This window comes from Haloarcula sp. JP-Z28, assembly GCF_011440255.1.
Classification (GTDB): Archaea; Halobacteriota; Halobacteria; order Halobacteriales; family Haloarculaceae; genus Haloarcula; species Haloarcula marismortui.
Window position 1 is genome coordinate 57,672 of the sequence record NZ_JAAOHT010000003.1, and the last position, 56,646, is coordinate 114,317.

General features: G+C 63.3%; 59 protein-coding genes and 2 tRNA genes (1 of these 61 cut by a window edge). 36 read left to right on the forward strand and 25 right to left on the reverse strand.

Annotated elements, in window-relative coordinates:
* Positions 1–93 precede the first annotated feature (93 nt).
* Together G9463_RS02635 and pdhA are read right to left on the reverse strand one after the other, a co-directional pair.
* Complete coding sequence (locus tag G9463_RS02635) at positions 94–798, reverse strand: hypothetical protein (RefSeq protein ID WP_165895947.1); 705 nt, start codon at positions 796–798, stop codon at positions 94–96.
* A 60-nt stretch (positions 799–858) separates the two neighbouring features.
* Complete coding sequence (gene pdhA, locus G9463_RS02640) at positions 859–1,971, reverse strand: pyruvate dehydrogenase (acetyl-transferring) E1 component subunit alpha (protein WP_165895893.1); 1,113 nt, start codon at positions 1,969–1,971, stop codon at positions 859–861.
* A gap of 122 nt (positions 1,972–2,093) precedes the next feature.
* On the opposite strand from pdhA, the gene G9463_RS02645 reads away from it, so the two are divergent.
* The 6 genes from G9463_RS02645 (at position 2,094) to G9463_RS02670 (ending at position 10,323) form a co-directional block, all read left to right on the forward strand.
* Entirely contained in the window at positions 2,094–2,486 is a 393-nt protein-coding gene (locus G9463_RS02645) for a DUF5658 family protein (protein WP_004963127.1), read from the forward strand.
* Positions 2,487–2,550: 64 nt separating this feature from the next.
* Complete coding sequence (locus G9463_RS02650; RefSeq protein WP_165895894.1) at positions 2,551–3,675, forward strand: thiamine ABC transporter substrate binding subunit; 1,125 nt, start codon at positions 2,551–2,553, stop codon at positions 3,673–3,675.
* A gap of 12 nt (positions 3,676–3,687) precedes the next feature.
* Positions 3,688–5,544 (forward strand): iron ABC transporter permease, encoded by a 1,857-nt coding sequence (locus G9463_RS02655; protein ID WP_165895895.1) that lies wholly within the window; start codon positions 3,688–3,690, stop codon positions 5,542–5,544.
* 25 nt (positions 5,545–5,569) lie between these two features.
* Positions 5,570–6,694 (forward strand): ABC transporter ATP-binding protein, encoded by a 1,125-nt coding sequence (locus G9463_RS02660; protein WP_165895896.1) that lies wholly within the window; start codon positions 5,570–5,572, stop codon positions 6,692–6,694.
* Positions 6,695–6,896: 202 nt separating this feature from the next.
* Positions 6,897–8,372, forward strand: coding sequence for a Na+/H+ antiporter NhaC (gene nhaC / locus G9463_RS02665; RefSeq protein ID WP_165895897.1), 1,476 nt, complete (start codon positions 6,897–6,899; stop codon positions 8,370–8,372).
* Between the two features lie 127 nt (positions 8,373–8,499).
* The gene (locus G9463_RS02670; protein WP_007188284.1) at positions 8,500–10,323 is read left to right on the forward strand and encodes an L-aspartate oxidase; all 1,824 of its coding nucleotides are present in this window, start codon (positions 8,500–8,502) and stop codon (positions 10,321–10,323) included.
* A 132-nt stretch (positions 10,324–10,455) separates the two neighbouring features.
* Here the strand turns inward: G9463_RS02670 and G9463_RS02675 are convergent, their stop codons facing one another.
* Entirely contained in the window at positions 10,456–11,175 is a 720-nt protein-coding gene (locus G9463_RS02675; protein WP_165895898.1) for a DICT sensory domain-containing protein, read from the reverse strand.
* A gap of 10 nt (positions 11,176–11,185) precedes the next feature.
* Positions 11,186–11,566, reverse strand: coding sequence for a helix-turn-helix transcriptional regulator (locus G9463_RS02680; protein WP_165895899.1), 381 nt, complete (start codon positions 11,564–11,566; stop codon positions 11,186–11,188).
* A 97-nt stretch (positions 11,567–11,663) separates the two neighbouring features.
* Here G9463_RS02680 and G9463_RS02685 point away from each other — a divergent pair, with 97 nt between their 5' ends.
* Positions 11,664–12,275, forward strand: a complete 612-nt coding sequence (locus tag G9463_RS02685; RefSeq protein WP_004963147.1) for a translation initiation factor IF-2 subunit beta — start codon at positions 11,664–11,666, stop codon at positions 12,273–12,275.
* A gap of 34 nt (positions 12,276–12,309) precedes the next feature.
* Here the strand turns inward: G9463_RS02685 and cysK are convergent, their stop codons facing one another.
* Positions 12,310–13,239, reverse strand: coding sequence for a cysteine synthase A (gene cysK / locus G9463_RS02690; protein WP_165895900.1), 930 nt, complete (start codon positions 13,237–13,239; stop codon positions 12,310–12,312).
* A gap of 119 nt (positions 13,240–13,358) precedes the next feature.
* Here cysK and G9463_RS24250 point away from each other — a divergent pair, with 119 nt between their 5' ends.
* On the forward strand, positions 13,359–13,484 hold the full coding sequence (locus G9463_RS24250; protein WP_004963153.1) for a hypothetical protein: 126 nt from the start codon (positions 13,359–13,361) through the stop codon (positions 13,482–13,484).
* 8 nt (positions 13,485–13,492) lie between these two features.
* On the opposite strand, the gene G9463_RS02695 is transcribed toward G9463_RS24250, so the two are convergent.
* Together G9463_RS02695 and G9463_RS02700 are read right to left on the reverse strand one after the other, a co-directional pair.
* Positions 13,493–14,194, reverse strand: a complete 702-nt coding sequence (locus G9463_RS02695; protein ID WP_165895901.1) for an SOS response-associated peptidase — start codon at positions 14,192–14,194, stop codon at positions 13,493–13,495.
* A gap of 34 nt (positions 14,195–14,228) precedes the next feature.
* The gene (locus tag G9463_RS02700; RefSeq protein ID WP_165895902.1) at positions 14,229–15,878 is read right to left on the reverse strand and encodes a thiamine pyrophosphate-binding protein; all 1,650 of its coding nucleotides are present in this window, start codon (positions 15,876–15,878) and stop codon (positions 14,229–14,231) included.
* A 165-nt stretch (positions 15,879–16,043) separates the two neighbouring features.
* Between G9463_RS02700 and G9463_RS02705 the strand changes: the two genes are divergently transcribed.
* The 4 genes from G9463_RS02705 (at position 16,044) to G9463_RS02720 (ending at position 21,085) form a co-directional block, all read left to right on the forward strand.
* The gene (locus G9463_RS02705; RefSeq protein ID WP_007188278.1) at positions 16,044–16,430 is read left to right on the forward strand and encodes a hypothetical protein; all 387 of its coding nucleotides are present in this window, start codon (positions 16,044–16,046) and stop codon (positions 16,428–16,430) included.
* Between the two features lie 62 nt (positions 16,431–16,492).
* Entirely contained in the window at positions 16,493–17,782 is a 1,290-nt protein-coding gene (locus G9463_RS02710) for a hypothetical protein (RefSeq protein ID WP_004963165.1), read from the forward strand.
* A gap of 408 nt (positions 17,783–18,190) precedes the next feature.
* Complete coding sequence (locus tag G9463_RS02715; RefSeq protein WP_165895903.1) at positions 18,191–19,681, forward strand: ATPase domain-containing protein; 1,491 nt, start codon at positions 18,191–18,193, stop codon at positions 19,679–19,681.
* A 6-nt stretch (positions 19,682–19,687) separates the two neighbouring features.
* Entirely contained in the window at positions 19,688–21,085 is a 1,398-nt protein-coding gene (locus G9463_RS02720) for a PAS domain S-box protein (protein WP_127013504.1), read from the forward strand.
* A 14-nt stretch (positions 21,086–21,099) separates the two neighbouring features.
* Here the strand turns inward: G9463_RS02720 and G9463_RS02725 are convergent, their stop codons facing one another.
* Positions 21,100–21,966 carry a ZIP family metal transporter gene (locus G9463_RS02725; RefSeq protein ID WP_165895904.1) on the reverse strand — a complete coding sequence of 289 codons (867 nt, stop codon included), beginning with the start codon at positions 21,964–21,966 and terminating at the stop codon, positions 21,100–21,102.
* A 45-nt stretch (positions 21,967–22,011) separates the two neighbouring features.
* Positions 22,012–22,716: an SDR family NAD(P)-dependent oxidoreductase gene (locus G9463_RS02730; protein ID WP_011222835.1), complete on the reverse strand. Its 705-nt coding sequence runs from the start codon at positions 22,714–22,716 to the stop codon at positions 22,012–22,014.
* A 94-nt stretch (positions 22,717–22,810) separates the two neighbouring features.
* Here G9463_RS02730 and aroA point away from each other — a divergent pair, with 94 nt between their 5' ends.
* The 4 genes from aroA to G9463_RS02750 all read left to right on the forward strand — a co-directional run bounded on the left by aroA (position 22,811) and on the right by G9463_RS02750 (position 26,474).
* Positions 22,811–24,100, forward strand: a complete 1,290-nt coding sequence (gene aroA, locus G9463_RS02735) for a 3-phosphoshikimate 1-carboxyvinyltransferase (RefSeq protein WP_165895905.1) — start codon at positions 22,811–22,813, stop codon at positions 24,098–24,100.
* Positions 24,101–24,202: 102 nt separating this feature from the next.
* Complete coding sequence (locus G9463_RS02740; protein WP_004963185.1) at positions 24,203–24,598, forward strand: hypothetical protein; 396 nt, start codon at positions 24,203–24,205, stop codon at positions 24,596–24,598.
* A gap of 48 nt (positions 24,599–24,646) precedes the next feature.
* Positions 24,647–25,846, forward strand: coding sequence for a chorismate synthase (aroC, locus tag G9463_RS02745; protein WP_165895906.1), 1,200 nt, complete (start codon positions 24,647–24,649; stop codon positions 25,844–25,846).
* A gap of 1 nt (position 25,847) precedes the next feature.
* Positions 25,848–26,474, forward strand: coding sequence for a uracil-DNA glycosylase family protein (locus G9463_RS02750; protein WP_004963190.1), 627 nt, complete (start codon positions 25,848–25,850; stop codon positions 26,472–26,474).
* Here G9463_RS02750 and G9463_RS02755 read toward each other — a convergent pair whose 3' ends face one another.
* A complete protein-coding gene (locus G9463_RS02755) occupies positions 26,475–27,017 on the reverse strand; it encodes a hypothetical protein (protein WP_049944569.1) in 543 nt (180 codons plus the stop codon).
* 100 nt (positions 27,018–27,117) lie between these two features.
* Between G9463_RS02755 and G9463_RS02760 the strand changes: the two genes are divergently transcribed.
* From G9463_RS02760 to G9463_RS23955, 14 genes are all read left to right on the forward strand, one after another.
* Positions 27,118–27,870 carry a hypothetical protein gene (locus G9463_RS02760; protein WP_165895907.1) on the forward strand — a complete coding sequence of 251 codons (753 nt, stop codon included), beginning with the start codon at positions 27,118–27,120 and terminating at the stop codon, positions 27,868–27,870.
* A gap of 26 nt (positions 27,871–27,896) precedes the next feature.
* Positions 27,897–27,980: transfer RNA gene (locus G9463_RS02765), tRNA-Ser, on the forward strand.
* A gap of 498 nt (positions 27,981–28,478) precedes the next feature.
* Positions 28,479–29,741, forward strand: a complete 1,263-nt coding sequence (locus G9463_RS02770) for a PGF-pre-PGF domain-containing protein (RefSeq protein ID WP_165895948.1) — start codon at positions 28,479–28,481, stop codon at positions 29,739–29,741.
* A 45-nt stretch (positions 29,742–29,786) separates the two neighbouring features.
* Positions 29,787–30,086 carry a DUF5785 family protein gene (locus tag G9463_RS02775; RefSeq protein ID WP_004593490.1) on the forward strand — a complete coding sequence of 100 codons (300 nt, stop codon included), beginning with the start codon at positions 29,787–29,789 and terminating at the stop codon, positions 30,084–30,086.
* Between the two features lie 55 nt (positions 30,087–30,141).
* Entirely contained in the window at positions 30,142–30,480 is a 339-nt protein-coding gene (locus G9463_RS02780; protein WP_004963201.1) for a hypothetical protein, read from the forward strand.
* A gap of 109 nt (positions 30,481–30,589) precedes the next feature.
* Positions 30,590–31,363, forward strand: coding sequence for a GTP cyclohydrolase III (locus G9463_RS02785; RefSeq protein WP_004963204.1), 774 nt, complete (start codon positions 30,590–30,592; stop codon positions 31,361–31,363).
* Between the two features lie 67 nt (positions 31,364–31,430).
* Positions 31,431–32,006, forward strand: coding sequence for a CBS domain-containing protein (locus tag G9463_RS02790; protein ID WP_004963207.1), 576 nt, complete (start codon positions 31,431–31,433; stop codon positions 32,004–32,006).
* An 82-nt stretch (positions 32,007–32,088) separates the two neighbouring features.
* Positions 32,089–32,556: an N-acetyltransferase gene (locus G9463_RS02795; protein WP_171814228.1), complete on the forward strand. Its 468-nt coding sequence runs from the start codon at positions 32,089–32,091 to the stop codon at positions 32,554–32,556.
* Between the two features lie 32 nt (positions 32,557–32,588).
* Positions 32,589–32,662: transfer RNA gene (locus G9463_RS02800), tRNA-Thr, on the forward strand.
* Between the two features lie 266 nt (positions 32,663–32,928).
* Positions 32,929–33,846, forward strand: a complete 918-nt coding sequence (locus G9463_RS02805; protein WP_370457890.1) for a hypothetical protein — start codon at positions 32,929–32,931, stop codon at positions 33,844–33,846.
* Positions 33,839–34,432 carry a gluconate 2-dehydrogenase subunit 3 family protein gene (locus tag G9463_RS02810; protein WP_165895909.1) on the forward strand — a complete coding sequence of 198 codons (594 nt, stop codon included), beginning with the start codon at positions 33,839–33,841 and terminating at the stop codon, positions 34,430–34,432. The genes G9463_RS02805 and G9463_RS02810 overlap by 8 nt, the downstream gene beginning before the upstream one ends.
* Positions 34,429–36,111 (forward strand): GMC family oxidoreductase, encoded by a 1,683-nt coding sequence (locus G9463_RS02815; protein ID WP_165895910.1) that lies wholly within the window; start codon positions 34,429–34,431, stop codon positions 36,109–36,111. Before G9463_RS02810 ends, G9463_RS02815 begins: the two co-directional genes overlap by 4 nt.
* 129 nt (positions 36,112–36,240) lie before the next feature.
* Positions 36,241–36,645 (forward strand): peptide-methionine (R)-S-oxide reductase MsrB, encoded by a 405-nt coding sequence (gene msrB, locus G9463_RS02820; RefSeq protein ID WP_004593495.1) that lies wholly within the window; start codon positions 36,241–36,243, stop codon positions 36,643–36,645.
* Positions 36,646–36,972: 327 nt separating this feature from the next.
* Positions 36,973–37,407: a hypothetical protein gene (locus tag G9463_RS23955; protein ID WP_232508546.1), complete on the forward strand. Its 435-nt coding sequence runs from the start codon at positions 36,973–36,975 to the stop codon at positions 37,405–37,407.
* On the opposite strand, the gene G9463_RS02830 is transcribed toward G9463_RS23955, so the two are convergent.
* The 6 genes from G9463_RS02830 to G9463_RS02855 form a co-directional block, all read right to left on the reverse strand.
* Complete coding sequence (locus G9463_RS02830) at positions 37,380–37,637, reverse strand: glutaredoxin family protein (protein WP_004963227.1); 258 nt, start codon at positions 37,635–37,637, stop codon at positions 37,380–37,382. The two genes, G9463_RS23955 and G9463_RS02830, sit on opposite strands and share 28 nt — an antisense overlap.
* Positions 37,638–37,702: 65 nt before the next feature.
* Positions 37,703–38,167: a nucleoside-diphosphate kinase gene (gene ndk / locus G9463_RS02835; RefSeq protein WP_007188260.1), complete on the reverse strand. Its 465-nt coding sequence runs from the start codon at positions 38,165–38,167 to the stop codon at positions 37,703–37,705.
* Entirely contained in the window at positions 38,167–38,517 is a 351-nt protein-coding gene (locus G9463_RS02840) for a 50S ribosomal protein L24e (protein WP_004963236.1), read from the reverse strand. The genes ndk and G9463_RS02840 overlap by 1 nt, the downstream gene beginning before the upstream one ends.
* A gap of 2 nt (positions 38,518–38,519) precedes the next feature.
* Positions 38,520–38,747 (reverse strand): 30S ribosomal protein S28e, encoded by a 228-nt coding sequence (locus G9463_RS02845; protein ID WP_004516764.1) that lies wholly within the window; start codon positions 38,745–38,747, stop codon positions 38,520–38,522.
* An 11-nt stretch (positions 38,748–38,758) separates the two neighbouring features.
* A complete protein-coding gene (rpl7ae, locus tag G9463_RS02850) occupies positions 38,759–39,121 on the reverse strand; it encodes a 50S ribosomal protein L7Ae (RefSeq protein ID WP_004593501.1) in 363 nt (120 codons plus the stop codon).
* A gap of 213 nt (positions 39,122–39,334) precedes the next feature.
* Positions 39,335–40,348, reverse strand: a complete 1,014-nt coding sequence (locus G9463_RS02855) for a nitronate monooxygenase family protein (protein WP_165895911.1) — start codon at positions 40,346–40,348, stop codon at positions 39,335–39,337.
* Here G9463_RS02855 and tmcA point away from each other — a divergent pair.
* The 5 genes from tmcA to G9463_RS02880 all read left to right on the forward strand — a co-directional run bounded on the left by tmcA (position 40,347) and on the right by G9463_RS02880 (position 46,104).
* A complete protein-coding gene (tmcA, locus tag G9463_RS02860; RefSeq protein ID WP_193569513.1) occupies positions 40,347–42,674 on the forward strand; it encodes a tRNA(Met) cytidine acetyltransferase TmcA in 2,328 nt (775 codons plus the stop codon). The genes G9463_RS02855 and tmcA overlap by 2 nt on opposite strands.
* Complete coding sequence (locus G9463_RS02865) at positions 42,671–43,168, forward strand: DUF456 domain-containing protein (protein ID WP_165895913.1); 498 nt, start codon at positions 42,671–42,673, stop codon at positions 43,166–43,168. The genes tmcA and G9463_RS02865 overlap by 4 nt, the downstream gene beginning before the upstream one ends.
* Positions 43,165–43,329 (forward strand): hypothetical protein, encoded by a 165-nt coding sequence (locus G9463_RS02870; RefSeq protein WP_007188256.1) that lies wholly within the window; start codon positions 43,165–43,167, stop codon positions 43,327–43,329. Before G9463_RS02865 ends, G9463_RS02870 begins: the two co-directional genes overlap by 4 nt.
* A gap of 123 nt (positions 43,330–43,452) precedes the next feature.
* The gene (locus G9463_RS02875; protein WP_007188255.1) at positions 43,453–45,054 is read left to right on the forward strand and encodes a class I adenylate-forming enzyme family protein; all 1,602 of its coding nucleotides are present in this window, start codon (positions 43,453–43,455) and stop codon (positions 45,052–45,054) included.
* A gap of 75 nt (positions 45,055–45,129) precedes the next feature.
* On the forward strand, positions 45,130–46,104 hold the full coding sequence (locus G9463_RS02880; protein ID WP_165895914.1) for an LLM class flavin-dependent oxidoreductase: 975 nt from the start codon (positions 45,130–45,132) through the stop codon (positions 46,102–46,104).
* On the opposite strand, the gene G9463_RS02885 is transcribed toward G9463_RS02880, so the two are convergent.
* The 8 genes from G9463_RS02885 to G9463_RS02920 form a co-directional block, all read right to left on the reverse strand.
* Positions 46,101–46,832, reverse strand: coding sequence for a GNAT family N-acetyltransferase (locus tag G9463_RS02885; RefSeq protein ID WP_004963258.1), 732 nt, complete (start codon positions 46,830–46,832; stop codon positions 46,101–46,103). The genes G9463_RS02880 and G9463_RS02885 overlap by 4 nt on opposite strands.
* A gap of 68 nt (positions 46,833–46,900) precedes the next feature.
* A complete protein-coding gene (locus G9463_RS02890) occupies positions 46,901–47,260 on the reverse strand; it encodes a hypothetical protein (protein ID WP_165895915.1) in 360 nt (119 codons plus the stop codon).
* 11 nt (positions 47,261–47,271) lie between these two features.
* Positions 47,272–48,933 carry an FAD-dependent monooxygenase gene (locus G9463_RS02895; RefSeq protein WP_165895916.1) on the reverse strand — a complete coding sequence of 554 codons (1,662 nt, stop codon included), beginning with the start codon at positions 48,931–48,933 and terminating at the stop codon, positions 47,272–47,274.
* Positions 48,926–50,590, reverse strand: a complete 1,665-nt coding sequence (locus tag G9463_RS02900) for an electron transfer flavoprotein subunit alpha/FixB family protein (RefSeq protein ID WP_165895917.1) — start codon at positions 50,588–50,590, stop codon at positions 48,926–48,928. The genes G9463_RS02895 and G9463_RS02900 overlap by 8 nt, the downstream gene beginning before the upstream one ends.
* A gap of 2 nt (positions 50,591–50,592) precedes the next feature.
* The gene (locus G9463_RS02905) at positions 50,593–51,447 is read right to left on the reverse strand and encodes an electron transfer flavoprotein subunit beta (RefSeq protein WP_011222813.1); all 855 of its coding nucleotides are present in this window, start codon (positions 51,445–51,447) and stop codon (positions 50,593–50,595) included.
* A 204-nt stretch (positions 51,448–51,651) separates the two neighbouring features.
* Positions 51,652–51,981 carry a ferredoxin family protein gene (locus G9463_RS02910; RefSeq protein WP_004963273.1) on the reverse strand — a complete coding sequence of 110 codons (330 nt, stop codon included), beginning with the start codon at positions 51,979–51,981 and terminating at the stop codon, positions 51,652–51,654.
* A gap of 49 nt (positions 51,982–52,030) precedes the next feature.
* Positions 52,031–52,993, reverse strand: coding sequence for an alpha/beta hydrolase (locus G9463_RS02915; protein ID WP_171814227.1), 963 nt, complete (start codon positions 52,991–52,993; stop codon positions 52,031–52,033).
* A gap of 165 nt (positions 52,994–53,158) precedes the next feature.
* Positions 53,159–53,530 carry an Hsp20/alpha crystallin family protein gene (locus G9463_RS02920; RefSeq protein WP_011222811.1) on the reverse strand — a complete coding sequence of 124 codons (372 nt, stop codon included), beginning with the start codon at positions 53,528–53,530 and terminating at the stop codon, positions 53,159–53,161.
* 253 nt (positions 53,531–53,783) lie between these two features.
* Between G9463_RS02920 and G9463_RS02925 the strand changes: the two genes are divergently transcribed.
* Complete coding sequence (locus G9463_RS02925; RefSeq protein ID WP_165895918.1) at positions 53,784–56,222, forward strand: PAS domain S-box protein; 2,439 nt, start codon at positions 53,784–53,786, stop codon at positions 56,220–56,222.
* An 8-nt stretch (positions 56,223–56,230) separates the two neighbouring features.
* Here the strand turns inward: G9463_RS02925 and G9463_RS02930 are convergent, their stop codons facing one another.
* On the reverse strand, positions 56,231–56,646 hold the 3' end of the coding sequence (locus G9463_RS02930) for a glutamate--tRNA ligase (protein ID WP_165895919.1). The gene runs 1,324 nt beyond the window's last position; only the last 416 of its 1,740 coding nucleotides appear in the window; its start codon lies beyond the right edge, outside the window; its stop codon occupies positions 56,231–56,233.

A 56,646-nucleotide genomic window follows, 5' to 3' on the forward strand; every position in this document is an offset into this window, starting at 1 on the left:
TGCGATTACGGGAAAATGGAAGCGCTGGCCGAATTGACAGACCACACGCTCACCGGGCGGACCGCTACCAGAAAGAGTACAGACTGCGTCGGCTCAGAGTTCGACGGTTCCGAGGTCCGATTCCAGTTCGTCGACGTGGTCGTTGTATGCGTCGACGAAATCCGCGAACTGCGGGGCGTACTCGCGGATGTCGGCCGCCGAAGGGGGTTCGTACTGCGAGAGGAGATAGAGCCCGTTGCTCCCGCCGACCCGGAGGTACGACGCGCCGTCAGTGTCCCATTTGAGTTCCCAGCGCGTGCCGCCGATTCGGCTGGTGAACGTTCCGTAGTCGCCGCCCTCGTAACGCTGGAGTTCCCGCGCGATCTGGTCACAGATTTCGCGGACGCGGCCGAGGACACGGTCGCGTTCGGCCACGACGCCATCGGTTGTTGCGATTTCCGGGAACTCTGTCGACACGTCGTCGAGCACGCCGTCGAGCGACGCGACGTAGTCGTTGAACCCCTCGACAAAGGCGTCGTAGTCGGCGAGCGCGGTCGCTAGCGGCTCCGGCTCTGGCGGCTGCTTGGTCGAGATGACATACGTATCCGAGCCGCGCGACGGCGAGAACCGCAGGTACTCCAGGTCGCCGCCCTCGTACTTGACGGTCCACTCGCCGCGGTCGGTCTCGATGTCCGCCTGTCCGTAGTCGCCGCCTTCCAGCCGAGCGAGCTGGTAGGCGACCTGTCCGGCGTGGTCCCGGACCGCCGCGACCAGTTCGTCACGCTGCTGTGCAACGGCCGTTGCGTCGGCGGGGTCCACCGGTGGCCACTCTGTCACAGTAGACGGAAGCGACGGGACGGCAATAACAGGCTCGGTCGGCTACTCGGACTCCAGCAGGGCGTCGTCGCCGTGGCGCTCGCGGAGGCCCTCGAAGTACTCCCGCTGTTCATCAATGTTCGATGTCGGTTCGTCGTACACGTCGGTAAAGAGGTCCGTCGGGTCCGGCGCATGGGACTCAGCGTTGTCAATAATCTCGCCGAGGCGCTCGTCGATGGTGTCGTCCATCACGTCAATTTTTCCGTCGTCCAGCAGATTGCAGTTTCTGAGGAACGCCTCCATGCGGTCCAGCGGGTCGCGTTCGCGCCACTCTTCGACCTCCGCGTCGTCCCGGTACACGTCCGGGTCGTCGGCGGTCGTGTGCGCGCCGAAGCGGTACTGGACAGCCTCGATGAAAATTGGTTCCTGCTCGCCGCCGTTTGCTCCCACAGCCCGCTCTCTGGCGGCCTCGGTGACGGAGTAGGTCGCCAGGGGGTCCATCCCGTCGACCTGCACGCCGTCGAAGCCGTAGGCGTCGGCCTTCTGTGCCAGCGTCTGACTGGCGGTCTGGCGCTCTCGGGGGACAGAGATAGCCCACTGGTTGTTGTTGCAGAAGAACACCGTCGGCGTCTCGAACACGCCGGCGAAGTTCATCGCCTCGTGGAAGTCTCCCTCGCTGGTGGCCCCGTCGCCGAAGTGGACGACGCCAGCCCGCTCATCGCCCCTTTTTTTTGCTGCCCACGACCAGCCGACAGCGTGGGGGAGATGCGCGCCGATAGAGATGTTCAGCGGGAACACGTTCACGTCGCCGAGCGCGGCGTTGCCCGCTTCGTGGCCCATCCAGTAGAGGACGTACTCCCAGGGGAGCCCGCGAGCCACAAGTGCGCCGTGTTCCCGGTACTGATAGAAGATCGTGTCCTCGTCGGCCAGCGCGTACGTCGACCCGACCTGTGACCCCTCCTGACCCGCCAGCGACGAGTAGGTGCCGAGTCGGCCCTGTCGCTGGAGGCTTATCATCCGCTCGTCGAACCGGCGGGCAAAGCGCATATCGCGGTACATCGACACCAGCGCCTCGTCGGACAGGTCCGGAATGAGGTCCGGGTCGACGATTTCACCGTCTGCATCGAGCGCCTGTATACGGTCGTCAGGTGCCCGATTGAGAACGTCCTGTGTCATTTCGTACCCTACACTCGGAGAGGACCGTCAAAAAGCTGTGTTCGGCTCCGGTCAGTCGAGCCACTCCAGCACGCGCCGACGTCCTGACCCGAGTATTCATGCCGTGTCCGCCCAACGTATCCATGATGCTCGGCAAAGAGGGCCCAGCGGCGGACAGTGAGCGGGTGACGCTCTGGCGGGACCACCACCTATCGCACACCCATGCGGTACTCTGGACCGTCATCCTCGTCGCAACAGTCGGAGATATCCTCCTGACGATGACCGGGCTCACGGTCGGTCTGCAGGAGGGGAACGCCGTCGTCAGCACGATGCTTGCGGAGTTCGGGCTGGCTGGCCTCTGGCTGGTGAAGTTCGGGGCGATGCTGTGGCTGGTCGCCGGATGGCGACTGCTCTCCGAGCGCAACGCGACGGTCTTTCTTGCCCTGTTTGCCGTGGTGACGCTCGCGGTCGTTGCCTACAACTCAGTCACCATCCTGCAGTACCGCGGGGTAATAACGGCTGTTGCGGGCATTTGAAGCGCTGAGGCGTCAGGATTCAGGAACAGCGGGATTAAGTACCACTGGGTGTGACCACGGTGTAATGGATAGACGGTCTTTCCTGACAGCGGCCGGCGCGACGGTGTCCGTCTCGTTTGCCGGCTGTGCGGGGCTGGGCGGCAGCGACGAATCGAGCACCGGGGCGTCGAACACGGACGAGTCAACCGCCTCCGGGACGAGTACCGGGAGCGCCGACGGTGCCGGCGAGACGCTGGTCGTCGGGACCTACAGCGCGTTCGTCGACTCGCCGTCGACAAGTCCAGGCGCGTGGGTGAAACAGCGCTTCGAGGAGGAGTTCGACGCCCGCCTGATCTGGCAGACACCGAGCAACGAGGTCAATCACTACATCGAGCGCCGGAACGCCGGCGTCGACATCGAGGCCGACATGTACCTCGGACTGAACACCGACCACCTCGTCCGAGTTGACGAAAACCTTGACGACGGGCTGTTCGCCGATGTCGGCGATGTGGCTGGACAGGACGACATCAAATCTGGGCTGCAATTCGACCCCGACGGGCGGGCGATTCCCTACGACACTGGCTACATCAGCCTGGTGTTCGACGGCACAGCGACCACAGCGCCGGAGACCTTCGATGGCCTCCTTGCTGAGGAACACGCTGGCGACCTCATCACGCAGAACCCTGCCAGTTCAGCGACCGGGCGGGCGTTCCTGCTGCACACGGTCAAGCAGTTCGGCCCGGACGGCTATCTGGACTACTGGAGCGACCTGCAGGACAACGACGTTCGGGTGCTTGGCTCCTGGAGCGATGCCTACAGCGCGTGGTCGGGCGGCGAAGCGCCGATGGTCGTCTCCTACTCCACCGACCAGGTGTTCGCGGACCAGAACGACGCCGATCTGGAAGAACACCAGATCCGCTTCCTGAACGACCAGGGCTACGCCAACCCGGAAGGGATGGCGGTCTTCGATGGAGCGGACACGCCCGACCTCGCCCGGGAGTTCATGGGCTTCCTGCTGCGCCCGGAAATCCAGGGCGAAATCGCCGTCCGGAACGTCCAGTTCCCGGCAACAGAATCAGCCGACCTCCCCGAGGACTACGCCGAACTGGCCCAAGAGCCCCCGGAACCAGTCACGTTCGGCTACGACGAACTCAAGGGCTCCGTCTCGGGCTGGATCTCCGACTGGGAACGGCAGTTCGCCTCGAACTAACGACGACGGACTGTGGCCCGAGATTTCGACGGCGGCGCGGATGGTGCCGACAGCGAAAAGATGACAGAGACAGCGAGTAGTCCATCCAGCAAGCGAGGCCGAACCGTCCGCAACACTATCGAGCGTCGGGCAATCGTCGGGCTCGCGGTCGCCACTATCGCGCTGTTGCTCGGCATCTTCTACTACCCGGTGGCGACAGTCTTTATCGACAGCGTCCTCGTCGACGGCCGCTGGACGGGACGGGTGTTCGTCTCGATACTGCAGGACCCGTTCTATTTCGGGGAGCCCGCGCGGTTGCTCGCTGGCGAACCAGTGGGAACCGTCATCGAGAGCATCCGCTCGCCGGACCGGCGGCTGGGCGTCATCGGCTTCACGGCATATCAGGCGGCCCTCTCAACCGTTGCCAGCGTCGCCCTCGGCCTGCCGGCAGCGTATCTGCTCGCTCGTTATGAGTTCCCCGGTCGGCGAACGCTCCGATCGCTAACGATTCTCCCCTTCGTCCTCCCGTCGATAATGGTCGGGGTGGGCTTCGTCGCCACGTTCGGCCGGAACGGGACGCTCAACGCCGTGCTCGGCGCGCTCGGTCTGGGACAGGTGAATCTCCTGTTTACGCTAGAGGCTGTTGTCATCGCTCACGCGTTCTACAACGCGCCCCTCGTGGCGCGGGTGACCACCGCCGCCTGGGAGTCCGTCGACGCCAGCGCGGTCGAGACGGCCCGGAGCCTCGGCGCGAGCCCCTTCCGAGCGTTCCGCGACGTGGTCGCCCCGCAACTGTATCCATCGGTGCTGATGGGCGCGGCGCTTACTTTTGTGTTCACCTTCAGTACGTTCCCCATCGTCCTCGCCTTGGGCGGCTTCCAGCTTGCGACCGTCGAGGTGTTCGTCTACCGGCTCATCCGCGACCTAGAGTACGCCGAGGCGGCCGCCCTCGCGCTGATTGAACTCGGCATCTCGCTGGGGCTGCTGTACGCGTATCTCCGCTACGAGGCCAAGCATACCGTCCGGTCGCGGGGGATTCGACCGCTGCCCCGCCGACCACTCAGGCCGCCGTCACTCTCAGTCCGGGAACTGCTCCCCCGACTGGGGCTCGCTGTCTACGCCGTCGTCGCGCTGGCGGTGTTCGTCGCGCCGATAGCGAGCATGGTGCTCGCCAGCCTCAGCGGCCCGGAGGGGCTGACGCTGGCGAACTATCAGTTCCTCATCGACCGCCAGACGACCGGCGCATCGTTCCAGGTCCAGCCGTGGGATGCGGTCAGGAACTCACTGCTGTTCGGGGTCGCCTCGCTCGCCGTTGCCCTGCCGATGGGCGTCGTCGTGGCCGTCCTCACGACCCGGGACTACCGCGGTCGGAAGCTCGTCGACGCCGTGGCGATGGCCCCGCTGGCCGTATCGGGCATCGTCGTCGGCCTCGGCCTGCTCCGGGGCCTCGTCTTCGGTGTCGAGGTGGGTGGCTCCCGCCTCGCCGTCGGCGGCGGCCTCGCTATCATCGCCGCCCATGCCGTCGCCGGCTACCCGTTCGTCGTTCGGACGGTCACGCCCGGACTCGAGGGAGTCGACCACACGCTGGTCGAATCCGCCCGCGCGCTCGGCGCGCCGCGTGCCAGAGCGCTGCTGGACATTGAACTGCCGCTCGTGTGGCCAGCGGTCATCGCTGGGGCCGCCTTTGCGTTCGCTATCTCTATCGGGGAGTTCTCGGCGACCATTGTCCTTGCCTCCGGGACGAACCAGTTCACGATGCCAATCGCCATCGAACGGTTCATCGGCCGCCGGCTCGGTCCCGCGACAGCGATGGGCGTCGTTTTGCTCGTGGTCACCAGCGCGAGCTTCCTGCTCATCGACCGGCTGGGAGGTGACGAGGTTGGGTTCTAAGGAGCCCCCCGCAGACGGTGCTGCCGTGAACCGGGCCGCCCCGCCGGCCGTCGAACTCGACGGCGTCACCAGACGCTACGGCGAGACGACCGCCGTCGAGGACCTGTCGCTTTCCGTTCGGGACGGCGAGTTCTTCACGCTGGTCGGACCCTCCGGCTGTGGGAAGACGACGACGCTCCGGCTCATCGCCGGCTTCGAGGACCCGACGCAGGGCGAAGTCCGGTTCGGCGGCGAGTCCGTCACCGGCGTCCCCCCAGAGGACCGCGACGTAGGCGTTGTCTTCCAGAACTACGCGCTGTTCCCGCACATGACCGTCGGGGAGAACGTCGCCTACGGGCTCTCGTTCACCGACCCGCCAGGCGGCGGCAGTGACGAGGCCCGGGTGCGCGAACTGCTTGAGCTGGTGGACCTCGGCGGCATGGTGGACCGGGACCCCGACACGCTCTCGGGCGGCCAGCAGCAGCGGGTGGCGATGGCCCGCGCACTGGCCCCCGGCCCCGACGTACTCTTGCTCGACGAGCCGATGAGCGCGCTTGACGCGAAACTCCGGGAGCGCCTCCGCGTGCAGGTCCGCGAGATTCAGCAGGAACTGGGAATTACGACGATTTACGTCACCCACGACCAGGAAGAGGCCCTGGCCGTGTCCGACCGCGTGGCGGTCATGCGCGACGGGACGCCGGAACAGGTCGCGCCGCCGCGGACCATCTACCGCGAGCCGGCGACGGAGTTTGTCGCCACCTTCGTCGGCGACAACAACGTCCTCAACGGTACGGTGACGGCGGTACGGTCGACCGTCCGCGCCGAGGACGCCGACAACTCTGGCGATGAGAGTGGATATTCCATCGCAGACGTGACAGTCGACGATACCACGCTCTCAGTGGCCCTGAATGGTGACAGCGACCCGACCGCGGCTGTCTCGTCCGGAGACCGGCTCACATTCTGTGTGCGACCGGAACGGCTTGCTGTCGACGCCGACCGAAACGCGGTGACGGCGACGGTCACGAGTGCGGAGTTCCTCGGCGAAACCACGCGCGTTCATCTCGACTGGGAGGGCCGCGAACTCCTGTTGCGAGTCGAAGACCCGCCGACCGGGGCCGTGACAGTCGGCTTTGCCCCGGCGGACGCACACATTGTCGACAGACAGCCGTAAGCTATCAATCCCCACGCCGGCACCGGAATGGAGTCTGTTTTAACCGACCTGTGGTTATCGCCGATATCAATATGACACGCGGTGCCGTCGCAAGTGGTCGGAAGAGGGGTATCGGAGCGTGTCGACAGGGCTGGCGGAAATCACCACCCATAGGCTGGAGTCATGCCGGAGTCCAGTCAAATAGGCGCGACGGGGGTCAGTGATGGTCGAGTTCGAACCCCGACTGTTCGACGATATCGACCCGTCTGAACGGCCATCATTGGGGGCTGCACTCGTGCCGATCGCGGGGATGATCGTGTTCCTCAGCGTGGGCCTCATTGCCTTCGATCTGGACCCACAGTTCCCGCTGTTCTGGGGAATTGCCTTCACCGGCCTATTCGCACGGTACCACCTCGGGCTCTCGTGGTCGGAACTGTACGACGGTATTGCCAGTAGCCTGCTCATGGGAATGCGGGTGATTCTCATCATGTTCACCGTCTATGCGCTCATTGCGTCGTGGATTCAGGCGGGCACGATTCCAAGCCTGATGTACTTCGGGCTGGAACTGTTCACGCCAATGGTGTTTCTCCCGGTAGCAGCTATCCTCTCCGCAATAATCTCCTTCGCCGTTGGTTCCTCGTGGACGACGGCCGGGACGCTCGGGGTCGCGCTCATCGGGATCGGTTCGGGACTGGGTATTTCAGAGCCGATGACCGCCGGCGCGATTCTCAGCGGGGCCTACACGGGGGACAAGCAGTCCCCGCTCTCGGATACGACGAATCTGGCCGCAGCAGTGACAGACACGGACCTGTATGAGCACATCAACGCGATGCGGGCCGGCACGCTCGCCGCGTTCACGATTGCCGTCGTCCTGTACGCCGGCCTCGGGCTGCGAGCGGCTGGGGCTATCCCCGCCAACCGCGTTGCGTCAATCCAGGCGGCGATAGAGAGCACGTACGTCGTCTCGCCGCTCGTGTTTTTGCCGGTCATCGTGACCTTTGGGCTTGCACTGCGTGGCATCCCAGCCCTGCCGACGCTCGGGACAGGTGTCTTCGCGGGCGTTGGGACCGCAATGCTCGTGCAGGGAACCGGATTTGGCGCTGCGTGGTCGGCGGCACAGTCCGGGACAGCCCCAGAGACGGGCATGGAACTCGTAAACGGACTCTTAGGGAGCGGCGGCCTGACCGGCGGCGCGTGGATTGTGACGATTGCGATTGCCGCGCTCGCACTGGGCGGCCTGCTTGAACGGGCCGGCGTGCTCGCGGTGCTCTCCCACCATCTCGGGCGACTCTGCCACAGCGTTGCGAGCCTCACGGGCGTCACCGCTGTGTCCGCCGTCTCGATGAACATTCTCGCGGCGGAGCAGTACGTGAGCATCGTGGTGCCGGGGATGACGCTCGGTAATCTGTACAACGAACAGGGGCTCAAGAGTCAGAACCTCTCCCGAGCCATCGAAGCGTCGGGAACGACGACGAGTGCGCTTATTCCGTGGAGCAGCGGCGGACTGTTCATGGCCGGGACGCTCGGCGTCCCGACGCTGGAATACGCGCCGTACTACTTCTTCGGCTTCCTCTCGCCGCTCGTGCTCCTGTTCATGGGGGTGACCGGCTGGCAGATCGTCTATGCGGACCGAGCCGACAGCGAAGAGCCGGCCACGGGGCCCGGTGGTGCCGGATCGGTGACAGCGGGCGAGGACTAATCGGCCCCGAGCCGCCTGCGGTAGCGAATCGGTGACCACATCTGGAAGTCGTCTTCTGGCCTCGCTGAGTCGCGCGTGTGCGTGTGCGCGCGAAGCCCTCATAAGTCCACAGCCCCTACTTTAGTTGATGACACCACAGAAGCCATCCGCTGACGGCGAGCAGGCTGCCGACGGTCGGGCGAGCGACGCGGGTCCGGCAGTCGACTACGAGACGGTGTCGGTCCCAGTGCTGGTCGTCGGCGCTGGCGCTGCCGGGGCGCGGGTCGCAATTGGACTTGCCGAGAACGGTGTCGAGCCGCTGGTCATCGGTAAACGGGACCACGGCGACGCGCACACGACGTGGGCAGCCGGCGGCATTAACGCCTCGCTGGGGTCGCTCGATCCCGAGGACGACTGGACCATCCACGCGGCAGACACGCTGGACGAGGGGCATTTCATCAACGACCCAAAAGCGGTCGAACTGACGGCCAAGCATATGCCCGACCGAATCCGGGAGCTTGACGACTGGGGGATGCCGTTTGACCGTACCGAAGACGGGAAAATCAATCAACGGTACTTCGGCGCGCAGTCGTTCCGTCGGACCTGCTTCGTCGGCGACCGGACAGGCGAGGCGATGCTGGATACGCTCGTCGACAAGGCACAGAGTCTCGGGATTCCCTACCGCGACAACGTGATGATTACCCGCCTGCTCTCGGACGGCGATCAGGTCTACGGCGCGGCCGGCTACGACATGGAGAGCGGCGAGTTCATCCTCTTCGAGTCGGACCACATCGTTCTGGCAGCGGGTGGCTCCTCTGCCCTGTACAACCGCCATTCCTCGCGTGATGAGGAGAACAACGGCGACGGCCCGGCGCTGGCGCTCGAAGCCGGCGCGTCGCTGATGGATATGGAGTTCGTTCAGTTCCACCCAACGGGGATGGTCGGCGACCGCTACGGCGAGGACTGGGACGGCCGACTCGTCACCGAGGCGGTCCGCGGCGAGGGCGGTCGACTACTCAACGCTGATGGCGAGCGGTTCATGGAGGAGTACTCACCGGACCAGATGGAACTCGACGCGCGGGACGTGGTGGCCCGCGCCATCGCGCAAGAACTCCGTGAAGGCCGCGGAACGGAGAACGGCGGCGTCTATCTGGACATTTCCCACCGCGAGGACGAATACATTAAATCGCGGCTCCCGCGGATGTACGAGCGGTTCATGGATCTCGGCGTTGACATCACCGAGAAGCCGATGGAAGTCGCACCGACTGCCCACTACTCGATGGGCGGCGTCGACATCGATTTCGAGAGCGGCGAAACCGGCGTCGGTGGGCTCTATGCCGTCGGCGAGACGGTCGCAGGCGTGCACGGTGCGAACCGACTCGGCGGGAACTCGCTCGCGGAGACGGTCGCCATCGGCGCGCTCGTCGGCGACCACGTCGCAACGCAGGTGACAGGCGACGACCGCAACGGGGCCCTGCCGGACGGGCAGCGTGCTATCGCTGAGCGTGAGTTCCAGTCGCTGCGGGAACTAGAGGCATCGGACGGCGACGAGACGCCCGAACAGCTCCTCGCGGACCTCGGCGACCTGCTGTGGGAGCATGCTGGCATCCTCCGCACTGACGAGTCGGTGTCGGCAGGGCTGGAGAAGCTCCGAAACCTCCGCGAGCGGACGGGGAACATGCATGTTGACGGCGACCGGACCAGCCTGTCGTTCGAACTCGCTGTCGACCTCTCGTTCAGCCTCACGGTGGCCGAAGCGCTGCTACTGGGTGCGCGCAAGCGCGATGAGTCCCGCGGCGCACACTACCGCACCGATGCGCCCGACGTAGACCCCGACTGGCGGCGGAACATCCTCGTGGACCAGGGTGACACAGGACTCGAACTGACGACCCGTGGTGTCGCAGAACCGAGCGACGCAGTCAGCGAGGCGGTCGATGTCGGCTACGAGCTTGACTACCACCACCTCGAGTAGGGGACGCTCCGGGAACGCTCTCGGCCTGTCGGGGCACTACTCAAACGTTGATGGGCTCGTGGTTTTGGCTCCGCTGTTGTGTCCGGGATAGCATCCGCTGTGTTGTCTTTCAAATCGACGCGACTTCGCCGGCTACTCCTCGACAGCCACAACCGCTGCCATAATTTCGTCGACCAGTCGCGGGCTGTACGTCCAGAGGCCCCGGAACGGCCCGTCAGCAGTTTCCTCAGCAACGAGTGCACACTTGTTCTGGTCGTCACCGGCGGCGTCGAACGCCAGCAACCACACCTGTTCGAGGGCGGTGTCTGTGAGTGGGTGAAACGTGATTCCGGGAATCGTCGGCGGCTCCCAGTCCGCCTGTCCGTACACGTGGATGTCGAGGGCCGTGTCGCTGGCAAGCGTCTCGTATCGGGCGCGCTGAGAGCGGAAAATCGACAGCGACTGGAAGCTCACTCGAAGGGTTCCGTTCCCGACGCGGTAGGCCCTGTCCTCGAACTCGCGAGACGTTTCAAGCAACTGTGCCGGCGTGAGCGACGAGAGGAGCGTGTTCGCGAGCGCCGAGTAGAGCAGCTGTCGACCCGGGTCACTGTCAGGCGGTCCGCTGTCGTCGGAACCGATCGCCGGCGTACACAGGAACGCCTGCAGCGCGGTGAGCGGGACTGTCTCTGCGAACGCGCTGTCCCGACGGATGACGACGAACGCATCCTGATGGCCGGTCGGGAGTTTCCGCCAGATGGCGTCGATTCCTTGGCTTGCCAGACGCTCGACCACAACCGTCGCTGCGGGCGGGCCGTACACAGTCATCGCTACGTCCGAACCCTCAAACCGTCGGAGGAGCGTGCTGACTGTCATCGGCCCATCGTTAGTGTTCGTGGTCTGCCTCAGCGCTGTCCAGATCGGTTATTGTCGCAAGAATCTCGGTCGTCGACGGCGGCAGCGATGCCAGCGTTGCGGTCTGCTGGTCAGCATCGTAGGTAACGATGCCAGCGTCATCGAGAACGGGAAGGTGGCGGTGGTGGAGCGCAGTGCGGGTATCGTCCCAGTTGCAGGCGTCGGCGTCCCGTCCACGTGCTTTGACCCAGCCCACGACCACATCAGTGAGTTCCGTGACTGTGGCCGAATCGTGTTCGGCGAGGTATATGTATATCATCCGCCGAGGCTCGGCTGCCAGCGCCCGTAGCAGCGTATCAAGTCGCTCGGACGGTAATCCCGATGTCTCTGCAGGCTGCTCGTGCTGGTCCATGTCAACCAATTATCCACTCCCAGTATTAATATCATTGGCCAGTAGTTAGTCACAGATGTGACGGAATCCATTTACGTGCCAGCACCGTCTAAAATGTATGAACTACGAGTCCGCTCTACAGCGTGCGTACGACGTGCTACCAGACCAGCCCCGGGAGGCCGGTGAACGGCTCTCGATTCCGGACCCGGAAGGCCAGACAGACGGGGCGTTCACACGCCTAACAAACTTAGAGGCGATCGCTGACGCCGTCTCACGGGATGCACAGCACCTCCACCGGGCCATCCAGCGCGAGTTCGGGACCAACGGTCAGTTCGACGGCGGCGAAGCCCGCTACAACGGCTCGTTCGACACCAGTGATTTCGAGGCCGCTATTGACGCGTACATCGCCGAGTACGTCACCTGTTCCGAGTGTGGCCTGCCTGACACCGTCCTCAAAAACGAGGACGGCGTCGACATGCTGCGCTGTCAGGCCTGTGGTGCGTTCCGCCCGGTCGCCAAGGGTGCGAGTTCGAACACGCAGCAGGACCGACCCACGCTCGAAGAGGGCGAGACCTACGAGGTCAAGATTACCGGCACTGGCCGCGAGGGCGACGGCGTCGCCGAGAAAGGGAAGTACACCATTTTCGTTTCCGGAGCGCGCGAAGGCCAGGTCGTCGAAGCCTACATCGAGAGCATCAGCGGCACGCTGGCGTTCGGTCGAGTCGCCTGAAGCCTGTTTTCCGCGGCGCGGCTACGTTTCTTCCTTATTTCCAGAGGTCCGTCGAGAGATATCGTTCGCCGGTGTCTGGCAGGACGACGACCACCGTTTCCTCGGAGTGTTCGGTGGCGTACTCCGCGGCCGCGTGCAGCGCCGCTCCCGATGAGATGCCGACCATAATCCCTGCCTGGCTGGCAAGGCGCTGGGACGCTGCCACGGATTCCGCCTTACTCGCGGTCCGCACTTCGTCGATGAGGTCACGCCGGAGAATGTCCGGCACGAACCCGGGCCCGATGCCCTGAATGTCGTGGCTGTCCGGGTCAGCCGCCGAGAGCAGTTTGGACTGTTCAGGCTCAACAGCGACTGAAGTGAGGTCCGCGCCGACCTTTTCCTTGATGTACTCCGAGATGCCGGTGATCGTGCCGCCGGTCCCGACACCGGCGACGACCGCGTCCACGTCGCCGTCGGTATCGGCCCAGATCTCTGGACCGGTCGTCTCACGGTGGGCGCGCGGGTTCGCCTCGTTCTCGAACTGCCGGGCACGAACAGTGCCCGGCGCGTCAGCCAGTTCGTTCGCGCGCTCGATTGCGCCGCTCATCCCGCCGTCGGCCGGTGTGAGTTCGAGGTCCGCGCCAAGCCCCGAGAGCAACTGCCGGCGCTCCTCGCTCATCGATTCAGGCATCGTCAGCACGCAGTCGTAGCCCCGTGTAGCGCAGACAGCGGCCAGCCCGATACCGGTGTTGCCGCTGGTCGCTTCGACGACCGTCCCGTCGTCGGTGAGATCCCCGGACTCGGCGGCCGCCTCGACCATGTACAGCGCGATGCGGTCCTTCACCGAGTAGGGGTTGGCCGCTTCGACCTTCCCGAGCAGATTGCCTGCGAAGCTGTCGAGACAGACCAGCGGCGTGTCGCCGATGAGGTCGGTCACGCTGGCTGGGACAGTGCCGTCGTCGTCTCGCTGTGCGTACGACTGCATACACCGGGAGAAGACGATTGGCCCCCGTAACAGAGCACCCAGAATACTGTGGGTCGAATACATTCACTCGATTCCGAGTCTCCAGAAGCTTATGTTGTCTCCAGCCAATCGTTTCAGTAATGCCTGAGATTACCGTCTCTGAGGGCCTGTACCGTCAGCTATCCGCCGCCGAAGATCAGGTCGACGAAGACACGCTCTGGAAGATGCTGCACCAGTTCAAGCGCCAGAACACGCCGAGCGAGTAACGCCGTTGCTATCCCACCGGTTCGATGAGTTCTGGCGAGTCGTTGGCAGGGCTGTTGACCGCTGACGAAACTGGATAGGTCTGCATAGACCCGTCGTACGGGTCAAGTAGTGTGGCCACGTCGTCGGCGCTGCCGCGAAGCCACGTTGACTCCTCTGAGGGGTCCAGAATGACGGCCATCCGGTGATGGAGGTCGGCAACGGCCTCGTTCGGTTCGGTCGTCACAATCGTGAATGACTCGACGATATTGTCTTCTCCGCCCGAATCACCGCCGCTTGCACCGAACTCTCCCAGCCCAGTCTGTCGCTGTGGCGGCTTCCACCGCTCGTATAGTCCCGCCATCGCGAACAGGTCGTCGTCCGGCAGCGCCACGCGGTACGGTTGCTTGCCGCCGCTCGTCTCAACCCACTCGTAGAACCCATCAGCAGGGACCAGACAGCGTCGAGACTCGTACGCCTCGGCGAACGACCGTTTCTCGGCCAAGGTCTCAGCGCGGGCGTTGATATGCCCGTGGTCCGTTCGGCTGTCGGCCCAGGTCGGAATCAGGCCCCACTCCATTCGCTGGATTGTGCCCGGTGACTTGTCGGTGATGACCGGCAGGTCCTGACTCGGAGCGGCGTTGTATCGGGACTCGTAGTCGAAGGAAAACTCGGCGTCGAACCGCGTCTCAATTTCCTCGCGAGGGGAGAACAAACTGTAGCGGCCACACATAACCTGTGGTTGGCGTTCCCGCTGGATAAATCCACTACTCGCGCATCCACTCGCTTGCCTGTGGCTCCGCCGGGTCGGTCCTGACCTCGACGAGTGTCGGCGCGTCGGTCTGGACTGCTTCGTGAACCGCCGTGCGGATTTCGGACGGCGTGTCAGCCTGCGTGGCTTCCATCCCCATCCCGGCAGCGACAGTCCCGAAATCGATCGGCGTCCTGTCCCATCCGTACGCCTGATGATCGAGGTCGTAGCTGCGCCCCGCCTCCTCGCTGATAATCGCGTAATCATCGTTGTTGAGGACGACGACGGTAATTGGGAGATTCTCAGCGACCGCAGTATGAAGCTCGTGGACGCACATCATGAGGCCACCATCACCGGTCAGTGCAACGACCGGTGTGTCCGGATTCGCTAGCTGTGCCCCAATCGCAGACGGTAGTCCGGTGCCCATCGTCGCCCACGACCCGGGGTTGACGTAGCTGCGTGGGCCGTACGCCGCAAACGTGTTCAGCGCCCAGACGCGGAACCCCCCGGCGTCGACAGCTGTGATGGCATCCGAAGGGAGTGCGTCTCGAAGGACTTGCAGCACATGGACGGAGGTCAGCGGCGGTTCCGAATCCACGAGCGGTTCGATTCGACGCGCTGTGGCGTCACGGACAGCCTGTGCGCGTTCGGCCCCGTCCGTCTTCGAGGCGGGAGCGGTGTCAGCCGCCGCGATTCTGTTCTCAATCGCCGTCATCGCGTCCGCGGCATCTGCGAGGATGCCGACAGTCGGGTCATAGCCCGTGCCGAGGTCGTCAGCGTCAATGGTGACCTGAATGAGTGTCTCAGGCAGTTCGACCGACCACCCGCGTGTCCCGTGTGCGTCGAGGTCAGAGCCGACGGCCAGCACAGCGTCGGAATCGGCGAGACAGTCCAGTAGCTCTGGGCTCGCGCTGCCGGCCAACACGCCGGCACTGAGGTCGTGATCCTCGGGGAACACGCCCTTGCCCTTGTACGTCGTTACGACAGGCGCGTTGAGTCGCTCCGCGAGGCTTCGGAGCGCCGCCGTCCCGCCCGACGCTCGCACACCACCGCCGGCCAGAATAAGGGGCCGCTCGGCCGCAAGCAGATGCTCGGCGGCTGTCGAAACTTCTTGTTCCGGGACAGTATTTGAACTCGGAGCCGACGGTGTGCTTGCACCGGCGAGCGGGACGTCCATCTGCAAGTAATTCTTGGGGAGCCCGACTCTAACCGGCCCTTTCGGGGGTGTTTGCGCGATCTGTACTGCCCGGTCGATTGTCGCCGCTGTCGTTTCGGGGTTTTTCAGTAATATGTTCTCTTTGACGACGTTGTCGTAGGTGTCCGGTGGGGTTTCGTGGATCGCATCACCGCCCCGGAGCGCAGGCTCGGTTTCAATGGCGAAATGCACCAGCGGCGTGCAGTCGTTCAGCGCGTTTTTCAGGCCGTTCATCGCGTTCATATCGCCCGGGCCGGGGACGACAACAGTGCTCGCTATCTCCCCGCTCGTTTCTGCATAGCCCCAGGCCTGATGTGAGACCGCCGTTTCGTGTCGTGCCACGACAAAGCGGATGTCGTCCCGGTTGCCGATGGCCTCGTTCAGCGGGAGGGATTGCTTCCCCGGGATTCCGAAGACGGTATCGATGCCGTTCGCGACGAGACGGTCTACCACCGCCAGACTAACGCGCATACTGATTCCTCACTCGTAAGACAATTCACTCTCATGACTTTAGTTCGCCGCCGGCCATGCTAGACCCCAGACCGCGTCGGGTCGCCACAGTCGCAGGGGAGAATATACTACCGAGCCCTGCACGGCCCGCGAATTTAAATCCGAAAGCGCCCAACTACGTGACAGATGACCACGGACCCCTCGTTCAGCATCCCAGCCCACCCACAGCGGCGCTTTCCCCACGGGAGCGGGGTCGAATACGAGGGCGGGACGGAGTTCCGACTCATCCCGGAACAGGAGCAGGCGACGCCGGACCTCGCCGAGACAGTCGTCGACATTCTTGCGGCTGGGCCGTACCGCTACGGTGATTTCCACGACCTGCCGATGCCGCTGTGGCTGGTCCGCGACGAGGAAACAACCGACGTGTTCCGCGTCGCGGTCCGCGACGGAACGGTGCGATTGCACGTCCTGCCAACCACAGAGTCCGACGGACTACAGCGGTTCTTTGAGCGCCTGTGTGAGACTGGTGAAGGGGGGTCGTGGGCTGTGCAACGACACGTCGACGGGCAGTAGCCGGGCCACCGGGGTCGCGCAGACCCAAAACCGTCTTACACACCTGCCTCCATGTCTTGGCCATGACCGTCTCTCGCGAAGTCGAGCTAGAAGGCCACATCATCGACTCCGGGATGATGCAGTCCTGTTTCGGCATCATCATGGACCTGGGCGGCTCCTTTTCCGTCCAGAAGTTCGATATCGGCCGCCACAAAGACGAGGAGTCCTACGCCCGAATGCTCGTCGAGGCCGACGACGAGGCCCAGCTACAGTCGATTGTCCACGAACTCCATCAGCACGGTGTCAATCCGTCCGACCCGAAAGACGCCACGCTCGTCCCCGCGCCCGACGACCAGGTCGTCCCACATGGCTTTTATTCGACGACGAACCACCCGACGTTCATCCGTCACGACGGCGAGTGGATCGAAGTCGAGGACGTGGAGATGGATTGCGCCGTGGTTGTCGAGGACGGTGACGCCAGCGAGGCGCAACGCGCCTCGGAACAGTCGAGCGGCGGCGACGAAACGCCGCGAGACGGCCCCCGAGCCTACACGAAAGTTCTCAACGCCATCGAAGAGGGCGACATGGTCGTCACCGACGAAACGGGCATCAAGGTCCAGCCGCCGGAGCGGCCCCGTGACTCCGGCGGCGCGTTCGGCTTCATGCAGGGCGGCGTCTCATCGGAGCGACCCTCTGAGTCGACCATCCGCAAGATCGCGAACGCAATCGAGGAGACAAAAAAGGAAGGCGGCAAGGTGATGGCGGTCTGTGGGCCGGCGCTCATCCACTCCGGCGCGCGTGAAGACCTCGCTCGCCTCGTCCGGGAGGGCTACGTTGATATGCTCTCGGCCGGCAACGGCTTCGCCGTCCACGACATCGAGCGAGATATCTACGGCACCTCGCTCGGGATGGACACCGAGAGCCTTGACCACCCCCGCCACGGCCACAAACACCACATCTACACTATCAGCGAGGTCATCCGCGAGGGCGGCATCGAGGAGGCCGTCGAGTCCGGAACCATCGAGTCTGGCGTCATGTACGAGTGTATCGACAACGACCGACCGTTCGTGCTTGCGGGCTCTATCCGCGACGACGGCCCGCTGCCGGACACGATCACCGACGCCGTCGAGGCCCAGAACGCAATCCGAGAGCAGGCCCACGAAGCCGACATGGTACTGATGCTCTCGACGTTGCTACACTCGGTCGCCGTCGGGAACTGTCTCCCCTCGACAACGCGGGTCGTCTGCGTCGATATCAACCCCGCGACGGTGACGCAACTCCTCGACCGCGGCTCTGCACAGGCAGTCGGGATGGTCACCGATATCGGCACCTTTGTTCCGATTCTGGCGGAGCAGTTGCTTAGTGAAGAATAGGACGACCACGAGCGACGCGAGTGGTCGCTTTTCGCCCACGTTTTTACCGAGCGGTGTGCGACCACAGGGAGCACACCCGAGGGTAAAAAAGGTGGATTGCGGACGTTTGTCCCGATTCTGGCCGAACAGTTGCTCGAATAGGACTAGTACGACCACGAGCGGAGCGAGTGGTCGGCTTTTTCGCCCACGTTTTTTGGGAGTGGTGCGCGACCACAGGAGGTACACCCGAGCTAAAAAAGGTGGATTGCGGACGTTCGTGCCGATTCTTGCCGGGCAGTTGCTCGACGGCAAATAGATATCAGTAATCGATACCGCGGAGGCAAATCAGCCGACAACTCGCTGGCTCCGTCGTTATCACACGTTGGTTTCTCACGAGATGCTTATTACTCCCCGTCCGATACTCCTTCTATGTCCTCTTCCGAGCGGCAGTTCACGCAGCTTTCTAGCGGTATCTCCGGTCTTGATTCGCTTCTCAGAGGCGGACTGGTGGAAGGGCGGCTCTATCTCGTTATCGGGCCGCCCGGAACCGGCAAAACACTGCTTGGCACGCAGTTTCTCGAAGCAGGACTCGAAGCCGGCGACGACGTGCTGTTCATTCATGCGGAGGAATCTGCGTCCGATCTGCGGGCGAACACTGCCGAACTCGGCATCGATATCAGCGACGCGACGTTTCTCGATGTCGGTCCCGACTCGGAGTTCTTCAAGGAGGCTGAGTCGTACGACGTGGTCAAGCCACGAGACGTTGAAGACGGGCACCTGATTTCGGATATCCGCGAGGCTATCGAGCGGGTTGACCCGGACCGCGTTCTCATCGACCCCATCACGCATTTCCAGTATCTCGAACCGACCGAGTACCAGTTTCGCAAGCGCGTCATCTCCTTCGCGCGCTTCCTGCAGGACAGGGAGACGACCGTGCTGGCGACCAAGACACCGAGCAATCAGATGGACACGCAACTCAGGTCGCTCAGCGACGGCATCATCTCGCTCAGCTACGGCGACGAGAAGGCAGGTCGGCGGATTCGACTGCGCAAGCACCGCGGCATCGGCCAGCAGGACGGCTCACATGGGATGGAGATCCGCGACTCCGGCGTCGAAGTGTATCCGGCGCTCGAACCGGAACAGCGGACGCGGTCGTTCGACCCCACGCAGTTTTCCGCCGGGGTTCCGGAACTGGATTCGCTCCTCGATGGCGGACTCGAACGCGGAACAGTAACCATTCTTAGCGGCCCCTCCGGTGTCGGCAAGTCGACGACAGCGACGGAGTTTCTGGCTTCCGCAGCGGCAGACGGGTCCCCGGCGCTCGCGTACCTGTTCGATGAGTCAATCGACACGTTCAGCCACCGCTGTGAGACGTTCGGGATACCGCTCTCGGAGTTACGTGACGAGGGAACACTTCTCGTTGAGGAGGTCGAATCGCTGGCGCTGTCGCCCGAGGAGTTCGCAAACCGCGTCAAGACCCAGGCCGAGGAGCGTGGGGCCGAACTCGTAGTTATCGACGGCATCGCGGGCTACAAGAACGCGATCAAGCGTGGCCAAGACGACGTGGAACTGCGTCGGCGGCTCCACGCCCTGACACAGCAGCTCACGCGCGGGAACACGGCTGTAATCCTGATCGACCAGCGCAGAGACGTGACCGGGCTGCACGAGCCGACGAGCGAGAACGTCAGCTACCTCGCTGACAACATCGTCTTCCAGAACTACATCGAGGTTGCGGGCGAACTCCAGCGTGTTGTCGGCGCACTAAAAAAGCGCGTCGGCGGGTTCGAAACCGTGCCTCGCCGGTTCGAGATAACCGCCGACGGCCTACAGGTCGGCGACCCCGTCTCAGGAATGCACGGCGTGTTTGAGGGCGTCCCTGAACAGCATGGCGACGGCAACAATCAGTCGTCCACTCACTAACCACCGATGGCTGACATCCAGTTGCTGCTGGCCGGCGATGGCAACCGGGACGCGCTCGCCTCCGTCGTCGCCGAACACCACACGCCGATCACGGACGGCGAGTTCCGGGAGGCCGACCTCCACATCGTCGACGAGTCGTCGTTTCCGAAATACAGAGCAGCGATAGAACAGTACAAACACCGGGCAGATCCGGTGTTTTGCCCCGTGATTCTGGTCCGTCGTGAGGAGACCCCGGTCAGGATTGACCTCCCCGATATCGACGCTGCGGAACAGCCACTCGTCGTAAACGATATTGTGGCAGCGCCGGTGGATACGCAGGCGCTCTTTCGGACTATCGCGAACCTCCTCGCGCGGCGCAGCCACACCGAAGACCTCGCCGAAAACCTCAGGGAGCAAAACAACGAACTCCGGCGGTTCAGAAACGCTGTCGAGCACGCGGGGCATGCGATTCTGATAACGAACACGAACGGTATCATCGAGTACGTTAACCCGGCGTTCGAGGAACTCACCGGATTCAGCGCTGAGGAAGCGATCGGTCGGACGCCGCGGATACTCAAATCCGGTGAGCAGGGCGAACAGTTCTACGAGCGGCTCTGGGACACAATCTGTCGCGGCGAGGTCTGGACGAGCGAGATTGTAAACGAGCGCAAGTCCGGCGAGCGGTTCATCCTCAATCAGACCATCGCCCCGATTCAGGACGCAGACGGGACGATACAGGGGTTCGTCGGGATTCAGAACGAAATCACCGGGCGTCGACTGCGCGAGCAACAGCTCACCGTGTTTCACCGGATTCTCCGCCACAATCTCCGGAACAACGGAACGACGATCAGCGGACGTGCAGATATTCTCTCAGAGCTAGTCGACGACGAGGACGCGCTTGCTCATCTTGAGACGATCAAAGGGAACGTTCAGTCCCTGCTCGATATTAGCGAGAAAGCCCACCACGTGCAGGAACTGCTCGCGGACTCAGTTACCGACGATGTCGAGCGCGAACTCGAAGCCGTCCTCAGTGATATCACAGACGGGCTGGCCGCAGCATATCCCGACGCCGAGTTCATCGTCGAAAGCGACGTCACGTCGTCGACGATAGATGCAAAGGTTGTCCCGGCGTTGCAGGAACTCATCGAGAACGGTATCAAGCACTCTGACGCGTCGGCACCGCGAGTGACCATTCGGGCGGAGCGCCACGACACGACAGCGACAGTGACGGTGTCGGACAACGGGCCGGGCGTTCCGGACCAGGAGCGCCGGGTCATCGAAGCGGCGGAGGAAAAGCCGCTCGAACACGGGTCCGGGCTAGGGCTGTGGTTCGCGTACTGGCTTATCAGCTACGTCGGTGGCGATATCGACATTCAAACCGATGGTGACGGGACAAGTATCGCCGTGACAATGCCCGTGCGGTGACGACAACCACGCGTTCAGATGGCGACCCACGCCAGCACAATGATGGCCGCGCCGACTACTGTTGACCCGACGGCGTGCGTCCGGAGTTCGTCGAGCAGGTCGTGAGAGTGGTCGTGGAGTTCACAGACCTCATCGATCTCGCTGCCGGCTTCGCAGTTCGGCAGGAAGTCCATTGCAACGTGGAGGAAGATGCCAGCGGCGAACCCGAAGATGACCGCGTTGAGAAACGCTGACTCCGGAACTGGAAGCAGCGCGGATGGGATCGCCGTCAGACCAACGCCAGCCGCGGGGAGCAACAGCGCCGTGGCGGACTTGTCGCTACGTCCGAGCCGCCGGGCGGCGGCGTAGCCGGCCGGCCCTTTGTGCGAGACGATGGCGAGGCCGAGCAGGATACCCAGGTCCGGCATCGAAGCGTAGACCAAGCCGATGACCAGTCCGGCCGAGAGCGCGTGGGCGGCGATAGCGATCGTGGTCATGTCGAAGGACGTCTCGATGTGGGTCAGTCGATGACCGATAGTGTGGGTGCCGTAGCCGGTGACCAGTCCGGCGGCGATGCCGACACCGCCGATTCGTGCTGCGCCGGCCTGACCGCCCAGTCCCATCGCCTGCGGGACGAGGAACATGGCCGCCGACGTGACCATCGCGCCGCTCGCGAGGCCGTAGCCCCAGACCAGTCGGTAGGGGTTCGTCTCGTCGGCCCGTGCACCGAGCCACGCGCCCAGTGCCATTGCTGCGAACGCGACCCAGGAGATAACGAGGACTTTCATAGCCCCACCGGTGACGGCGACGGCTGACAGGACCGCCAGACCGACGACACTTGCGATACCGGCGGCGGACACCCGCCCAGAGTTATTAAATACTGAGATTGAATTAATAGACATTATCTACATTCACCGGCCTGTTGCCAATAAACCCATCGATGGCGGTTACCGGGTCGCCGACCGATAGTCGCCCCAGTCAAGGACACCGCCGTCCAGCGCTGACGGGTCTGCATCGCGGAGCGCCCAGAGAACCATTTCGGCGACTGACACTGGGTCGCGCCCGCCGTCACCGGAGAGGTCCGTCGCGACCTGTCCGGGGTCGACTGCGCCGACCGGCGTATCGAGGTCGGCCGCGAATCCGCGAGCAATAGCCTCTGCGGCAGCTTTCGAAACCGCGTAGGAGCCGTAGCCGGGCATTCCCTCGCGGGCGACGACACCCGTCGGGACGACGATTCGGGCATCCGGGCCGAGGTGCGGAACGGCTTCCCGGATCGTCGAGAACACGCCGCGGGCGTTCGTCCGGATATGGTCGTCAAAGGCAGTGTAGGATTCCTCGGTGAGCGGCGTCTCGCCGGCGGTGCCGTGGTAGACGCCGGCGTTGGCGACAACGTACTGTATTGCGCCTCCTTCCCGCATGGCAGTTTCGACCAGCCGTTCAACGTCGTACTCATCACGTACGTCCGTGCGAATCGCGGTCACGGAGCCACCAGCGTCCCGGATATCAGCTTCGACCCGCTCAAGCGCCTCGGCGTCGCGGGCACAGATGACCGTATGTGCGCCTGCACCCGCTACCGCGTGAGCTATCTGCTCGCCGATACCTCTACTCGCACCCGTGACGACAGCGGTCGCGCTGTCCATCGCTGGGACCATAGCGGTGGTACCGCTGCCAGCCACAAGGTCGTTGCTCTCACCGCAGTGGGGTGGGAGCGGTAGTCTCTTGTCGAACGCCCGCTACCGACCGGGCATGGACATCACGATTGCCGAGTCGACGGTCGAGGGGACGGCACAGGCACCGCCGTCGAAGAGTTACACCCACCGGGCGGTGCTGGCCGCGGGCTACGCGGACGGCGCAGTGGTCCACGACCCGCTCGTGAGCGCAGACACGAAGGCCACAATGCGAGCCGTCGAAGCCTACGGCGGCAGTGTTTCGCTGGCTGAGGACGAGTCGACGGTCGAAGTGACGGGCTTCGACGGCCGGCCGGAGACGCCGGACGACGTGATCGACTGTGCCAACAGCGGGACGACGATGCGACTGGTCACCGCCACGGCCGCGCTGCAGGACGACCTCGCGGTGCTGACCGGCGACGAGTCCCTCCGGTCGCGCCCGCAGGGGCCGCTACTCGATGCTATCGGACAGCTGAATGGCGACGCCGAGTCGACCCGCCGCAACGGGCAGGCCCCGCTGGTCGTCGGCGGCGGCATCGACGGCGGGGCAGTCGAAATCCCCGGCGACGTGTCCTCACAGTACATCACTGCGTTGTTGATGGCCGGAGCCGTCTCACCGGACGGCATCGACATCGACCTGACGACCGAGCTGAAGTCGTCACCGTACGTCGACATCACGCTGGAGGTGCTGGACGCGTTCGGCGTCGACGCCGAGAAAACCGACGCTGGCTTCACCGTCGACGGCGGCCAGACCTACGTCCCCGACGGCGGCGATTACAACGTCCCCGGGGACTTCTCGTCGATGAGCTACCTGCTCGCGGCCGGCGCGCTCGCCGCCGAGGACGGCCTGCAGGTCACGTCGGCGTTCCCGAGCGCGCAAGGTGACGCCGCCATCGTTGACATCCTCGACCGGATGGGGGCCGACCTCGACTGGGACGAGGAACACGGCGAAATCACCGTTTCACAGTCCGAACTGACTGGTATCGAGGTCGGCGTCGAAGACACGCCGGACCTCCTGCCGACCATCGCGACGCTTGGGGCCGCTGCCGACGGCGTCACCCGGATTACCGACGCCGAGCACGTCCGGTACAAGGAGACTGACCGCGTGAGCGCGATGGCCGAGGAACTCACGAAGATGGGCGCGGAGGTCGAAGAACACCAGGACGAACTGTTCGTTTACGGCGCTGACAGCGACCTCGTCGGCACAACCGTGGAAGGCCGTGCGGACCACCGCATCATCATGTCGCTGGCCGTCGCCGGCCTCGTCGCCGACGGCGAAACGACGGTGACCGGCGCAGAACACGTTGACGTGTCCTTCCCTGACTTCTTCGACGTGCTCGACTCGCTTGGCGCTGCTGTCGAGCAATAGGGTATCGGGTCACCAGCAGGTCGGTTTTTGCAATGAAAGAGTATTACGTATCTGATAGATAAATGCGCTTTTACGCGGCGAAGAATATTTACAACACACGTTGTGAATCAAACGAGCGCTTCCGAACAGTCTACTGCGGACCCTACGACAGTCCTCTACGTCGATGACGACCAGTTGTTGCTTGATTTGCAGGCCGATATTGCCGACGAGCGCGAGGCAGTCGAACTAGTAACGACACCAAACACCGACCGGGCGATGACAGTGCTGGCCGACCGCGAGTTCGACTGCGTGGTGGTCGGACGCCGGCGCACTGCCTCGTCAGAGGGCAACTTCGCCCGTGCGGTCAACACGAAATATCCGGACGTAACGCTGGTACGGTACACCTGGGAGCCCCGGCCTGACGACACAGATGAGGTGTTCGATGCGGTTTTCGAGAAACAGGTCAAGGGGGCGAAGACGGTGCAGTTCCTCGACCGGGTCAGGTGGCTCGACGACTGACGGGCGCATCTACAAGGTTCAAATGCCCGCAACCCCGACACCACTGTAATGAACGGCAACGAGTTCGGTCGTCTGTTCCGCATGACGACCTATGGCGAGTCTCACGGGGAGGCGATGGGCTGTACCGTCTCCGGCGTTCCGGCGGGCGTCGAACTCTCAGAGGAAGAGATACAGAAAGACCTCGACCGGCGCAAGCCCGGCCAGTCGATGATCACCACCTCCCGGGGCGAGCCCGATAAGGTGGCGATCAACTCCGGGATTCAGGACGGCTACACGACGGGGACGCCTATCGGGATGGTCATCCAGAACAAGGACGCCCGCTCGGGCAAGTACGAGCCCTTCATCACGGCCCCGCGGCCGTCTCATGGTGACTACACCTACTCCGCGAAGTTCGGGACCCGGAACTGGGGCGGCGGCGGTCGCTCCTCTGCCCGCGAGACGGTGAACTGGGTCGCCGCCGGCGGCGTCGCCAAGCAGGTCCTCGAACAGTCCGACTACGATGTCCAGATCAAGGCCCACGTGTGCCAGATCGGCGACGTCGAGGCTGGGCCGGTCACCTTCGAGGATATGCTCGAACACAGCGAGGAAAACGAGGTTCGCTGTGCTGACCCCGAGGCCGCCGAGGAGATGCGCGACGTGGCCGACCAGCACCAGAAGGAGGGCGACTCCATCGGCGGCGCGATTTACTTCGAGTGTCGCGGCGTCCCGTCCGGCCTCGGCGCACCCCGGTTTGATAGCTTCCCGTCCCGGCTCGGCCAGGCGATGTACTCCATTCCGGCGGTCAATGACTTCGAGTACGGCATCGGCCGCGAGGCCCGGACGACCAAGGGCAGTGAGTACACCGAGAACTGGGAGTTCGACGAAGACGGTCACCCCACGCCTGTCGGCAACGACCACGGCGGGATTCAGGGCGGCATCACGACCGGCCAGCCCATCTACGGCGAAGTGTCATGGCACGCGCCGGTGTCGATTCCAAAGACGCAGGAGACTGTCGACTGGGAGACCGGCGAAGGCAAGGAAATTACCGTTACCGGCCGCCACGACCCGGTCCTGCCGCCGCGGGCGGTCCCGGTCGTCGAGGCTATGCTCGCCTGTACGGTCCTTGACTTCATGCTCCTTGGCGGCCGCATCAATCCCGACCGACTCGACGGTCGGCCAGGCGAGTACGACACCGACTACCACCCGTCCAGCCCGCAGAACGACCCAGAGGACGCGGACACCCACGCAAAAACTATCGACGACGACTAACATGGACGCACAACAGGAGTCCAAGTCGAACCCGTTCGGGATGGACGAGGAGTGTCAGAACTGTCCCGCGCTGTGTGAGACGCGCGAGAACGTCGTCCACGGCTACGGTGACGTGGGGGCCGAGTTCATCGTTCTCGGCGATTCGCCCGCAGTCGGCGCTGACGAGTCCGGTCTTCCCTTTACCGGCGAGAACGAGCGCGAACTGCTCGACATCCTCGCCGCGGTCGATATGTGTTCGGACCCGGACGCCGACAGGCCGCAGCTACAGAACACCTTCCTGACGTACGTCACCCGTTGTCGCCATCCCGACAGGGAGGCGACCGACGAGGAAGTCGTCAACTGCGAGCCGTATCTCAACAGCGAGATACGGATGATCAACCCCGAGATCCTACTGCCGGTCGGACAACGGCCGCTCGAAGAATTGGCCTTCGAGTACACGACGATGAGCGAGGACGAACTCGACATTGAGGACCGCCACGCGACGACGATCCGCGGCCGCGGGTTCGAGATCCTCCCGATGATTCCGCCAAGCGAACAGACCGACGAACAGCGGACGGCGTTTCTGGAACACTTCAGCGAGACGCTTGGACAGGACTATCGGCAAACAAAGGGCCGACGCGGCCGGTAGTCAGGTGTCAGACTGGACTTCGGTCGCAGCGGCCTGAAGTAACTCTTTCGGGCTCGACACTGTCCCGTACTCCGTTGCTGCCTGTAGACGGTTCTCGGCGTCGTGGCGGTACTGGCTCGCCTGTGTCGACTCACCCTGTTCGCTGGCGTAGGTCATGCCGCTGAGCCATTCGGCGGCTTGCCAGAGGCAGGTCGCTTTCTTGCGTGCTCGTTCCGACCACTCGGTCAGCACGTCGTCGTTCGCTTCGCGAACAGCCGTCGTGAACTCCTCGACGCTGTCCTCGAAATCCGACGCGGCACTGTCGAACCCACCGCGAGCGAGCGCCAGCTCCCCGTCTTCGACGGTCGCCAGCGCATCCGATAGCTGGCGGCGCGCCTCACGGTACCGTGTGTAGCCGAGACGGTACGCCCGCTGTGCCGCCGCCGTCCCGGATAACGTGGCTTCGCGGTCGCAGTCGCGGCACACGACCTTCGGTTGGGGCTCTCCAAGCACCCGATACTCCGACCCACATCCATCACATCTGTAGGTCTGGGATTGCTCCATATAGTTTCTCTTAGTTATCAAGTATTCCTCACATCTTATAATTGTTCCGTGGCTACACCGGAACACAAGCGACTAATCACAGTCGGGCCGAGAAGACAGTATGACTACGGTAACTGTGCTGGCTGACCCGCCAGTCGAAGGGTTCGTGTTACAGGATCTGGCGGGCGGCATCGTAGACGACGCCGAGGCCGCCGAGCTATACGAAGCCATGTTGCTCGATGTCTGTCGTGCGGTGGAGATCAGCGGTGCCGAGTTGTTAGTGAACTATCGACCTTCGGAACAGGTGCCAGACGGTGTCGACCCCGAGACCGCGGTTCGGGAGCCAGTGAAAGAGGCGCTTGAATCACCGGGCAACGCCCGATTCGAGGTCCAAGTCGGGTCGACGTTCGCTGGTCGGGTCGGGAACACAGTGACGCACCTCCTTGACCGGGAAGACGTCGCAACCGTCGCCGCCGTCGAACCGACAGCGGCACTGTTGAACCGACAACTCATCGACAGCGCGGCGATGAAACTCCGGTCCAGCGGCGTGGTTCTTGGCCCCGCTGCGGGCGGCCGCGTCTACTACGCCGGGTTCGGCGAGCCGATAGATTTCGAGGACAGCTACGCCACCCCGACAGTCGAAACTATCGGCGAACGTGCTGGAGATGCCGGCCTCGACGTGGACTTTCTCCCGCCGTCAGCCGTCCTCGAAACGCGAGCAGATCTCGAAACCATCGTGCCGCTGCTCCGGGCCCGGAACCGGGCTGGTCGGGTCGTACCGCAACGGACGACAGCGTTCCTCGATGACCTCGGGATACGTATCATTGACGATGAGGGTTCGACGACTGTGGTCAGAGAGACCGACAGGTCTTAGAAGGCCCACCCAATATGCTTGACTGCGGTGGGATGGCAGAGCGGCCTATTGCGCCTGCCTTGAAAGCAGGTATCCTCACGGATTCCTGGGTTCAAATCCCAGTCCCACCGTATTTTGCCACGAACAAACCGTGAGTGGCAAGTACGCCAGCTGGGATTTGAAGCCGACGAGTCGCAGCCCGCGCAACGACGTGAGCAGGACCGTCTCGGCTCGGTTCAAATCCCAGTCCCACCGTATTGCTCCGAGCGAATACGCGAGGAGCCGTCGGTACACACTGGCGACTTGAACCCTGCAAGTCCCAGCGCATGAACACAGCACGTGTGACATCTTGCTCTGAATGACATCGAGACCAGTAGCAACAGACTACGTGGGTGACAGACGCCACCGCGAGGCTGACAGAATTCGCTGCCTTCCGATTCGTAAGGACAGTTTTCCGGATCGAGGCAATCGGGCGGTTTTATGTCGATGGTCTGGATTATATTTGAGTAATGGTACGTGAAGAGAGGTCCCCAAAGCAGCATCTTCCGAGCCTCCTCTCGGTCTGTGTCGTTGCTCTCCTCCTTGCAGCGACAGCGGCAGGCCCTGCTGCTGCTGCACCACGACTGTTCGTGTCTGGCGCATCAAAAGAGGTAAACACGATACTGGCCGGTGAATCGGTAAACGTCACCGCAACGGTCAAGAACACCGGGAGCTCCGGGGGTGCGATGAGCGTTGAGTACGTGGCGAACGGAACAACGAAAGCAACCGAACGGGTAGCCGTCGATTCCGGGTCATCGGCAAAGCGGACACGGGCACTAACGTTTAATACGCCTGGGACATATCAGATTACGGTCAAAAGTCCAAAACGGTCGGCTGGTACCGTTCAGGTCAAGAAAGCGACTGCGATGACGATACGACAGGATGCGACCAGCCGACAGACCGAGGTCCGTGGCGGCGCGGTTCCAACGACAAAGCCATACGAAGTCGAGATGCCGAGCGCGATGAACCGGACGTTCACGGTCCAGTCATGGACTGTAAACGCATCCCAGCGGTCGTTCACACAGAACGTAACCGAGTACACAGACCCCGCGGACGCAGACATCGCGGTACCCGATAACGACGATGCATCGGTGTTCGGTGTGGTTACCGTTGGCTCGTCAGCAGGGGTTCAGCCGTCGTCGATGCAGTTCGTGTTGAACCGCTCGAACCTCCAGTCGGCCGGGATCGATGCTTCGGCGGTCCGCGTGTATCACCGTGTGAACGGGTCATGGCAAGCCGCTGAAACGAGCGTTGTTGAGGAGCGGACTGATCAAGTCGTATACGAAGCGGACACGGCGGGCGCATCGGCCTATGCGATTGGGAAGATCGAGCCTGCATTCAGCATCACGCGAACCTCAGTCGTCAGCGAGCAGGCTCCTGAGGGGCAACGGGTCGTCGTTGAAGCGACGGTCGCCAACGACGGCAGTATCGAGGGCCCCTACGACGCACAGATGCGGGTGGACGATGCGGTCGTCAACCAGACCTCGGTGACTGTGCCAGCGGACACCGAACAGACGGTGACGCTGTCGACGGTCGTGACGACGCCGGGGACGTTCCAGATCAAGTTCAACGATGTCAACGCCGGCGAGATTCAGGTAACCGAGAGCCAGGTCCAGACCGACGGAAACGGCGGCGCTGAACCAGAAACGGAACCGACGGGAACGGAGCCAGCGATCCAGACTGAACCCGCGGTTGACGGTGACGGCGGACTCGGCCCGCTTCCGGCGACAGTCATGGGTATCAGCACGATGCTGGTCATCGGCGGACTCCTCGGTGCGTTGCTGCTGTTCGGCGTCGTTATCGCGCTTCTCCGACGGGGTGGCAGCCGGAACGACAGCGGCTTCGAACTGTAGGCGGGGAGAGAAACCCTTTTTGTGCCAGTGTCCAGAGACTCGCGTATGGATTGGCCACACGATCCGGACGGCGAGGAAGGAAGCGAGGGCCGGCGCAAGTACGGTCACGCTGTGCTGGCGAAGAAAGTCGACGAGGACGAAGACTTCCCGCTGACCGCCGAGGAGTACGTCGAACAGTACGGAGACCACCCGGTTCGGATCGATTACGAGACGGTCGTTAGCGTGGCGGACATCTTCGAATACGTCGATCAAGAGGAGTTCGAGGACTTCCCGGACTTCCACAAATCGCTTGGGCGCGCGCTGCGCGAGGCGGACTGGTGGCCGTACAGACTCGAACAGGCCTGATTGTGTAGTGTGTGGGCACGACACATACTTGTGGGTGGCCGGTGTAGCGTCGCGTATGGCGACGACATCTTCAAACGGTGACCGGACCGGACACGGGCTTCCCGAGGAGGTTGTTGCTGACCTGTTGTCGAATGACACTCGTCGGCGCGCGCTCTCGATACTGGCTGACCGCGATGAGCCAGTAGTCGTGTCAGACCTCGCGGCAGCGGTTCTCGCGGTCGAGCGTGACATCGAGCCAGCAGCGGTCCCGGACACTGCGAGGGACGAACTCACCGAGGAGCTGTTCACGGAGCACCTGCCAAAACTGACGGCGACAGACACCGTCACGTACGATTCGATGGTTGGAACCGTCGAGATACAGCGCTACGATGCGGTGCCAACTACCAACCGCTAAACTAGACCGTGTGTCCGGAACTCGACACCGGTTCGGACCAGCCACCAGTCCGTTCTGCGGGTATATTCCGACAGAGCAATACCTATTGCTTCCAAACTGTCGATGGACAGTGACCAACACCCAGATCACCCATATACAGATTGATAATTACGGGCCGTGGACTGTGACGCCTGAACCCCGCCGTGAAGTCGATCTTCAGACGCTCCAGTCCCGGTTGTACGCTGACCTCGCACAGTTGGTCGGGAACCGCGACGGCTACATCTTCTTCTCGCGGTTCGACAACATGATCGCCGTAACGAACGGATTGGACGAGGCAGCACACGCACTCATTCAGGAATCCGTCGGTAATCGCTACCCCGTGACGATGAGCCTCTCTGTCGCAACGGGAACGACACCCGTCTCGGCGCTGGGAACGGCGACGGAGCAACTTCAGGAGGCCGGGAGTGCACAGGACAAGGGGCGACGAGAAGTGCTACGTGGCCAGACAATCGACGAGGAGTTCCGGAAACCGACAGACGTGCAACTTGCGCATTTCGATGTCGACGACGCCACCGAGAAGTACACCGACCAACTCAACGAGTTCGACACGTTCATCCAGATCGAGCAGGGCTACGCAGCCCTCATGAAGTATATGCGCGAGGCCCACAACTCGCTGTCGTTTTTCGTCGGCGGCGACAACGTCATCGCAGTCTGTCCGGACCTGGATGAAGCGGACTACCACGACGCAATCAGCCACGTCCGCGAAGAAGTCGACGTGGAGCTGAAAGTCGGCGTCGGACGCGGGCGGACGGCAGCGACGGCCGGGATGGATGCCAAGCACGCACTAGAAACCTGTCGGGCGACTGGCGAGGCCGTCACCATCGAAACCGAGACAAGTGAATAACTTGTGAACCACGCGATATAAACGTAGTGGAGGTATCTTTTAGACCAGTCATGTGGTAATGACACACATGAACGGTGAGGTCACTGTGCGGGAGGTTATGAACAGAGAGTACGTCGGTGCAAGCGAGTCCGACGACCTCCTTGAAACGACGGAGTTGCTGATCCGAGAGGATCAGCATCCGATTCTCGTGTTACGGGGGAACGAACCAGTCGGTGTCGCGACGGACAGAGACGTACTGGCATACATCGTCGACGGCGGTGACCCGGAGACTGCCACCGTCGGCGACGTGATGCGTGAATCCATTCCAACAATTGGCCCCGATGCTGGACTCCCGGCGGCCCGGGACCGAATGGCGACACGGTCCGCCGAGTTCCTCCTAGTAACGGCTGACGGAGAGCCGCTCGGGACGCTGACTGAGCACGATATCCTCTCGACTGCACGATTAGAGAGCGAGTCGACAGACGTCGTCGAACAGCCCTCGCCGGTTGCGACAACTGGGCAGGAAGCCACGACCGACGGGATGCAATCCGCCGCCGAGGATTCGTTCGACAGTCAGGGCATCTGTTCCGCCTGTAGCACCTTTACGCGGAATCTGGCCTCGTTCAACGGACAGCTCCTCTGTGCGGACTGTCGTGACGTCTGAGCCACTCCAGCGGCCTCTCCCCGCAAAGACGGATACAGCGGCGTAGCCGAACTGTTTTGACCGTACAACACGGAGTAGCACCGTGGAAATCGCCACCGCCTCGATGGATGACGTGGACACCATCGTCGACCTGTGGGTCCGACTGGCGGAGAGCCAGCGTGCCCACGGGTCACATCTGTTCGGGGACCGCAACCGGACCGCGGTCCGGGAGACTGTCGTACAGCGCATCGTCGCCGAGAATGTTCGTATCGCCCGCATAGACCAGCACATCATCGGGTTCGTCATGATGACTCTCGACAGTGGCCGGTACGAACAGGACGAGACGCGGGGCATCATCGAGAACATCTTCGTCGAACCGGTCCACAGGAACCAGGGAATCGGCAGCGAACTGCTCGATACAGCGGAGGAACTACTCCGCCAGGCCGGTGCAGATATCCTTGCGCTGGAAGCGATGGCAGACAATGAGTCCGCCCGACAGTTCTATCGAGCACACGGCTACGCACCACACCGAATCGAACTCGAAAAGCCGACCGAAAACGATACTCTCTAAACGGTCCCCACACAACGCAGGTATGCAACCGTGCCAGGGGAGCTTGGGTGGTCCAAGCACTCGACTTGTAATCGAGAGTTCGTGGGTTCAAATCCCACCCCTGGCTTCGGCGCTTTAATTCGGAACTGAACTGCAAAAAGACAGCCGAAGCCACCGCTTTTCGATTCGTTCCCGAAGTGTAGCCGTGACCCGTGATCGGTATCTGTGGCGCGCCCGGTTCGCTCGACACCATCCTGTTGGAATACGTGGGCACGGCTCGGAGCCAGTGTCGAGGAAGCCGTAACCGTGGATATATTTTGAATTAAATTGTGGCTAACAATACTGGAATGGCATTATTCGGGGTGTATGTGGGGGAGAGTCAATCGATTCAGGGTGGGTAGAGACGACCAAGTGACGATTACGCTAGCGGCTGTTCTCGGGTTTCTCTTAGTTGAGATAGCAACGCGGACAGCTATCTCGATGGCGTATGTCGGTGGCGCGTTCGTCGCAGCGACCGTTCTCATTGGTCCCACAACACCGCTCGGTGGCGTCGCTGGGCTCATCATCCACGACGGCTTCCATGGGACCATCGGGTACTGGACGGCAGGCACGACGGCATGGGTACTGGCTTTTGCCTGTGGAGTCGTGTGGCTCGCTAGCGGACTCTCTAGCGGTCAGGAAAGGCAGGGCCTGGAATCGATGCATCGGGTGGCTCCGGCCTACGCCGGAATCATGCTGGTCAGTGGGGTCAATGCAACAGCGTTTGGGGCATGGCTGGTAATGGTTCTGGGGGCGCAACGCTTTTACACGGCCGTTAGTGGATTCCTTCCGGGAGTTCTCGCGGCTGTTGGATTCAGCGTGTTTGGACTGGCCGCTATTGGAGCCGTCAAACGTCTCGGTAGCTATGTCGGCCAGACAGACACTCGTGGCCACTCGTTGTTCGAATCTGAGAGCCACAGACGAAACCCTAAGGGGCCGACCACTGGGACGGCTATCGGCGTGTTTTTCATCGGCACTGGGTGGCTGTGTGGCGTCTCGGCGCTCGATGTTTTCGTCCACGATCTGGGACTGTATCCGACAGCAAGCGCATTCCGCGCGTTCGTCACCGGCTTCCTCGGCAGCGGTTCGCCGATAGCTACTGTTGGGACAACCGCCCTGCTCAGTGTGTATAATTACGGTGAACTGGCAGTGGTTCTCTCAGCGCCAGTCGCGCTAACCGCTATGCTTTGGTGGTGTACCTACCACGAACAGGTCCTCTCATCCACTGTGCATGGTGTTGGGATTATCAGCGGAAGGCTGTCCAATGACTGAAAACCAGTCCGAGTCAGACGATGGCGTTCCGAGCAGACGCCAATTTCTCACAGCCCTCGGTGGCACGGCATTCGCGGCTGCAGGCTACGGATATGGCACCGACTCTCCCGAGTTATTGGCTGCCGATTCTGCGACGGAGCCTAGCTCCCATCCAGCATCGGCAGCCCACATCGACACGCTGACGGCTATCGCCAGCGCGGTGTACCCGTCAGAGGTCTCCATAGAGCGGTCGTTCATCGAGAGCCGCGTGTTTGGGCGGGTTGAACCGGAACCAGATCATTTTGACAACCTCGTTACTGCTATCGAAGCGGTCGACGATCACGCCAGCGCACGCTTTGGTGGCAGGATTGCCGACCTTTCAGCAGGGCGGCGGCGACAGGTCTTGCAGTCAATGGGCGTGACCACAGTGCATCCCACTGCTGACGGAACAACTGCGGAACGGGTCCGGTTTTATCTCGTAGGCGACCTGTTGTACGTCCTGTTTACGTCTCCTGCGGGTGGCAAACTGCTTGGGGTCGAGAATCCGCCCGGACATCCCGGTGGGCGAGAGGCATACCAGCAAGGGCCGGAGGGAGGTGAACGATGACGGCCGCAGACGACCGAACTCCGACTGAGGCTGACGTCTGTATCGTCGGGGCAGGGCCGGCTGGAGCCTTCACTGCCTACTCGCTGGCACGGCGCGGGCACGATGTCGTGGTACTCGAGGCGGGCGAACGGTTGAGTTCAGAGGACCACCACCGACGCATGGAGATGTGGCTGCGTCCGAACTTCGAACGTGACGCGTTCTGGCGTAATGGCGAACGGGATGGATACACGTCGACCGGCGACATCAATGCACGGCTTAACGAGACCCGTGTGAAGGCGGTCGGTGGCACGTCCTTACACTGGGACGCAAACACGCCGCGGCTTCACAAAGAAGACTTCGAGATGAACACGCGGTACGGGGTAGCACAGGATTGGCCGATCAGCTACGACGACCTTCAGCCGTACTACGTGCGCGCCGAACGGGAGATGGGCGTTTCAGGGGCCGATGACAACCCACACGGACCGCCGCGAAAAGAGCCCTATCCACTGACAGCGTTCGAGCCGAGCTACTCCGATTCACTGTTTGCCGAGGCCTGTGAGGAACTCGGAATCACGATGGCGTCCCAGCCGAAAGCCATCAACTCCGAGGAATACGATGACCGCTCCGAATGCGTCGGATACGGCGTTTGCAACGCCTGTCCGTCGGGGGCGAAGTACAGCGCCGAAGTCCACGTCCGGAAGGCCGAGTCAGCTGGTGCGCGGATCGTTGATCAGGTGCAGGCACTCTCCGTGGAGCACGACCGGACGGGTGACTACGTGGAATCAGTCGTCTACGCGACCCCCAACGGGCGTCAGTACCGGCAAGAGGCAGACCACTTCGTCATCGCGTGTGGCGGAATCGAAACGACGCGGTTGCTGCTGTTGTCGGATTCGGACGTGTATCCGGATGGATTAGCCAACTCCAGCGGGGCAGTCGGTCGGTACCTCATGGACCACCCTAGCGTCAGGACGACAGGGACACTCGAAGAGCCGACACGACAGAGCAATGTCGGCTGGGTTTCCAGTCGGAGCGATCAGTTCTATGCGCACGAGGAGACCGGCCCCGGGAGCTACCACCTCACGTTTAGCAACACCGCGAAGTCTACGTCAGGAGGTGCACAGTTCAGACATCCACCGACATCTCCATCGCGGTTCCTCGACATCGTTCGCAACCCGACTCCGGATGCACTGGCTGAACTCGCGACAGACCCGCTCAACGAGATGCAACTGGGTGACGCTCTTGAACTTCCGACGACTTCGGGACCACCGTATCCACTCTCGATACGTGGCGCGGGCGAGATGCTGCCGCGGCCTGACAACCGGGTCACACTGGATTACTCGAAAACTGATAACCACGGCCGACCGGTGCCGTCGATCAATCTTTCTGACGGAGCCCACGCTCAGGAGACGATGGAGCACTGTTTAGAGATCCAAAAGTCGATTCTGACAGAGCTCGGTGCCGAGATTACCGATGTGAAAACTCTGAGCGGGAGAGGAATGAGTACGCACCACATGGGAACAACGCGGATGGGTACTGATCCGGCAGAAAGTGTAGTAAACGAAGAGTGTCGGACACATGACCTCGCGAACCTCTGGATCGCGTCGTCAAGCGTATTCACCACCGCTGGAGCGAACAACCCAACACTCACGATTGCTGCGCTCGCGCTGAAGACGGCGGATCACATCGACGAGGAGCTGTGATTGCCACACTGGCAGACGCCCTGTGCGCCGCCAGAGACGGCCATTGTATGCCGCGTCTTTGCCACCGTACCGTGGTTGGCACTACCGGAGAGGTCTACGCTTTTACCGCTGGAGGGCGTACGGGAGAGCATGAGTGAATCCGAAGAAGAACTCCCGGATAACGACGAAGAGTGGCGCGAAATACTCTCCGACGAAGAGTACCGAATCCTCCGCGAGTCTGGAACAGAGCCGCGGTTCAGCAGCGACCTCATCGACGTAGAAGACGAGGGCGTCTTCACCTGTGCCGGCTGTGGGACGGAACTGTTCGATAGCGACAGGAAATTCGAATCAGAAACCGGCTGGCCGAGCTTCTGGGACGTGTATCAGGAAGGCAACGTCGAAACACGAGCGGACAACAGCCACGGGATGGAGCGAACGGAAGTCGTCTGTGCCGAGTGTGGCGGTCATCTGGGCCACGTGTTCGACGACGGACCAGAGCCGAGCGGGAAGCGGTACTGCATCAACGGCGCGGCGCTTGACTTCGAGTCAGAGTAGCGACCACCGGAACCCTTTTTTCCGTCATTGAAGTTGATACGGGTAGACGTGACTGAACATGGGACCGACGAGGCGGGCGACGACGGGGCCGGACCATCGGTCGACGAGTCGCTGGTCGATGAACCACCGACTGCGACTGCCGAATAGCCACAGCCGGAGAGTCACCTGCTAGCTGAGAGCCTCCGAACGTTTCCGTGGCTCCGCGCGGCCGGCGTCGCAGCCGGGACGCTGGCTGTCGAGTATCTGCTCGTCGCCCTGCTGTTTCTCGTCGGCCCGTCGTCGGTCGACCTGCCAGAACTGTCGGACCGACTAGTCCAGTACGGGTTCGTGCTGTACAACGCCCACCACGTGCCGACGCTGGTGACGGCATCGGACGCAGAGGTGTACGGCTCGGCCGCACGGAACGTCCTGTACGGCGCACAGGGAGCGAGCATCCCGCCGATAGTCTATTTTCTGATTCCGATTGTCTCGCTGCTTGTCGTCGGCGCGCTGTTTGAGCGCTATCGCGGCGATGCCCGGTCGGACAGCCTGCTCGAGGAAGCGGCGCTCGTCGGAACCGGCATCGGCTTCGGCTATGTCGCAACGGGATTCGCCGGGAGCTTCGTGTTCGTCCGGACGGTCATGTTCGATGGCGGCGGTGAGGGACAGGCCGCACCTGCGGTGCTATGGCTCCTCATTCTGCTGTTTTTCCTCCCACTGCTATTTGCGAGTCTCGGCGCGGCCGCTCGCTATCTCTACGCCGACTGGGCTTCGGGCGCGTAAGTCGTCTCGATAAGCTCGAGGATGCGGTCAGACTCGGCCATCGTGACGCCGCGGTCGTCATCGACTAGAACCGGGACCCCCCGCTGACCGGAGACCCGCTTCACCTCGTCGCGTTTCGAGTGTAGCGCCTCGACCCAGACGCTGTCGTACTCGATACCGAGTTCGTCCAGTCGGTCGGCAACCTTCTCACAATACGGACAGCCGTCGAGCTGGTAGAGCGTCAGGCTCATACTGGCGATACGGACGCCGTCCTCAAGGTGGTTGTGCTCGAAAAAACGCGGCGGTCGACCTGGCGTTACTCGTACAGCCAGGACGAGTCGATCTGGTCCCAGTCGACGAGTTCGTCCTCGTCGAAGAACAGCTCGATTTCGCGCTCGTTTGCGCCCTCGTCCTCGTGGTCGGAGCCGTGGATGACGTTCCGACCGAGGTCGAGCCCGTAGTCACCACGGATGGTGCCGGGAGCCGATTCGGCGGGGTCCGTCTCGCCCATCATGGTGCGGACCTGCCGAGTCGCGTCCTGACCTTCCCAGACCATCGCGAACACGGGCCCGGAGGTGATGAAATCGACAAGCCCGTCGAAGAACGGCTTGTCCTCGTGCTCGCCGTAGTGCTCCTCGGCGAGCTCCTGGTCGATCTGCATGAACTTGCCGCCGACCATCTTCAGGCCGCGGTCCTCGAAGCGGGAGACGATGTCCCCGATGAGACCGCGCTGGACGCCGTCAGGCTTGACCATCACGAACGTGCGCTCGTGCTCGGACATCAGGCCTCAGCCTCCTCAGCTTCCTCGTCCGCCTCGTCCTCAGCATCTGCGTCGGCCTCGTCGGCATCAGCTTCTTCGGCGTCAGCGTCAGCTTCTGCCTCGTCGGCGTCGGCAGCAGCTTCCTCGGCTTCGTCAGCTTCGGCTTCTTCAGCCTCGTCTTCGGCCTCACCGGCTTCACCGCGAGCGGTGTCGGTCCATTCGAGGTTGCGGGCCTCGCGGCCCAGGTCGGCGTTGTTCTCGCACTTCGAGGAACAGAAGTGCGTCGTCGCGCCGTCCTTGTGGACGAACATCGTGCCCGTGCCGGGTTCGATGTCCGTACCGCAGTAATCACATTCGCGTGTCCGGGGCATGGTTACTGCCCTCCGATGGTGTCGGCTTCGCGAGCCGTCTCGCGGAGCTGAAGCACGTCACCTTCGCGGACCGGGCCGAGAACGTTGCGCGTGATGATGCGCCCCTGATTCTCGCCTTCGCGGATGCGGCACTTGACCTGCATGGCCTCGCCGTGCATCCCCGTCCGGCCCACGACTTCGATAACCTCGGCGGGCGTGGAACCGCTGCTTTCGGATTCCTCAGCGCTCATCCGAGGTCACCTCACCGAAGCTCCTCGACCTTGTCGGCGATGTCCTCGACATCGGCGTCAGCCTCACCGGCGTCGGTGACGGCTGCAGCGGCCGAGCCGACTTCGAGCCCGGCGGCGTGACCGAGGTCGTCCTGCTGCTCGACGAAGATGAAGGGAACGCCCTTCTCGTCGGCAAGCTCCGGAATGTGCATGACGATTTCCTCGGGCTGGACGTCTTCGGCGACGAAGACGAGCTCAGCGGAGCCGCGCTCGATGGACTTGGTCGTCTCGTTTGTACCCTTCTTTACTGCGCCTGTGTCCCGGGCAACCTCGAGCGCCTCAAGGGCGTCGTCTTCGAGGTCCGCGGGAACGTCGAAATCTACGTATACTGGCATTTGTATGTTCACCTCCTGCGCGCGAGCTCAGGCTCCCCCGCCGTGTCCGGGCCGCGAGGCCCGTCACACCGTGATGGTGTGTATCCTGAAAAGGCTGGGAGCATCATCAACTCGGCGCAGGCTGTACCCCATTCTGTGCTACCGGCCCTAAAAGCGCTTTCGAAGCCGAAATCCCGTGCCAGCCCGCCACACGGGTGCTGTCGGGGGGTCTGCCTATTCCGCGGCCGCCGACGCATCGGCCAGCGCGGCCCGCGCGTCCGAGACGAGACGGGCCACCACCTCACCGGCGGGCCGGACGTCCTGTGCGAGACCGGTGCTTTGCCCGGCGTAGTGTGGCAGGGCCTCGACATCGCCGGTCATCCCCGCAAGCGGGGGCATATCAGCAAACCGACTAATCGGCTCGCCGTCGGGCATCTGTGCAATTTGTTCGGGGTCGCTGGCGTCGTCGATTTCATCTAAGTCATGTCCTGCCTGCTGTCGGACCTCGTCGGTTTCGAGGACTCGGTGTGGCTGGTCCGGCCAGCCTCGGTCGAACAGGTCGGTAAACCGCGTCGCCGTCTCTGGCGCGTCAACGATTTGTTGCCGGTATGCCTCGTTCGCGCCCGATTCTTCGGTCGCCACGAACCGAGTGCCGAACCAGCCGCCGTCAGCATCCAGCGTCAGCGCCGCCGCGAGGCCGCGACCATCCCCGAGACCGCCGGCCGCGACGACCGGGACCGGAACCGCGTCGGCCACCCGCGGGAGCAACGACATCGTCGTCACGTCGCTCTGGACGTGGCCACCAGCCTCCCGGCCCTGTGCGACTACTACGTCGGCCCCGGCGTCGACGGCAGCCTTGGCATCGGCGGCGCTCCCGACAGTGACCATCGCCGTGCCACCGGCCTCGTGGACCCGGTCGATGTACGGCCCGGCATCGCCAAATGAGAAGGAGACAACCGGTGCGCCAGCGTCCAGACAGGCGTCGAGACAGGCCGACGGCGAGAGCATGCCTGTGGACTCGTCGAGGACGACGTTGACGCCGACCACGCCGTCAGTCGCGTTTGCAGCGTCCGTGTACGCGTCACGAATCGCGTCGGCCTCGCGCCACGACATCGCCAGCATCCCGAGGCCGCCCGCGTCAGCGACTGCCGCGGCCAGGAGCGGCGTCGAGACGCTCCCGACTGGTGCCTGCACGACTGGGTGGTCGATACCGATCTCGGAACAGAGCGGGGTCTGGAGGGGAGCCATGCCGACGACTGTGTCCGGTCCGATAAAAAGCGTACCTGGGGAGCGCCGTGACCGTCAGGTCCATACTGGCGCGTCCGCCACCACCGGTATGGACATCGCGCGCTCGCTTCGAGCGGAGGCCCGCCGCGCGAACGAGCGGCGGCTACTCGTTCTGGCGGGCGACCCCGACCGAACCCGGGAGCGAGCGGCAACAGCGCTCGATTTGGCGGACGTTCCCAGCGCGGAGACGACCGTCGTCGGCCCGGAGCCGTTCCTCGACTGTGAGCATCACGAGCAGTCCCGCGCCGAGGAGCTTCTCGGCCGGACTCGGACGGCTGTCGTCCTCGATGCGCACGAGGAACTGCGGCCGGACGCGGTCGGGCGGACCGTCGGTGCCGTCGACGGCGGCGGCCTCTACGTCCTCCTCGCGCCGCCGCTGGAGACGTGGCCCGAGGAGCGCGACGGGTTCGACGCCTCGCTCGCAGTCCCGCCGTTCAGCGTCGAAGACGTGAGCGGCCACTTCCGCCGTCGGTTCGTCGAAACGCTGCGAGCACACCGAGGTATCGCTATCGTCGACGTCGACACGGGCACTGTCGAGCAGGACGGCCTGACGGACCCGCCACCGAGCCGCCCGGTTCCAAGCCCGACCCCGCCAACCGACGCGTGGTTTCGCTCTGAGACCTACGCCCAGTGTCTCACCGACGACCAGCGGGACGCGGTCCAGGCATTCGAATCCCTGCGGGACGACGGCGAGGCAGTCGTGGTCGAGGCCGACCGGGGGCGAGGGAAATCCAGCGCCGCCGGGCTGGCAGCCGGAAACCTCGCCGTCGAGGGGCGGGACGTACTGGTGACCGCGCCGCAGTACCGGAGCGCCGCCGAGGTGTTCGCGCGGGCGGGACATCTTCTGGAGACGCTCGGCGTCGAGTTCGCTCGCGACCGGGCGACGAACCCCCAGCGGCTCGACGTTGCAGGGGCGGGCTGCGTGCGGTATGCGCCGCCGGACGAGGCTGCACTGCTTCCGGATGGTCCCGACGTGGTCATCGTCGACGAGGCCGCGGCCCTGCCGGTCCGGCGACTCGAACAGTTCCTCGACGCGCCGGCGGTCGCCTTCACGACGACGGTCCACGGCTACGAGGGGGCAGGCCGGGGCTTCTCCGTCCGGTTCCGTGACCGGCTTTCCGAGAGCGACCACGCCCTCACCGACGTGTCGATGACAACGCCGATTCGATACAGCGACGCCGACCCTGTGGAGGTGTGGGCGTTCCGGGCGCTGTTGCTGGACGCGCGCCCGCCGGTCGACCAGCTTATCGAAGACGCGACGCCGGAGACCGTGGAGTACCGACAGCTGTCGGCGGCTGACCTGCTCGGCGACGAACACCTGCTCCGGGAGGTGTTTGGCCTGCTCGTGCTGGCGCATTATCGGACGGAACCCTCGGACCTGGCCCGACTGCTTGACGCACCGAACCTCACCGTCAGGGCGCTGACCCACGAAGGCCACGTCGTTGCAGTGGCGTTGCTGGCACAGGAAGGCGGGCTCTCGGCGTCGACCCGGGCTACGATGTACGAAGGCGGACGCGTTCGCGGGAATATGCTCCCAGACGTGCTATCGACACAACTCCGGGACGAAGCCGCCGGGGTTCCGGTCGGCCAGCGAGTCCTCCGAATCGCAACCCACGCTGCGGTCCGGTCCCGTGGACTCGGCTCCAAACTCCTCTCGGAAATCAGAGCGGAGTTCGCCGACCATGTGGACTGGGTTGGGGTCAGCTACGGTGCAACGCCGGAACTCGTCCGCTTCTGGGCGGATAACGGCTACAACACCGTCCACCTCGCAACCTCACGGAACGCGACCAGCGGCGAGTACTCCGTCGTGATGCTCGACCCCTGTTCCGACGACGGGGCGGCGCTCGCGGCGCGCCACAGGGAGTGGTTTCAGGACCGAATCGCGGCGGTGCTGTCGGACCCACTCGACGACTGTGACCCCGACGTGGTTCGGGCCGTGCTTCGAGCGACCGACGGCGAGCGGCCGGCATCGCTCTCGGAGTGGGAATGGCGGCTGGTTGCCGGCGTCCCCGGCGGCGCGTCGGTTCTCGACACGAACCCGAAGCCGTTCCGTCAACTCACCCGTCGACACCTGTCGCACCCAGCCGACGCGACCGCGCTCTCGCCGCGGGAGGAACGCCTGCTTGTCCGAAAGGTCTTGCAGGCACATCCATGGTCGACTGTCACCGAGGAACTGGCGTTCGTCTCTGAGCGTGAGTGCATGCGTACCCTCGGCGGAATAGTCGAAAGGTTGACGCGTCTGTACGGCGACCCTTGGGTACAGGAGGAACTCGACAGACACCTATGAACCTGCTTGGCCTCGAAGCGCTGTTGTTTGTACTCGCGTTTGCGCTCCTGATCGGCGGTGTCATCGGTAGCCTCACGCCCCAAGTCCCCGGCGCGCTCGTCTCGCTCGCCGGCGTCTATCTCTACTGGGTCGCCAGCGGCATGACCGACCCCGGGACGCTCTTGCTGGCCCTGTTGACGCTGGTTGGCCTGCTGACGTGGGCCGTCGATATCGCGGGCGGAGCCGTTGCTGCACGCGTTGGCGGGGCGTCGAACTGGACGGCAGCCCTCGCCGGCGTCGTAGCGCTCGTTCTCTTTTTCGTCACCGGCCCGCTCGGCATCCTGCTGGGCGTCGCCGGGACGGTGTTCGTCGTCGAGTTCTATCGGCAGGAGGACGCCAGAGGGAGCGCGAAGGCCGCGCTGGTAACCACCGTCGGAATGCTGGCCTCCGGCGTCGTCCAGGCCTTGCTGACCGCGTCGATACTGGTCACCATGATTGCCGTCGCGCTTCTATGACACAGTGTGCGGAGGACGGCTGCGAAAACGAGGCCGCGGTCGAACTCCACATCCCCTGGGACGCGAACCGGGACGTGTGTCCGGCCCACGCTCGCGTCTGGGCGCAGAAGGACGGCGTCGTCCCAGCGCCGATGGACGGCCACGAGGACGAGTGGCCATAGACTGCTGTCGCAGAAATTGACGCTTTAATTCACACGTAGGTACCGAGCTAAGAGGGTGTCAAACGTTCACGAAGAAAATATAATAATAATTGGGTTTGAATACGACAATTGAGGCATGTTATCATGAAACGCGAGATGCTCACCACCGACTTCATCGACCGTGCAGCAGACATCTACGACGACGTGACCGGTATCGTCGCCCATGACGGCACCGAGTACACGTACGCGGAGGTAAACGAGCGGGTCAACCAGTTGGCACACGCGCTGTCGGACCGGGGCGTCTCAAAGGGGAGTCGCGTGGCCCTCCTCGCGCCGAACACACACTACTTCATCGAGACGCTGTACGCGACAAACAAACTCGGCGCGGTGTTCGTCCCGCTGAACTACCGGCTCGACCCCGCGAAAATCGAGTATATTCTGAACGACTGTGAAGCCGCGACGGTCATCGCCGACTACGACTTCGCGGAGAAGGTCCAACCGGTACGGGACGACATCCCTGCGGAGACGTTCATCGGCTACGAGCCCGACCGTATCGACGGGGACTGGGAGGGGTACGGCGATGTCCTCGACGGACAGCCGACAGCCGAACCGGACCGGCCGGACATGACCGAGGACGACGACGCCAGCATCAACTACACGTCCGGCACAACAGGGGACCCGAAGGGCGTGGTCAGGACCCATCGGACCGAAAGCTGGCACTCGCTGGTGCTCAATCAGCACATGGAGATACGCGACGACGACACGTACCTCTGGACGCTCCCGATGTTCCACTGCAACGGCTGGGGCCACACCTACGCTATCACCGGGACCGGGGGGACCCACGTCTGCCAGCGGACCTTCGACGCCGCGGACACCTTCCGTCGGGTCCGCGAGTACGACGTGTCGTTCATGTGTGGCGCGCCGACGGTGCTGAACAAGCTCATTCAGCACTACCGAGCAAACGACGGCGACGTAGTGACACAGGGGGACCGCGACGTGCGGATCGCGACGGCCGGCAGCGCCCCGGCGACGGCGACCATCGAGCGCGTCGAAGACGAGTTTGGCTGGCGAATCATCCACATCTACGGCCTGACCGAGACGGCCCCGATCATCACGACCAGCAACTCCCCGCGGCGTATCGCCGAACGGGGCCGTGAACTCAAGGTCAAGCAGGGCTCAGAGACGCTGTGTACCGACATCCGAATCGTCGACGAGGACGGGACCGACGTGCCACGCGACGGGGCGACGATCGGCGAGGTCGTGGTGCAGGGCAACCAGGTAATGGACCGCTATCTCAACAAACCCGAGATCACCGAGGAAGCATTCAACGACCGCGCCGAGGGGTACTTCCACACTGGGGACCTCGCGGCGTGGGACGAGGACGGGATGATACAGATCATGGACCGCCGGAAGGACATCATCATCTCTGGCGGAGAAAACATCTCCTCGATTGAACTGGAGGACGAACTGTACGACCACCCCGGTGTCCTGAAGGCCGCGGTCATTCCAACTCCGAGTGAGGACTGGGGCGAGACCCCGATGGCAATTGTCGTCCCGACGGCCGACAGCGACGCGACTGAACAGGATATCCTCGAATTCCTCAGAGAACGCGTCGCGAGCTACAAGGTCCCCGCAGGCATCGACTTCCGGGACTCGCTTCCTGAAACGGCGACTGGGAAAATCCAGAAGTACGAACTCCGCGAAGAATACTGGCAAGAGCAGGAGCGGATGATCGGCCAGGAGTGAGCGCGGCATTAGCTGTGAGGCGCTGGGACAGTATTAACACGATTCTTTATTAGGTTTCCAACAGTCGGTCACACCATGCATCTAGGAGTCGTCGTGCCACGCGTTGATGACCACAGCACAATCGAGCTGGCCGTCGAAGCCGAAGGACACGGCTACGATTCGGTCTGGCTGAACGAACTGTGGGGCGCTAGCTCCGTTGTCGAACTCACGGATATCGCAACACGGACCGGCGATATCGAGATCGGCAGCGCGATACTCAACGTCTTCTCACGGTCACCGGCCGTGCTGGCGATGACAGCGACGACCCTCGACAGGGTCTCGGACGGACGGGCAGTGCTGGGGCTGGGAACGAGTACAGCCCGGTCCATCGAGAATATGCACAGCATGGAGTTCGAGCGACCGGTCCGTCGCGCCCACGAGACGATCGATATCATCAAACAACTCATGACGGGCGACGAGCGGGTGACCTACGACGGTGAGGCGGTCTCGGTCAGGGGCGTGCCGCCGCTAGACCGTGACGTGCCAGTGTACCACGCCGCCCTCGGGCCGGCGAACAGGCGAGTCGTCGCCAGACTCGCTGACGGCTGGCTGCCCCACATGATTGCGTTCTCCGAACTGGAGTCGGCGTTCGACTACATCGCGGAGACGGCACGCGACGCTGACCGGGACCCAGACGACATCACCGTTGCACCGTACGTGCCGGCAGTGGTCCACGAGGATTCCGAGCGAGCGACCGAGGAACTCCGGCAACACATCGCCTACTACGTCGGCAGCGGCGAGGGGTACCGCCGGGCTGTTGCGGAGACGTATCCGGACCGAGCGGAGCGCATCGCCGACGCCTGGCAGGCGGGTGACCGCGGCGAGGCGACGGAGCTCGTCACTGACGAAATGACGGCTGATCTCGGCATCGCCGGGACGCCGGAACAGGCGCGAGAGAAACGGGATAAAATTGCGGACAGAGCTGTCATCGACCGGCTTCTGCTAACTGTGCCACAGCAGGTCGACGGGGAGCTGGCTCGGAAGACGATTCGGGCGCTGGGGCCGAATTAGAGGTCAATTTCCATCATCACCTCGTCGGCGTACTCGTCGCCGAACTTGTAGTGGTCCTCACGGATGGCGTCAGTGTCCCAGCCGTGGTCTTCGAGGAACTCGATTGCGTCCTCGTTCGTCGATGGGACAGAGTTGTACAGCTTCTCGTAGCCGTTCGACGCCGCCCACTCGGTGCCCCGGGCGAGTAACTGCGAGCCGATGCCATGGCCCCGATACCGTTCGAGCACACCCAGCGTTAGCTCTGCCGTGTGACTGAGCTTCTCAACTTCGGGATGTTTGAGGTGGACCCACCCGACCACGTCGTCGTTGATGCAGGCGACGAAGAAGATGCGTGACTCCAGCTCGTTGTGCCGGAGCAGCACGCCCTCGCTGTCTACCACGTCGGCGACGGTCTCCGCATCGACGTACTCCCCGCCGCCGATAGCGGCCCGGATGGCCCCAACGAGGCCGGTCAGGTCCTCCTGTCGCGCCTGACGGATAGTGAACTCCATATCGTCGGCCTCGAACTCTTCTTCGACGGTGTCGTTGTAGGCGACGCGGAGTTCCCCGTCGATCTCCTCCAGTACGCCGTCGCGTTTGAGTATCGCAACGTGATGGCCGAACGGTCGCGGGTCCATCTGTAGCGCCGACCGAGCGCCTCTCGGTCCTACAGACCCGTGTGATTCGACGTACTCGTAGATGTCCCGTCTGTCCTCGTGGTCGAACTGCAGTGGCTCTGTCAGCTCCATGGTATCTGCTACCACGACACAGTACTTAATCCTTTATCAAAAACCATGTACTTTTAACTGAACAGTCGCTACTGCTCCGGAACACCGGTCAGAAGCACTGCCACATCCCGAGCGTTGTGTGTATCGACGAGCAGTTCTGCGGCCGCTCTGACGCTGTAGGTGCCGGCTAACTCCACGCCGTAGCAGGCGGCGTAGCAGTCAAGCCAGTCGTTCATGGTCCGTTCCAGCCGCTCGAACTCCGCCCCGGAGAAGCGGACCCACGACCCGCCGGTCCGGGCCTCACAGTACAGAGCGACCGTGGGGCCGAACCCGTCCCGAAGGAATTCCATCGCGCGCTCCTCGTCCGGCGGGTCGGGGTCCAGCGACTCGCGGGTCTGCTCGGCTCGGCGGGAGAGCACCCGAAGGCGGTCGTCGTACTGGCCACTCATCACCGAACGGGTCACCCCTGGTTGAACTCCACGCCTTTCCCGCCAGCGGGGTGTTCCCACTCGGTGTCGGCGACGATAGCACAGGTGCCACACTCGACGCAGGGCTGGGTGTCGAGGCTCACGAGGTGTTCCTCGCTGCCGTTGGTCTGGACCATTTCGTCGCGGTAACAGCCCCCGCCGAAGTCTTCGGCGCTGACCGGGCAGGCCGTGACGGCGGTGCCCGAGGCCTCGAAGGACTTGTCGACCAGTTCGATGTGCGGGTCACCCACGTCATAGGTCAGGTCGCCGATACGGTCACCCAGGTCGGGTGGCGAGACGGTGTTCTCGTCGGTCACGGGCTCACCCAATTCCTCGGCAATGACCGTCGGCAGCGTCACGTAGGGCAGTTTGGTGTCGGGAATCATCGACACCAACCGCGGCGACGAGTAGGCCCGTTCGAGCAGTCCGGCTGCTGCTCGAACCCCGAACCGGCCGGCGGCGGACTCGGCGATAGCGTTCGAGAGGTCGTCGACGGGAGCGAGTTCGCCGAGCTGTCCGAACACCCTGTACCCGGTCGGCCGGAGCTTGTCCATCACGCCCTCGTCGTGGAGCTTCTTCTCGTACAGTTTGCCGGCCTGAGACGGGTCGCCGCGTGCCCTCGCGTCGGCGAACGCCTCGGCGGCCAGCGCCCCGGCAGTGACCGCGTGGTTCATCCCCTTGATGATGGGTCCCTGTGCCTGCATCTGGCCGGCGGCGTCGCCGACCAGCACGAGGCGGTCCTCGTGCGGCGAGGGATGGGCCGCCTTCTTCGAGTCCGGGACGAGTTTCGCGCTGTACTCGCGCTCGTTGTACTCGTCGCCGAGCCACTGGGCCATGAGCGGATGCGTGAGCAGGCTGTCGAGCAGTTCGTGGGGCTCGGCCCGCTCCTCGGCGATGGAATCGAGGTGGAACACGGTGCCGATAGACAGCGAGGACTCATTGGTGTAGAGGAAGCCGCCACCACGGACGCCGTCGAACAGGTCGCCCGAGAATAGGTGGGCCGCGCCGTCGTCGGAGGCCACGTCGAAGCGGTCGTTGATGACCTCCGGCTCCATGTCGACGACTGCCTTGACGCCCTGAAACCACTCCTCGGGCTCGTCCCAGTCCATCAGCCCGGCGTCGCGGGCGAGTTCGGAGTTGACGCCGTCGGCCGCCACGATGATGTCGGCTTTGATGTGGTCCAACTCCTCTGTCGTCACGCCGACAATTTCGCCTCGTTCGCGCAACAGGCCGGTGACGTGGACCTCGGTCAGCAAGCCGCCGCCGGTTTCGCGGGTACGTTCGTGGACCTGCTGGGCGAGCCACGAGTCCATCTTCCGACGGAGCACTGCGTCGGCCCACGCCGTATCGTGGTGATGGAGGTCGCCGATATCGAAGGATTTCACCCTGTCACCGGCGATGTTGTGGATGACGTTCTCCGTCACCGGTCGCTCCGTCGCCTCCTCGCGGAAGTCCGGGAACAGGCCGTCGATGGTGTAGGGTGCCGACTCCTCGGCGTAGATGAGCCCGCCGGAGACGTTCTTCGACCCGGCGTCGACGCCGCGTTCGAGGACGAGCGTTTCGACGCCGTTGCGGGCGAGCGTCGCCGCCGCAGCGGCCCCGCCCGGACCACAGCCGACGACGACTGCCTCGTACTTCTCGGCGGTGTCAGTCATCGCTGGCCTCCATCATCGCACCCAGTTCACCGGCTTCGACCGCCTCCGTCAGGCGCGGCAAGACCTCGAATAAGTCGCCCTCGATGAGATAGTCCGAGAAGTCCCGGATATCGGCGTCCGGGTCGGTGTTGACGGCGATGAGCGTATCGGACTCGTCACAGCCGACCTTGTGCTGAATCGCTCCGGAGATACCTGCGGCGATGTACACGTCGGGTTCGACTTCCTGCCCGGACTCGCCGATCTGTCGCTCCTCGGTGACGTACTGCTCGACGTGGCCGTCGAAGGAGTATGATGAGGTGATGACTCCGCGGGACAGTCCCAGATCGGCGTCGTCGAAGGCGTCGACGAGGTCCAGCGCCTGCTCGATGCCCCGCGTCGGGTCGTCGCCGATACCGCGGCCCACGGCGACAATCACGTCGTGGCCGGAGAGGTCGACACCGCCAGAGAGGCGGTCGTACTCCTCGACCTCGACTGTGAACCAGTCGTCGTCAAGGTCCATCTCGTAGTCGACGACCTCACCGTCGCGTTCGTAGTCGGGGTCGGGCATCTCGAAGCTCCCCGGAATCACCGACGCCCCCTGTGGGTGGAAATCCCGGTGGGGTTTGTCGATACAGAGAATCGTCGAGTACTCGAACCCGGAGAAGTCCGGGCGCTTCATATGGAGCACGCGCTCGAACTCCTTCTTGTCGCCGGCGGTGCCAACCTTCGCGGGGTTGGATATCATCGCACTCTCGATATACAGCCCCGAACAGTCCGACGCTAATCCTGAGTCGAGTTCCCCCTGAACGAGCGCCGAAAGGTCCCGACCGTTGTTCGTCGCCGGGAAGACGGTGTAGCGCGGTTCGTGGTAGTCCTTCCACTCGGTCTCCTCACGACCATCGGCGGCCAGGTCGCCACCCGCTCTGGCCATGTCACAAAAGATTTCGGTGTAGGGCTGGTGGCGGAAGCGATCAAGGCGGTCGTCCTCGTGATAGACGACGAGATCCGCGCCGTAGGCGATGACATCTTCAACGTGGTCGCTCGCATCGGCCCCGATGAGCACAGCGACGACGCGCTCGTCCTCGTCGTACGCCGCGTTGTAGTCGTTCATCAGTTCCCGAGCCTTCCCGAGCATCTCCTTCGAAACGTCCACGAGGTCGCCGGCCTGCGTCTCACAGTAGACCCACATATCGCGGTACTCCGCGCCGACGGTTCCCTCGACCCACTGCTTGTCGTTGGTCGGGTGGTCGAGTTCGGGGTACTTCTCTTCCGGCGGGACGTACTCGACCTCCGTCACCGCCTCGCCCTCGGCTTCTTCGGTCCCCTCGACGGATTCGATTCGACTCTCTATCTGGGATTTCGCTGTCTTCCGGTCCTGGCCCGCTTTCTCGCGTTCGAGCAGGTCCCGGAGCACGTCGGCGTCGTCAACGTCTCGGACCATGTTCGCCACATCGGCGACAGTAAGGTCGGAGAGGTCGACGGCTTCCGGATCTATCTCGCCGTCATCGTCGCTTTCGACCTTCTCGATGCGGTCCTTGATAAGCGTCTTGACGGGAACCCGGTCCTCGCCGTCTTCCTCCAGTGCCAGCATCGCCTGTAGTTCGTCGGCGTCGTCAACGTCCTTGATCTTCGGTCCGAGTTCGGCGATCTCGTGTTCCGTGGGATCGATATCAGGCATTGTCAGTCACCTGCCGCGTACGGCGTGAGTTCGTCCAGTACCGGTTCTAATGCCTCGCGTTCGTCGGCCTCGATAACCGTCGCTTCTCGCTCCGAGGGGGCCTTTGGAATCGGGTCAACGCCGGCGACGATGGTCGGCGAACCGTCCAGACCGATGTAGTCCGGGTCGAGGTTGAGGCCTTCGTGATCCCAGATCGTGAGGTACTCCTCGTACTCCGTGGCCCGCTCTTGAGTCTCCTCGCGGAGGTCCTTGTGTTTCAATCGGTGGCTCGCCTTCCGATAGGTCGGTTCGAACTCGGGGTCGGCGACGATGAAACACGGCATCGGCGCTTCGACCGTTTCAATCTCGGAGATGTCGCCGTCGACCAGTCGCTTCGCCCGAACGGTGCCCGCGTCCTCGTCGATATCGAGTGAGAGAACATGGGTGATTATCGGCCAGTCCAGACACCAGCAGGTCTGTGGACCGGTATGGCCGGTCTCGCCGTCGGCCGTTTTGAACCCGGCAAACACCAGATCAGGCTGCTCCTCAAGATTCTGGAGGCCAGTGGCGACAGTCATCGCAGTCGCCCAGGTGTCCGCGGCCCCCATCTCGCGGTCCGAGAGGAGATACAGGTCGTCTGCGTACACGTCCCGCATTCCTTCCTGCAAGACCTCTTTGTACCCCGGCGGCCCCATGCTCATCAGCGAGACGTGGCCGCCGTTGCGGACTTTCGTCTGGAACGCCGCACGGAGCGCGTGCTTGTCGTTGGGGTTCATCACCGTCGGTGTCTTTCCCCGTTCGAGATGCCCGTCCTCGTCGAACGATACCTGTCCCTCGCGGAAGTCCGGAACGCCCTTTGTCATAACAACTGTATGCATGGTACCATGACCCTCGTGAGTGTATCTCACACAAGAATCTATAATAAATGTATGTTTACAATTCTGAATGACAGGTATGCGACCCTGTCTCAGGGGACGGAGAATCCGGGCAGCGCCCAGTATATTGACGAACCGATAGCTACAGGTCGTTCAGATTCGGGGTGCGAAGTACGACAATCCAGCGAAAACAGGAGCGTTCGTAACTTAGATGCGACCAGCGCGACCCGGGTCCACGTCGATGGCGTCGACCGGACACACATCGACACAGAGCATACAGTCGATGCACTGGTCCTCGTGAGCCGGGTCAGCCTTGATCTCGCTCTCCGGATGATCCGGCGTGTCGACCCACTCGAATACGTCGACAGGACAGTCCTCTAGACACGCACCGTCGGCGATGCAGATGTCGAAGTCGACGGCGACGTGTGTCCCGTGGATGCCCAGTTCCTCGGGCTCGTCGACCGGGCCCCAGACATTGTGTCCGTCGTGCTGTTCGACAACGTCGCGGTTCTCCTCAAACTCCGGGTCTATGGCCATTGGTATCTTATCTCACTTTTGGGAGCTACTTAACTTTTCGACCTGACCGTCAGAATCCGGGGCCGTCGCGGCGATCCGAGCCGTGAACATCCCCCGACCCGAGGTCGCTGATGCGGTCAGTCGGTCCTGACAGGTCGCCGCCGGGCAAGCCGGTATCATCGCCTGCGCCTCTTGGGCCGTCAGTGTCCGGACTGTCGGTTCCGATTCGCCGAATGAACTCAACGGTCCGTTCGTACACGTCGTCGTACTGGGCCCCGTGGAACGGGAACCCGTGGTCCGACGGCACCGTCTCGTGGACCACATCGGTCATGGGGCCGAGCGCGTCGGCAAGCAGTTCGGACTGAGATGGCGGCACAACGTCGTCTTCAGAGCCGTGGAGCAACAACGTCGGCGGGGCGTCGGTATTCACCTGACCGACCGGCGAGGCGAGGTCGTACGCCGCAGGTTCGTCGTCGGGCCCGCCGCCGAGATACGCCCGATGGCCCTCACCCGCTGGGACATCAGTCGCGGTATCGAGCGCGTGGAAGTCATAGACGCCGGCGTAGCCGACGGCGGCCGACAGTGCCGAAGACGCGCCGGGGTACAGTTCGGGTTCGAATCCGGGTTCGTCCGCCGTCAGCGCGGCCAGGACGATGAGATTCGCGCCGGCTGAGTGACCGACACCCACGACTCGGCTGGTGTCCGCGCCGTAGCTTTCTCCCTCCGTCCGGGCCCACTCGATAGCGGCCTTTACATCTACGAGCGCCGCCGGAAACGTCCATTCCGGTGCGAGCCGATACTGCGGCTCGATGACCAGAAAGCCGTCCGCGGCGAGGTCAAGCGCGTGCCGGGCGAACTCACCCTTGTCGCCAGACGTGAACGCGCCGCCGCGGACGAGCACGGCGACCGGTTTCGGGCCGCTGGCCGCCGCTGCGTCGTACAGGTCGAGCGTCAGCGTCTCGCCGTCCACCTCGTGGAACGGGATGTCGCGCTGCACTGTCACTGACTCCGGGGCGCGTTCTGTCACGGGCATTGGTCGGGCCGTCGTGGACATAAGCCCGACGCTATCAGCTCTCGCCTCGGGGTCGAACGACGCGCCGGCACCGCGGTCTGCTGGGAACTGGCTTGAGCGTCAGGTGCCTCGTTCCGAACGAAGCGAACAGGTCGGTTATCGGGCGGTACACCTGCGGCCCGACGGTCAGCCTTCGACCTTGATCTGCTTGCCGCGGGCCGTCGCGCCTACCTCGACGGGCAGGCGCACCTCGAGGATACCGTTGGTGTAGTTCGCGGCGATACCCTCATCGTCGACCCGCTTCGGGAACCGGAAGCGTCGGTGGTAGGTCCGACGCTCGCCGCGCTGTTCGTCCTCACGTTCGGCGGCGATGTTCAACATGCCGTCGTCCCAGGAGACGTCGATGTCCTCGACATCAAAGCCCGGGAGCTCGACGTTGAGGACGAACTCGTCGTCCTCTTCGTACAGTTCGTAGTCGTCGCTACCGGTTTCGAACAGGCGGGACGGAAGGTCAAGACCGCGCATCCAGGAACTCGGTGTGGTTGTTGGCAGTGCCATTGGCCATCACCTCGTATCCATTTGACAGTTGTGTTGCGGTTCGTAAAAAACCTTACGTACCTTGAGGTATGAGAACAAACAACTAGATACCTCACTGCGGTCTTAAGAGCAACCACCGCGAGCAGGACCCAGTTGCACTAGAGCCCCAAATCCGGGTGCTACGGAACCGACTACAGACAGCCGTTCTTCTTTACTGTCAATGCGCCGTTAACCAATAAAATAAAGTGACGATGCGACGATATTCAGTGGAACGATGTACGGCCGCTTCGTGACGGCTTTATGGGTCCTAGCTGGCCTTTCCGCAGTGTTTTCACTGCTCGCGTGGCGTAAGCGTGAGGGACCTGGCGGGACACCGATGGTGGTGTTTCACCTCGCCTTAGCAGTCGGTGCTTCCAGCTACGCTGTCGACATCACCGCGACGGCGCTGTCGACCCAGTTGTTGGCTCGGCAGGTCGCAACCATCGCTCAGGGCGTAGTCGCCATCACCTGGCTGTACGCCGCGTTGCAGTACGCCGACTTCGACAGGTCGGTGACGCGGCGAGCTGTCGGGTTCCTATCGCTTGACCTGTTGGTGCTTGTGGGCGTGTTCGTCTTCCCGGGCGTATCACTGTTCGACCTCCCGTCCAGCGGCTCTGTGGGGTCACTGGTGGTGGCTCCGGGGGCTGGGCTCACAGCAGTGTTCGTCGCCCACATGGCGACAATTCTGATTGCGGCGCTTGCCGGGACAATCGTTCTTATTCAGTTGTTCGTCCGCTCGCGGCACCTGTACCGGACACAGGCCGCGGCCGTCCTCATCGCGGCGCTGGCTCCCTGGACCATTGCGCTGACCCAGCAGTACTTCCTGCAGATTCCCGAGGACGCCACGATTTTCGCCTGGGGAGTCTCTGGGATAGCGATGACGACCGGCCTCTACACGTTCAAGACGCTTGACCCGGTACCGGCCGCGCAGGAAACTATCGTCGAGCAGATGGGGGACGGAACGCTCGTCGTGGACATCGACGGCTGTATCAGCCACGCGAATCCGGCGGCTGAAACCCTCCTCGCTGGCCCCGAAGAGTCGCTCGTGGGCCAGCAAGTAGAGGCCGTTATTCCGACCTGGGACAGTCTCACAGTCGACGACGAACAAGCAGACTGGTCGGAACTCGCGCTCTCCGTGGACGGCCAGCAGCGGTTTGTCGAACTCGAAGTGACACCGTTTGCCGACCGGTTCGACGGACTCGTTGGCCGACTCGTCGTCCTCCGGGACATCACGGAGCGGAAGCGACGCGAGCAACGGCTGACGCAGTACAAGACGATTTTCGAGGGCGTCAGCGAACCCGTCTACGTCCTCGACGAACACGACCAGTTTGTCACGTACAACGACCCGTTCGCCAAGCTGGTCGGTACCGTCGAGGACAGTCTCGTCGGCGAACGCTTCGAGACTGTGCTAGGGCAGATGGGAACCGAGCCAATGGACGGCGGCTCGGAGGAGGTCCTGATCCGGACCGCATCCGGTGAGCAGGTCCCCTGTGAAGTCGACGCGGCGGACATCGAACTGGCCAGCGGTGAGTCCGGCCGTGTCGGCATCGTCCGTGACATCTCACAGCGAAAAGAAATCGAGTCCGAACTCGCAATGACGACCGAGCGCCTCGAAACGCTCGTCGAGGCTGCCCCGCTCGCGATTGTTGCACTTGACGCCAGCGCGACTGTCGAAGTCTGGAATCCCGCCGCGACGGAACTATTTGGCTGGCGCGCCGACGAGGTGTTGGGCGACACGGTTCCCGTTATCCCGGCCGAGAACCGACGACAGACCGCCGAACTTCACGCGCAAGTCCTCGAAGGGGAGCGTCTGTCGGGCCACGAAACAGAGCTTGAACGAAAAGACGGGAGTCGTGTCGACGTGAGCCTTGCCGCCGCCCCGATTCGCGATCTCAGTGGCACCGTAGTTGGCAGCGTCTCTGTTGTCACGGATATCACCGAACGGAAGCGGCGGGAGCAACAGTTGGAACTCCAGAACGAGCGGCTGGACGAGTTCGCCAGCCTCGTCAGCCACGACCTCCGGAACCCCTTGCAAGTTGCCAGTGGCCATCTGGAACTGGCGTCACAAGACGCTGACTCGGGCGTGCGCGAATCGATAACGGCCGCAACGGACGCCCTCGACCGGATGGAGACGCTCATCGACCACACCCTGACGCTGGCCCGCGAGGGGCGTGACATCAGCGACCCCGAACTGATATCGCTCCGGGAGACGTTCTCCCGGGCCTGGGACGCCGCACCCACGAGCGCGGCCGAACACCGGGTTCGGGACTCGCCGGAGCACGTACTGGCCGACCCCGACCGCCTCGCCGAACTGTTCCAGAACCTCGTGCAAAACGCCGTAGAACACGGCAGTGACGGTGCCACTCCCGGAGCTGGGCCAGCGGCCGATGGCGGAGGAGTAGTCACCATCACGCTCGGAGCCACGCCGGACGGCTTCTACGTCGCCGATGACGGCCCGGGGATTCCGCCGGACCAGCGCGACGCCGTCCTCGAATCGGGCTACAGTACCGACGACGACGGCACCGGCTTTGGCCTGGCGATAGTGGAGACGATTGCCGAGGCCCACGGCTGGGAGCTAACGGTTACCGACAGCGAAGCCGGCGGTGCTCGATTCGAGTTCAGTGGTGTCGAGACTGGGAGTCAGGGGGAAGAACCGACAGCTGGGTCGTTGTGACGGCGGCTTCAGGGATGGGTAAAGTACGCGACGGACTCCGTATCCGAGTCGTCCGCAACCTTGTCGAGGCGAGCGAAGCCAATGCGTTCGAACTGCACCACGTCGTCAGTGTCGTAGTTGCGCAGTCCCGGTTCGGCCACGCCTGATACGTCGCCGTCCATCGTCCGGAGGCGGAGCGCTGGGCCGTCAGCCGGTGCCCAGTGAATCACGTCGACGCCCTCCTCACGGACGGCGTCGATATCGTCGCCGGTGTACTCGAAGGCGTCGCGAGTGTGTCGCACGCAGCCGTACCCCTTGAGCCAGATACGATCGCCGTGGTCTGGCAGGTCGTCACCCTCGACGACGACACCGCTGGTCACCGGAATCTCGCGGCGGCCACGCTCCTCGTAGTCCGGGTGCAGCGGCGGTTCGCCGGCGTCCGGCC

Coding starts and splice junctions, on each gene's coding strand:
- G9463_RS02700 (WP_165895902.1), bottom strand. CDS start 15,878: ATGCGCGTTAGTCTGGCGGTGGTAGACCGTCTCGTCGCGAACGGCATC.
- G9463_RS02920 (WP_011222811.1), bottom strand. CDS start 53,530: ATGGCACTGCCAACAACCACACCGAGTTCCTGGATGCGCGGTCTTGAC.
- G9463_RS02880 (WP_165895914.1), top strand. CDS start 45,130: ATGCATCTAGGAGTCGTCGTGCCACGCGTTGATGACCACAGCACAATC.
- aroA (WP_165895905.1), top strand. CDS start 22,811: ATGGACATCACGATTGCCGAGTCGACGGTCGAGGGGACGGCACAGGCA.
- aroC (WP_165895906.1), top strand. CDS start 24,647: ATGAACGGCAACGAGTTCGGTCGTCTGTTCCGCATGACGACCTATGGC.
- G9463_RS02675 (WP_165895898.1), bottom strand. CDS start 11,175: ATGACAGTCAGCACGCTCCTCCGACGGTTTGAGGGTTCGGACGTAGCG.
- G9463_RS02925 (WP_165895918.1), top strand. CDS start 53,784: ATGTACGGCCGCTTCGTGACGGCTTTATGGGTCCTAGCTGGCCTTTCC.
- G9463_RS02845 (WP_004516764.1), bottom strand. CDS start 38,747: ATGAGCGCTGAGGAATCCGAAAGCAGCGGTTCCACGCCCGCCGAGGTT.
- G9463_RS02830 (WP_004963227.1), bottom strand. CDS start 37,637: ATGAGCCTGACGCTCTACCAGCTCGACGGCTGTCCGTATTGTGAGAAG.
- pdhA (WP_165895893.1), bottom strand. CDS start 1,971: ATGACACAGGACGTTCTCAATCGGGCACCTGACGACCGTATACAGGCG.
- G9463_RS02725 (WP_165895904.1), bottom strand. CDS start 21,966: ATGTCTATTAATTCAATCTCAGTATTTAATAACTCTGGGCGGGTGTCC.
- G9463_RS02875 (WP_007188255.1), top strand. CDS start 43,453: ATGAAACGCGAGATGCTCACCACCGACTTCATCGACCGTGCAGCAGAC.
- G9463_RS02775 (WP_004593490.1), top strand. CDS start 29,787: ATGGATTGGCCACACGATCCGGACGGCGAGGAAGGAAGCGAGGGCCGG.
- G9463_RS02790 (WP_004963207.1), top strand. CDS start 31,431: ATGAACGGTGAGGTCACTGTGCGGGAGGTTATGAACAGAGAGTACGTC.
- G9463_RS02885 (WP_004963258.1), bottom strand. CDS start 46,832: ATGGAGCTGACAGAGCCACTGCAGTTCGACCACGAGGACAGACGGGAC.
- G9463_RS02915 (WP_171814227.1), bottom strand. CDS start 52,993: ATGCCCGTGACAGAACGCGCCCCGGAGTCAGTGACAGTGCAGCGCGAC.
- G9463_RS02905 (WP_011222813.1), bottom strand. CDS start 51,447: ATGCATACAGTTGTTATGACAAAGGGCGTTCCGGACTTCCGCGAGGGA.
- G9463_RS02710 (WP_004963165.1), top strand. CDS start 16,493: ATGACCGTCTCTCGCGAAGTCGAGCTAGAAGGCCACATCATCGACTCC.
- G9463_RS02670 (WP_007188284.1), top strand. CDS start 8,500: ATGACACCACAGAAGCCATCCGCTGACGGCGAGCAGGCTGCCGACGGT.
- G9463_RS02840 (WP_004963236.1), bottom strand. CDS start 38,517: ATGCCCCGGACACGCGAATGTGATTACTGCGGTACGGACATCGAACCC.
- nhaC (WP_165895897.1), top strand. CDS start 6,897: ATGGTCGAGTTCGAACCCCGACTGTTCGACGATATCGACCCGTCTGAA.
- G9463_RS24250 (WP_004963153.1), top strand. CDS start 13,359: ATGCCTGAGATTACCGTCTCTGAGGGCCTGTACCGTCAGCTATCCGCC.
- G9463_RS02680 (WP_165895899.1), bottom strand. CDS start 11,566: ATGGACCAGCACGAGCAGCCTGCAGAGACATCGGGATTACCGTCCGAG.
- G9463_RS02910 (WP_004963273.1), bottom strand. CDS start 51,981: ATGGCCATAGACCCGGAGTTTGAGGAGAACCGCGACGTTGTCGAACAG.
- G9463_RS02815 (WP_165895910.1), top strand. CDS start 34,429: ATGACGGCCGCAGACGACCGAACTCCGACTGAGGCTGACGTCTGTATC.
- G9463_RS02895 (WP_165895916.1), bottom strand. CDS start 48,933: ATGACTGACACCGCCGAGAAGTACGAGGCAGTCGTCGTCGGCTGTGGT.
- G9463_RS02865 (WP_165895913.1), top strand. CDS start 42,671: ATGAACCTGCTTGGCCTCGAAGCGCTGTTGTTTGTACTCGCGTTTGCG.
- G9463_RS02855 (WP_165895911.1), bottom strand. CDS start 40,348: ATGGCTCCCCTCCAGACCCCGCTCTGTTCCGAGATCGGTATCGACCAC.
- G9463_RS02870 (WP_007188256.1), top strand. CDS start 43,165: ATGACACAGTGTGCGGAGGACGGCTGCGAAAACGAGGCCGCGGTCGAA.
- G9463_RS02705 (WP_007188278.1), top strand. CDS start 16,044: ATGACCACGGACCCCTCGTTCAGCATCCCAGCCCACCCACAGCGGCGC.
- G9463_RS02720 (WP_127013504.1), top strand. CDS start 19,688: ATGGCTGACATCCAGTTGCTGCTGGCCGGCGATGGCAACCGGGACGCG.
- G9463_RS02685 (WP_004963147.1), top strand. CDS start 11,664: ATGAACTACGAGTCCGCTCTACAGCGTGCGTACGACGTGCTACCAGAC.
- G9463_RS02695 (WP_165895901.1), bottom strand. CDS start 14,194: ATGTGTGGCCGCTACAGTTTGTTCTCCCCTCGCGAGGAAATTGAGACG.
- G9463_RS02715 (WP_165895903.1), top strand. CDS start 18,191: ATGTCCTCTTCCGAGCGGCAGTTCACGCAGCTTTCTAGCGGTATCTCC.
- G9463_RS02900 (WP_165895917.1), bottom strand. CDS start 50,590: ATGCCTGATATCGATCCCACGGAACACGAGATCGCCGAACTCGGACCG.
- G9463_RS02650 (WP_165895894.1), top strand. CDS start 2,551: ATGGATAGACGGTCTTTCCTGACAGCGGCCGGCGCGACGGTGTCCGTC.
- G9463_RS02760 (WP_165895907.1), top strand. CDS start 27,118: ATGACTACGGTAACTGTGCTGGCTGACCCGCCAGTCGAAGGGTTCGTG.
- cysK (WP_165895900.1), bottom strand. CDS start 13,239: ATGCAGTCGTACGCACAGCGAGACGACGACGGCACTGTCCCAGCCAGC.
- G9463_RS02730 (WP_011222835.1), bottom strand. CDS start 22,716: ATGGTCCCAGCGATGGACAGCGCGACCGCTGTCGTCACGGGTGCGAGT.
- tmcA (WP_193569513.1), top strand. CDS start 40,347: ATGCCGACGACTGTGTCCGGTCCGATAAAAAGCGTACCTGGGGAGCGC.
- rpl7ae (WP_004593501.1), bottom strand. CDS start 39,121: ATGCCAGTATACGTAGATTTCGACGTTCCCGCGGACCTCGAAGACGAC.
- ndk (WP_007188260.1), bottom strand. CDS start 38,167: ATGTCCGAGCACGAGCGCACGTTCGTGATGGTCAAGCCTGACGGCGTC.
- G9463_RS02890 (WP_165895915.1), bottom strand. CDS start 47,260: ATGAGTGGCCAGTACGACGACCGCCTTCGGGTGCTCTCCCGCCGAGCC.
- msrB (WP_004593495.1), top strand. CDS start 36,241: ATGAGTGAATCCGAAGAAGAACTCCCGGATAACGACGAAGAGTGGCGC.
- G9463_RS02780 (WP_004963201.1), top strand. CDS start 30,142: ATGGCGACGACATCTTCAAACGGTGACCGGACCGGACACGGGCTTCCC.
- G9463_RS02755 (WP_049944569.1), bottom strand. CDS start 27,017: ATGGAGCAATCCCAGACCTACAGATGTGATGGATGTGGGTCGGAGTAT.
- G9463_RS02645 (WP_004963127.1), top strand. CDS start 2,094: ATGATGCTCGGCAAAGAGGGCCCAGCGGCGGACAGTGAGCGGGTGACG.
- G9463_RS02750 (WP_004963190.1), top strand. CDS start 25,848: ATGGACGCACAACAGGAGTCCAAGTCGAACCCGTTCGGGATGGACGAG.
- G9463_RS02810 (WP_165895909.1), top strand. CDS start 33,839: ATGACTGAAAACCAGTCCGAGTCAGACGATGGCGTTCCGAGCAGACGC.